Raw genomic sequence first — 56,236 nt, forward strand, 5'->3', positions numbered from 1 at the left:
CCTGGATGGTCGACGGCCTGCGGGACACACTGCGGAGCATCATCTCCCCCGGCCGAACACCATGACCCGACCGGACACCCACGCGAAGGTAGACAAGAAGATACATTATTGACATTATCAACGTTATGAGTTTTGGTGGTAGGAGCTCCCCGGACGGCACGACATCCCGTTCGTTCGAAAGGACCCGCCGCCATGGCTCTGCCACCCCTGCCCCGCACGGTCTTCGATGACGAACACCGAGACTTCCGCACCATGGTCCCCTCCTTCGCCGAGAAGGAAGTAGCCCCGCACCCTGGCCGCCCGGTCCGACGCGGGCCGGGTCGATCACAGGCTCTTCCGGGAAGCCGGGCGCCTGGGACTGCTCGGCCTGGGTGTCGCCGAACAGTACGGTGGCGGCGGCACCGGCGATTTCCGCTTCGACGCCGTGCTGATCGAAGAGCTGAATCGGGTGGGCGCCCAAGCAGTCACGATGGGGTTGTCGGGTTTCAACGATCGATCCGGTGACCGCCGCCATGGCCAAGTGGTGGACGACCGAATTGCAGTCGCAGGTCGCCGACCGCGCCGTCCAGCTGCACGGCGGCTACGGATTCATGCGTGAATACCCGGTGGCATGCGAGTCCATGGATTCCCGCGCCTGCCGGATCTATGGCGGCACCACCGAAGTCATGAAGGAAATCATCGGACGCGCGCTCGTACAGTAGCGCTCCACGGCGGAACACAAGGCAAGGCAAGGAAGCTGTCGCATGCTCAACCAAGGAATCGGGTCGTGGCCGTACCGGCGGGCCCGGGTGGCGCCGACGAAAACGGCCATGATCTTCCGGGACCGGGAACTGACCTACGCCGAGCTCGATCGCCGGGTCACCGCGCTGGCGAATGCGCTGCGTGCACGGAAAGTCGAAGCCGGTGACCGCGTGGCACTGATCGGCGGTAACCACCCGGCCTATCTCGAAACCCTCTACGCCACCGGCCTCCTCGGCGCCGTTTTCGTTCCGCTGAATGCCCGGCTCACCGCACCCGAAGTGGAGTACGCGCTCATCGATTCCGGCGCGTCGGTGCTCATCCATACCAGCGACCTGGCCGAGGTGGTGGTTCCGGCTGCCGCCGTGGCACAGGTGCCCACCAGGATCGTCGTCGACGGCGGCCCGGACGATCCGGAACTCTCCTACGAGGCGCTGCTCGTCGAGGGCGCGGCGCACGAACGCCCCGATGTCCCGGTCACCTTGGATGATCCCTGTTTCCTGATGTACACCTCGGGCACCACCGGGCGCCCGAAAGGTGTCGTGACGACCCACGGAAACGTCATCTTCACCGCGATGAACGCAGTGATCGACCTGGACCTGCGCACCGCGGATGTCTCCGTGGTGTGCAGCCCTATGTTCCATACCGCCGCGTTGAACATGGTGGCCAACCCCACGATGTTGAAGGGCGGCACAGTTGTCATCGAACCGAAATTCGAGGCCGGCCGCCTACTCGAGGTGATCGAGCGGCATCGAGTCACGTTCATGTTCGCCGTCCCCACTATGTGCGATCTGATGAGCACGCACCCGGATTGGCCGCACCGCGATCTATCCTCGCTACGCTTCGTCAACGTCGCGGCGGCACCTGTTCCGCCTCGGACGCTGCGCACCTTCTCCGAACGCGGGATTCCGATGTGCCAGGGATACGGGCTGACCGAAACGGGCCCCGGCGCGCTGGTCCTGCACGCCCATGAGGTCGAGCGGAAGCTCGGTTCGGCGGGGGTCCCGCATTTCTTCACCGATGTCCGGCTGGTCACCGCGGACGGCCACCCGGCCGGACCGGGGCAAGCGGGGGAAATCCAGATCTCCGGACCCAATGTGACGAGCGAATACTGGCAGCGCCCCGAGGCGACGGCGGACGCGTTCGCCGACGGGCGCTGGTTTCGCTCCGGCGATATCGGGGTGGCCGATGACGAGGGTTTCGTCCGGATCGTCGACCGCCTCAAGGACATGATCATCTCCGGCGGCGAGAACATCTACCCCGCCGAAGTGGAGGCCGCGCTGCTGGAGATGCCGGGGGTGCGCGAATGCGCGGTATTCGGTGCACCGGACGACAAATGGGGCGAGATCGGTGTCGCGGCGATCGTGCAGGACGACGGATTCGAGGGCACCGACGCGGATATCGCCGCCTTCCTGGGTGAGCGGCTGGCCCGCTACAAAATTCCCAAGCGGTATATCTGCCTGCCGGAAATACCGCGCAACGCCACGGGAAAAATTCTCAAACATGAGCTCCGGCGCCAGTTCGTCGATTGAGCGCGCTCGCCCGGTCTCGACGTGACCGTCGGACGGCCTCACCCGGCGGTCGCATCGAGCCGATAGACCTGGGCAGCGATGTCATCAGTTCCCCCGGCGAGGCGCCGCGCACGGCGTATTCGAGTGCGTTCCAAACCGTGACGTAACCCCCTGCCGTCCGAGATATCGTGGAATCCCTCGTATCTCAGGGTGGGCGCGCGGCCGCCATCGAATGCGATGTTGCCGACGAGAACTCCGTGACCACCGCAATGACGACCGCCGCCGCCCGGCCGGGGCAGATCACCGGCTTGTTCGCGAACGCCGCGATCGCCGCCACCGGCCGCCTTCACCTGCTCGACCTCGATGAGTGGGAAAGGGTCCTGCGCATCGACTTGACGGGTGTATTTCTCAGCCTCGAGCACTGCCTGCCCCATATGATCGAGGCCGGCACCGGGTCCATCGTCACGGTGGGGTCGTTGTCATCCGTCGTCGCTGTCACCGGAGGTGGCGCCGCCAGTTACAAGGCGGCCAAAGGCGGTGTGAACATGCTGACCAAATCCGTCGCCGTGGAGTACGCAGGCGCGGTATCCGCGCAAACTGCCTGTGCCCGGGCGCTGTCGAAACCGGTTTCGCCCGATCCGCCGAGCCGACGGCCGGGCCCGGCCACTGCCGGATCAGCCGATCGGCAGCGAGCTGAGGATCGGGAGGAAACCCCAGTCCATGATGCGCCGGGCATCCGCCGTTGCGGCGTCCAGGTCGTGGGGTGAACTGTTCAGGACCACCCCGATCAGCCGCTGGCCGCCCCGAGTCGCCTCGAACAGCAGACAGGTCCCCGCGGCATTCGTGGAGCCGGTCTTGATACCGGCGGTGCCCGGATACTCCTGGAGCAGCCCGTTGGTGTTCTCCCAGACGTGCTGCCGGTTCGCAGGCCCGGCCGGCTGGTGCTGGACCGGTGTCCGGACGATTTCCCGGAACACCGGGTTCCCCATCGCGTGCCTGCCCAGCCGCACCAGTTCTGCGGGCGTGGAGTAGGTGGCGAAATCGTCGGGGACAGGCAATCCGCTGGGGTCGCTGAAATGCGTGTTCGGCATACCCAGCCGGTGCGCGGTGGCGTTCATCCTGGCGACGAAAGCATCCCGGCCGGGTCCGAACGCTTCGGCCAGAGCGTAGGAGGCGTCGCAACCGGACGGCAGCATCATTGCGTACAACAGCTGCCGCGCGGTGAGCACTTCCCCCGGTACCAGGCCCGCGGTACTGCCACCGTGGGCGGCGGCGGAGTCGACGGCCGCGTGCGACACCGTGACCGGACGTTCGAGATCACCCGATTCGAGCACGACCACCGCCGTCATCACCTTGGTGAGACTGGCGATCGGCAGACGGGTATCCGGCTGCCGTGACCACACGATCACACCGGTATTGGCCTCCGCCAGTACCGCGGCCGGCGCCTGTACGCCCTCCGGCTGGAGCGTCAGCGGGAACGGAAGCTGAGCCGAGCCACCCGGTGCAGGGGCGGCCGCGACGGTAGGCGCGAAGACAACGAGCACTCCGGCGACGACCGCCGGCAGCACACGGGCATAGGTTCGCATCGCCATATTCTGGCGTCCGACCTGGTCGAACAGTGGGATATCCGGCCGGAGGCGTCGCGCCCGGTACGGCGCGACCGGGATCATGGTGGATATGGTCACTCGATGTGGCGAGGAAATCGCTGGTGCGGGCACAATGGGCGCAATGAAGCCCTGGCACCCGGACACCACAGCCGTCGACGGTTTCTCCGGTGCGGCGGGGCGGATCGATGTCGAGCATGTCCATGTGCTGCGTGAACAGTTCGTCGACTTCATGCTCGGCTACAAGTTCGCGATCGACGAGATCACGACCAAGATCAATATCCTGCGCGAGGACTTCAACAGCACCCACGAGTACAACCCCATCGAACACGTGCGATCGCGGCTGAAATCGCCCGAAAGCGTGCTGGAAAAAGTGCAGCGCAAAAACTACCCGATGAACCTGGCGGCGATCCGGGAAAATGTTCTCGATATCGCCGGGGTCCGGGTGGTCTGCAGTTTCATCTCCGATATCGCCGCGATCCGGGACAGGCTGGTCGGCCAGGAAGACATCACCGTCCTGGAAGAGCGCGACTACATTGCCCACCGCAAACCGAACGGCTACCAGAGCTTGCACCTGATCGTGTCGATCCCGGTGTTCCGTTCCGCACGGACGGAACGGATACCGGTCGAGATCCAGATCCGCACGATCGCCATGGACTTCTGGGCCAGCCTCGAACACAAGATCTACTACAAGTACCGGGGCGAGGTACCCCCGAACCTCCGCAGCGATCTCGCCCAGGCCGCCGAAGTCGCCACCCAGCTCGACGAGAAGATGGAAGCGCTGCACCACCAGGTGGACCGCACCGCACAGGTCCGCACCAACCCGGCCGATTCCCTGGATCTCAGTGGCCTGTATCGGAGTCTCGCGGCAGATCGTTCCACGCACCTGGGCCCACCCGGGCTGTAGGCCGTTCCCACTGCCCGGTTCGGCCCACGGCCGTATGCCGCCGCACAACAGCGCGGCGTTGCCTATCCGACCCTGGATACCCCCGCGACCGGTTCGGTCAGGAACTGGCGACGAGCTGGATGGCGCCGGCGGGGCATGCCTGTTCGGCCTCGCGAACTCTGTCGTACCGCTCGGGTGACGGATCATCGTCGAGCACCACCGACCTGCCGTCGTCGGCTTGGTCGAACACCTCGGGTTCGGTCAGTACGCACATCCCCGCACCGATACACAACCGGCGGTTCACCACGACCCGCATCGGGCTCACCAGGTGACCGGCAGGCTGTGCACGCCGTAGACATCCGCGCCGTGCCGCAGCGGTACGTCGCCGGGTGCGACTGCGAGGCGGAGCTCCGGAAAACGAGATATCAGTGCGGGCAGGGCTACTCGCATCTCGACGCGGGCGAGCTGCTGCCCCAGGCATTGGTGCTGACCGTGGCCGAAGCCCAGATGGCCGGTGGCGTTGCGGTGGATGTCCAGCGCGGCGGGATCATCGAACCGGCGGGCGTCCCGGTTCGCTGCCTGCAGCGAAAGCGCAACGGTCTCGCCGGCGGCGATCGTCCGGCCGGCCAGCTCGATATCGGCGAGTGCCACACGCGAGTTGGTGTGCACGATGGTCAGGTAGCGCATCAGTTCTTCGACTGCGCGGTCCGCGAGGTCGGGATCGTCGTGCAGTGCGGCGAACTGGTCCGGGTGGGTGAGCAGGGCGAAGGTGCCCAAACCGAGCATGTTCGCGGTGGTGTCCAGGCCGGCGCCGAGGAGAAAGGTGCCGAGTCCGGCGAGTTCGTCGTCGTCGAGGTCTGTCGTGGTCAGGTCGCTGAGCAGATCGTCGGTCGGAGTCGCTCGTTTGGTCGCGACGAGCCCGCGCACATACTCCTCGATCACCGCGAAGGCCGCCAGCCGGTCCATTTGGCTGCTGTCGGCGCTGTTGACGGCGAGCGCATGGTGTTCGAAGGTCTTCCGCTCGGCGAACGGCACCCCGAGCAGCTCACAGATGATCTGCGCCGGGATGGGGTGCGCGAAGTTTTCGACCAGGTCCAGCGGCCCGCCCGAGTCTCCCATCGTGTCCAGGCAGGAATGGGTGATCTCCTCGACGCGGGCGGTGAGCTGCCGCATCCGGCGCACGGTGAACCGGCCGATGAGCAGGCTGCGGTACCGGGTGTGCTGGGGTGCGTCCACACCGAGGAGGTCGCCGATCGGTGCAGGCGACAACGGCCCCAGATCGGCAACCGGGTTGTGCATCAGTTCGTAGCGGGAACTGAACCGGGGATCGGCGAGCACGGCCCGGACTTCGGCATGGCCGGTGGCCAGCCAGCCGTGGTGGCCGTCGGGGAAGGTCCACCGGGCGAGAGGACACTTTTCGCGCTGCTCGGATAGTTCGATCGGGGGGTCGAAGGGGCGTCCCGGTGGTCTGCGAGTGTGCGAAGCCGCTGCGGTGTTCTCGGCTGCTTCCCGAGGCTGTGTCATCGTCGCTCCTTGCCATTTCGTTCAGGTACAAGAAAACGCTATGTTGCATTAAGGACACACTCAACAACAACGGCCCGACAATTGGGTATATACACAGCTCAGACAGGACAAATGTATTGCAATCGCCCTGCCGATTAACGCTCTCACCGGCGAACATTCGTTGCAACTAGCTGCCGATCAACGCTGCATATCGACCGAATACCATCCAGAGAGGACCCACCCAGATGCCAGGATCCAGACTGTCGGAACAAGACCGCATCGAGATCGCCGCCGGCCTGCGCGCCGGAATCGGTTATGCCGCCATCGCGCGGCAGCTGGATCGCCCGACATCGACGATCAGCCGGGAGGTGAACCGCAACGGTGGCCCCGGGCGTTACCGCCCCGAACAGGCGCACCGCGCCAGTCGGCAACGGTCCCGCAGGCAGGCGAACCCCGACCGAACACAGCTGCCCGGCGACAACCGCGACGATTGCCCCGCCCTACCCGCTATCGGCCGTCTCACTTCGCTGTTCGTCGATACGGGGATGCCGCACACCGCCTCCGGCGTATTGGCCTTTCTGATGACTGCCGAGGACGGCAGTTCGGTGGCCGCCGAACTCGCCACAACACTGCGCGTGAGTCCAGCAGCCATCTCCGCCGCGGTCGGGTATCTGCAAGCACAGGAACTGATCTCCAAGAAGCGAGATGAACCCCGGCGCCGCGACCGCTACATCATCGACGAAACCGCGTGGGTGCGCGCCACCATTGCGGGTGCCCGGCAGAATGCGGCAATCGCGCGCGCAGCCCGCACCGGCGCAGCCGAGGTCGGCGCCACCACAGCCGCCGGCGAGCGGCTGGCCGGTATGGCCGATTTCCTCGACCACGTCGCCCGCGACATCACCGCCTCGGCCCAGCGATGGGCCACATTGCTGAGATGACCGATCACGCAACCTCGGCTCCAGCGCTGCCAGGGGACGCTTGACGCTCGCATGGCACCCTGCCGGGGCCCCGAACGGAGCAGAAATAGGTATGTCGTGGGCCGTTCGGCCGACGCGTCCCGACGCCGGAACGTACAGGCTGGAGCCATCCCGTCGATATCGACCGCGAAGGCAGCCATGCATCCATTCCGCTTCGAGAGTCCCCGCACCACCTCCGCCGAGTGCGTGGCGGGCGTGTTGATGATCCGGCGCTGCGCGCGCTGCGACCGCCTGTTCGCGCCGCTCACCGTCGACTGCGCGTCGTGCGCGTCGAGCGATCTGGAATGGGTGCCGTCGACCGGTACCGGCTCGATCCTGTCCTGGCGGGTGGTGGAGCGCGGCGTGACCGGCATCGCGACACCGTTGACCATTGCCATTGTCGAACTCGACGAAGGACCGTGGGTCTACACCTCGGTCGAAGGGCGGATCCCGGTGGCCCCGTGCCGCCCGGTGCGGGTACGGTTCCAGCCCTGCCCCCGAGAGGACAGATTCCCCGTGTTCGCGGTGGTCCCGGAAACCGGCGGCCCGATAGTTCCCCGGCGGGCACGCCGCAGCGGCGAGGGAGCGCAGGTCGCACATGCCGTCGACTGACCGGCCGGAACCAGGCCTATCCTGCGGCACCTCCTGGGTGCGTACCGCGTTGCAGCAGTGCCGCGCGCTGGAGATGGGCAGAGCATTGAACGCCGAGGTATTGCCACTGGTGGGCTTCGCCATCCGATGGGCGCCGTTCGGCGGGGCGGGGGCCGAGGAACTGTTCCTGAAATTCGGGATGACCCGGCGGCGGTTCCTAGTCCTGGTGGCCGAGGCGCTGCGGCCACGCAACTCCGACGATCCGCGCACCCGTCAGTTGAAAAATCACCTGCGGGAATCGCTGACTCTGGCCTGGCGAGCCGATCCGGGCGCGCCGACACCCGGCACCCGATCCGGCACAGCGGCAACTCACCGGCCGGTTACGTCGACGCCGTCAGCCCATAGGCGCCCCACCACATCGGCCCGGTTGGGGAGCTGAAGCCACGAAGCCGGATCTCTATCAGAAAGCCGATGAGAAACCGAGTGCACCGGAGAACCAGGCAAGGATTCTGTGACGTTCGGCGATCACTCTGCCATGACGGCGGGATCGGTGGAAATCCTCCTGGCGGAGACCTTTCCGACCCCCCGAGGAGCGCACATCAGTAACGCCTCCCTCTGAACGGCCAGGCCCCGAACACCTTTCGATGTACCCGATACTATTTCGTTCTGGTGTATGAACGAGTGGCGGGCGCACCACCGGCCCGCCCGCTACTCAGTACTTCGAAACACTTCAGGTCAGTCGACCAGCTCGAAAATCGTCGCATTCGCCTGGCCGCCACCCTCACACATCGTCTGAAGGCCGTACCGGATCCCGCGCTCGTTCATATGGTGGATCAGAGTCGTGGCGATGCGCGCCCCGGACCCACCGAGCGGATGCCCCAGGGCGATAGCACCGCCGAGCGGGTTCAGCCTCTCCTCGGGAGCCCGGTACTCGGCCTGCCACGCCATCGGCACCGAAGCGAACGCTTCGTTCACCTCGAATGCACCGATATCAGCGATACTCAGACCAGCCCGCGCGAGCGCTTTCGCTGTGGCCGGAATCGGACCGGTGAGCATGATGTTCGGATCGCTGCCGACCACCACGGCGGTGTGGATCCGCACCAGCGGCGTCCAGCCGTTGCGCTTCGCCACCTCCGATGTGGTGATGAGCAGGGCCGCGGAGCCGTCACTGATCTGGGAGCTGTTCCCGGCGCTGATCACACCACCCTCGAGAAAAGGAGTGCGCAGCCTGGCCAAGCCCTCCGCCGAGCAGTCCGGTCGCACGCCCTCGTCGGAGCGTACAGGCCCATCCGGCGTCTCGATCTCGACGATCTGCGCGTCGAATGATCCCTCGGCCACCGCGGCCGCGGCCCGGTGGTGCGACCGCACCGAATATGCATCGAGCTGGGCACGCGAGAACGACCACTCGCCGGCGATTCGCTCGGCGCCAAGCCCCTGGTTCGGCAGGGCTTCGCCGTATCGCTTCGCGTACAGGGCTCCGATCGGCGATTGGGCACCCATTGCCGACCCCATCGGGACGCGTGACATCGATTCGACGCCACCGGCAACCACAACGTCGTAGTGGCCCGCGATGACACCGGCGGCCGCGAAGTGAATGGCCTGCTGAGACGAGCCGCACTGCCGGTCGACAGTCGTACCCGGGACCGTTTCCGGCCAGCCGGCAGAAAGCACAGCACCGCGCGCGATATCGAAGGTCTGCTCACCGACCTGGCTGACACAACCCCAGATCACGTCGTCGACCACCGCCGGGTCCAGGGACGCGCGCTCCGCGAGGGCGGAGAGTATATTCGCGGACAGGTCCGCAGGGTGAACTGTGGACAATGCCCCTGCTCGTTTCCCGATCGGGGAACGAGCAGCGGCTACGATGACAGCGTCGCGCATGGCATCTCCTTATACAGATGGATGGATTTCTGGTTCGGTTCGGCTTCCGGTCGCCGATTCGTGCAGTCGGCCGGCTCACTGTTTCCGGTACGGGAAGACCCACGGACGCAATGGCGATCCGGTCGCGCCGCGCAGCCGCAAACAGGCCGCGAAGAATCCGAATTCGTAGACTTTCGCCGCCGCAAGGTCTTCCAGATACAGCACCTCGATCAACGGGGCACCCGCTTCGGCGAGCAGATAGGTGTGCACCGGCGTGTAGTTGTCAGGGTCGGTGGTCGGGCCCTGTTCGACGCACATGGTGTCGGAACCGACGATCATCGCGCCCTTCTCCACGAGGTGAACGGCGGCCGGGCGGGTCAGCCCGGGCGGGTTCTCGCCCCATTTCACCGCGTCGGGCCAGTCCCGCATCCGGCCGGTCCGGATCAGTACGACATCACCGAGCTGAATGTCCACCCCCTGGTGGGCAAGGCATTCGTCGACGTCCTCCGCGGTGATCCCGTATCGGTCCGGCAGCATGTCGACCCCGCGCAGGGCCGCGAAGTCGAGCAGTACGCCACGCGCCACAATCGGTGGCATTTTATCGGCACCCGAGACCTGCCAACCCCGGCTCGCCAGATGATCGTGCTCGGTGAAGTTGTTGTAGATCCGGCCGTTGTAGCCGTAGTGGTTGAGTGTGTCGATATGTGTACCGGTGTGGGTGTACATCATCATCGCGTCACCGGAGTAGCTGATGTACTCCGTCATTTCCCGTGACACGGTCGGAAGCCCTTCGACAACGTTGCCGTGCGGCGTGTGTGTCATCCAGATCTGGTAGGACGGATCACCGATCGCCTGCCACGACGGCATTCCTATGAAGTAGTCCACGGATAGATCGAAGAACTGCGCACCATCGATATTGCTGATGACCGCAGCGCGGGATTCGGGACTCATCAAGTTGAGCCGACCGATCTGATCATCGATCCCGTATGGGCTCGTTGCTACCTCGCGACCGGCGCCGGAAGCATTGTTATCAGCCATGTCTCATACTCCTTTGTTGGACACTGCTGGGTCGGGTGTCGCCGTCGTCCGATCGGGTCAGGCGCTGTTGGGGCGTGTCGAGGCCCGGTCACCCGGAGCATCCGGGACAGCCAGGTGGAAATCTGTCAGTCGCTGGTACGCGTCGGCGACTCGCAGCACAGTGATCTCGTCGAAGGGCCGCCCGACGATTTGCATCGAAAGGGGCATGCCGAGGGGGTCGAAGCCGATCGGCACCGCGCAGGACGGCAATCCCGTGAGATTCCACTGCGCCATGAACGAGGCGCTCGACCAGCGGTCCATCATCGTCGGGTCGGTCTCGTGGAGCAGTCGCGCACCGGTAGGCATTGTCGGCAGGACGAGTACGTCGCAGTCGCGCATCGCGTCGGACACTTCTTGCCGGAACATCGCGCCGATCTTCTCGGCCTGGACGAAGTCGGCGGCAGAGAAAAGCGCGCCGCGAGCGAGCAGTCCGCGGGTGTAGACGCCGTAGTCCGCGCAGTGCGATGCCAGAGTATCGCGATGATAGGCCAACGCCTCCCCCAGTAGAACGACTATGCCGGCCGTTCTGGCGGTGTCTGCGTGGGAAACGCTGACCTCCGACACCGATGCGCCGGCCGCGCGTAGCTGCTCTATCGCGGCGAGCGCACCGAGACGTACCGGATCGCCGACATTGCCCTCACTGAAGAAATAGTGTTTCGGCCAGCCGATTCGAAGCCCGCGCACCGAACCATCCATCGCCTCGAGGTACTCGGGGACCGGAGACCGGCTCGATTCCGGGGCGGTCGCGTCGTAACCGGCTATGACCTGTAGTAGCGACGCGCAGTCGCGAGCCGACCGTGCGATCGGACCGACCGTGTCGAGAGACGGGGACAACGGCATCACACCAGTGACCGGAACGCGCCCACGCGTAACTTTCAGACCGGTCACGCCGTTGAGCGCGGCGGGGTGCCTGATCGACCCCGATGTATCGGTTCCGACGGCCCCCAGCGACATTCCCGAGGCGACCGCGATGGCCGCACCCGAACTCGACCCACCTGCGTAACGATCCACCGACCACGCGTTGCGCGGCATCGGGAAGCCTCTGGCGGGATCGTTGGGCCCCAAGGCGAACTCGTTTGTTGTCGTCTTACCGACGATGACCGCTCCCGCGGCTCGCAACCGCGCCACCACCACCGCGTCGCGATCTGTATGCCACTGCGGAAGCCTGATCAGGCTGTTCGCCCGAGTCGGCCCTTCTACCGTAGCGATCATGTCTTTGATGTTGAGTGGGATCCCGTGCAACGGGCCACGGTCGCGGCCGGCGGCAAGCTCGCGATCAGCACGCGCCGCCGCATCGAACGCTGTGCGCCGGAAGATACTCACGTAGGCACCGAGAGTGGAGTCATGGCGATCGATGCGCGCGAAAATATTCTGCACCACCTCTGCGGCCGAACTCGTCCCGTCCCGCAGCGAGGCAGCGACTGCCTCGATTGTCAGCGCTGTCCCCTGCGGAACCGACGTATTCGCCGCGACTGCGGGAAACTGCTTCGGCACCGATGTATCGCGAGGAATACCATCGGACGCGGTCCGATGCAGTTCGTCGACCTGGGCCCGCATGAGGCGATAGTCGTTCGCGATGGACGACAGATCGTCGGGGTCCAGCCTCAGCCCGTGAAGTTCCAACAGCGTCTCTACGCGCTGTTCATCCGATGTCATCGCACACCCGGCATCATCGCTCGAGCAGACCCTTGTAACGGCTGCGCAGCATGTCACGACTGATGATCATCTTCTGGGTCTCGGTCGTGCCCTCACCGATCCGCCGGATCCGCAGCTCTCGATACCAGCGCTCGAATGGAAGGTCTTTCGTTACCCCGTAACCACCGTGGATCTGGAGAGCGCGGTCCACCACTCGCCCGGCGGCCTCGGTAGCGACGATCTTGGCGATCGCCACCTCGGTCCGGAAGGGCAGGCCGCTGTCGGCACGTTGGGCGGCGTCCAGGACGATGAGCGCAGCCGAACGCAGGTCGATCTCGTTATCGACCAGCATCCATTGAATGCCTTCGTGGTCTGCGAGTTTCGCACCGAACACCGAGCGGGTACCGGCGTACTCGACCGCCATGCGATGCGCGGCCTGCGCCACGCCCACACAGCCCGCGGCGTAGGGGATGCGATTCTTGGTGAGCCGCTCGCTGGCCAGTGAAAACCCCTGCCCGACTTCACCGAGCACGTTCTCGGCAGGTACCCGTGCGTCGTCGAACGACAGCTCGGTGGGATAGTGGCCCGAGCGCAGTGTATGGATAACTCGCCGAACCGAGAACCCCGGCGTATCCGCATCGACGATGAAACAGGTGATGCCCTCGCGGCCGGACCCGGGATCTCCGGTACGGGCGAAGACCAGCCCGAAGTCGGCCGTATCGGCGCCGCTGATGAAGACCTTGCTGCCGTTGATGATCCAGTCCGAGCCGGAACGCTTGGCCCGAGTCTGGATCGCCCGCGCGGGATCGCTCCCGCCGGACGGCTCGGTGAGCGCGAAGAACGAACTCTTTTCACCACGCAGGATCGGGTACAGATACTTCTCCCGCTGTGCATCGGTCCCCTCGTACAGCTGGCCCATGTCCGGCTGTCCGAATGCCGCATAGCACGGTGCGTACAAGCCGGCCCGATGCTGTGCCATCTCCATGGCCAGTAGCGTGCGAGTCACTGTATCGGCGCCTACACCGCCGTACTCCTCCGGCACGTCGAGGTTGTACAGACCCATCTGCTTCGTCCTGGCGGTCAGCCGGGCGAGGGTCGTCGCGTCCACTGCAGACTCATCAGGATCGAGCTCCAACTCCAGTGGGAGAATCTCATTGCGGACGAACCGCCGCACATTCTCGATGAGTTCCTGCTGGACATCGGTGATGGCAAACGCCATGGTGGCTCCTTTGATTCTAATTCCGTCGGATATGCCCGGCCGGAGCATCTGTGCCCTGCAAATTCTGCGGAGGCGCACCGAATTCGTTGGTGTGGACCTGCACGAGTTCGCGATAGCGAGAGAGGTACGAATTGGTCCGCTCGTACCGGAACGACAGGCCGGGCTTCTTTCCGATCCATTCTTCGAGCGCACCCCTGAGTCCGAACAGACTGTTGCCGCCCGCGTAGTCGATGGCGACGGTTTCATTCCCGTCGGATACTTCGAATACGCCGACCGATCCCGGAGTTCGTGCCACGTTCTCGGCGGTGAGGGGCGTCCATACCTTGTCCATGAAAATACTCATCGGGCCGGTTCCTCCTTGGGCGCAGCATCGAGGGCGTATCCTTCCGGCAGAAGTGCTCGGGGGATTTCCACGAAACGCGAACGCAGATACTCGCCCAGTCCCTTGGCTTGTGGGTCCGGTCGCGTCGTCGCAGCCACACCGTCGCCGAGGAGGCCGCGCACGACAAAGTTGATCGCACGTAGGCGGGGTAGCTCGTAACGATCGATGTCCAGTCCGGCCGCCTCGGGTAGCAGGTCGTGCAGGCGCTCGCTGTCGAGATAGCTCCGCATCCACGCGTACGCCTCATCCGAGCGCGCCCAGAAACCGATATTGGCGTCGCCACCCTTGTCTCCGGATCGTGCGCCGACGATAAGACCCAGCGGAGCGGTGATCGTCTCATCGGTATCAGTAATCGGCTGCCCGGCAGCAGGACCGGTCTCGCTGGGCTGGTACGACCGTACGGGAGGAAGCGCGACATCGAGCTTCCGGCCGTCCTGGAATACGACCCTCTGATCGAGAACATCGACCGGCACCGATGCCGGCCAGTAGACACCATAGGAACTGGCGACCCGGTCACACTGCTCGAGATACATCCCCGGATAGCTGCCGAGACCGAATTCCGCGACCGCCTTGAAGAAGCGGCGGCCCACCTTGTGTTCGTCCTGGTCTTTGACGGTAATCCGGAGACGCGCCTGCGCTTCGAAGTTGCTGGACGCGTTCTCCTTATCGGTGCGTATCAGGCGGATATCGGTCTCGGCGAACGTCTCCGCCCCACCGACAGCATCGGTGAGACAGCGAACCGCGAAATCGGCTTTGGCCTCGATATCGAGCCCGGTGACCACGAAGGTCGCACTGTTCCGGTACCCACCTTCATAGTTCAGGCAGACCTTCGCCGTATCCGGCGCGGGGCGCCCACGCACCCCGCTCACCCTCACCCGGTCCGGGCCGTCGTCCGACAGCGTGATGCTGTCGAACCGGGCGACGACATCGGGGTTGAGATAATCCGGCGTCTGGATCTCGTAGACGATCTGCGCGGTGACCGTATCCACCGTCACCGCGCCTCCGGTGCCGGGGTGCTTGGTGACTACACACGACCCGTCCGCCGCTACCTCCACCAGTGGATAGCCCAGGTGCGCCGTTGTCGGCAATTCGGTGAAAAAGGCGTAGTTGCCGCCGGTCGCTTGTGGCCCGCATTCGATGATGTGGCCCGCTACCACCGCGCCGGCGAGCCGGTCCCAATCGTCGCGCTGCCAGTCGAAGGCCCAGGCTGCCGGGCCGACGACCAGTGAGGCATCGGTCACTCGGGGACACACCACGATATCGGCATCCGCGCGAAGGGCTTCGGTGATCCCCCAGGCCCCCAGATACGCGTTCGCGGTCACGGGTTCTACACCTGCGTCGGCAAGGCTCTCACCCGTGCCGAGATGGTCGAAGGGGTGGCCGCGCTTTTGCAGATCCGGGATTCGGTCGAGAAGGTCATCGCCTTCGATATGGGCGATACTCGGGTTCAGGCCGAGTTTCTCTGCCACCCGTCCGAGTTCGGCGGCCAGCCCACCAGGGTTGAGCCCGCCGGCGTTGGTGACGACTTTGATATTTCGGTCGAGGCAGGTACCGAGTATCTGTTCCATCTGCGCGAGGAATGTCGTCGCATAACCGCCGGAAGCATTGCGCTGCCGAGTCTTCCACAGAATCAGCATCGTCAGTTCGGCGAGGTAGTCACCGGTCAGGACATCGAGGGGGCCGTCCTCGACCATCTCGCGAGCGGCAGAGAACCGGTCGCCATAGTATCCCGAACAGTTTCCGATGCGCAGGATATCGCGGGTGGCCGCCATTTTCACCTTCTCAGTAGAATCGCCCATGATCACAGGGGCAGCGAAACGGTGGCTGCCCCGATGGCGCACACCACATGATCTGATTCCCGGGTCTCGTTCAGGTCGATATGAACGACCCCGTGGTCGCCGTCGGCACGCTCGATATCGGTAACCACTCCAGTGCACACGAGAACGTCGTCCGGCACCGCGAAGCGCCGGACGGTAACACCCAGCTTCGTCAGGCGACCCCGAGAACCTATCCAGTCCGTACACAGCTGCGCCAGAAATGCGCCGTGCAGATGTGACTGCACGAGTACATCCGGATAACCTTCGACTTCCGCGTAGTCACTGTCGAAGTGGATTCGGTGGGTATTCCATGTCACCGCGCTGTACCGGAACAGCTGAAGACGAGTGGGGACATGCCGCTTTTCCGGCAGCCGGTCGCCGACACGCACCGTGCCGAACCGAAGCTCACTGTTGGCCGCGATCGGGCTGTTCATCGGAGAATAACCTTCCGTGTCGAGGTCAACAGCGTTTTTCCGCTGTCGTCGACGAACTCGTGCCGGTAGCTGACGACGATGAAGTGCCCGTTGCGGCCCGGCCGCAATTCGGCGTCGATCATCGTGGATCGCTCCACCAGCGTCGTGCCTGCCGTGATGGGTGAATGGAACTCCATGTCCTCTCCACCACCCATCACCCGGACTCCGGTGGTCGGCAGGCCGACCAGTTGCACGGCCTTGGGAACACCATCCGCTCGCAGGTCCTCCTCGGCGGCGCCTTCGTCCCAGCAGCTCACCGCCGTCACCAGATTGGGCGGCGCCACCACGTCCGCGTAGCCTCGGTCCCTGGCATAGCCGGCGTCGTAATACAGTGGATTCGTCTCGCCCACTGCCCGCGCATACCGCCGGATCATCAGGCCGGTGATCAGCCCGAGCGAGTGAGTGATTCGGGAACCGATACCGCTGCGGATCGTTTCCAGTAGCGCCTCGTCGACAGCCATACCTCTCCTAAACAACATTGTCGTGACGGAGCCGCTCCAGCTCGGCGGCAGCGATACCGAGTTGTTCCCGCAGGACCTCGTCGGTGTGGGCACCGAGAGCCGGTGCCGCGGTAGCCGGCACTGGCGGTGATGCGGGCAGGCGCAGGGGATTACCGAGCGCGTACGTCGTACGGCCGGTCGGATCGAGAACCGGCCGGATCATGCCGTCGGCGCCGACCAGCGGTCCCGTCATGACATCGGACAAACTGAGAACAGGCGAACAGGGCACACCGACGTCCTGCAAACGCCGGACGAGCTCCTGCCTGGTGACCTCGGCGGTCCAGGCCGCGACGATCTCGTCGAGCTTGTCCATCTGGGCAACTCGCGCCGGCGGTGATCCGAACGCCGGGTCCTCGGCGAGCTCTCCGCGGCCCATGAGCCGGCACAGCGACTGCCAGTGCCCATCGTTCATGCACAAGATCGCCACCCAGCCGTCGGCCGCCGGGTACACGTTGTACGGGCATACCGCCAATCCGCTGTGTTTGTTACCGGTACGTTCCGGCAGAGCTCCCCCGCTGTCGAGGTAGCCGGCGATACTCGAGGTCAACGACGGGACCACAGCGTCCTGCATCGCAACTTCCACGTGCTGCCCATTACCTGTCACCGTGCGCTGGTAAAGCGCCGTGGTGATCGCGGCCAGCAGATGGGTTCCACCGAAGAAGTCCGCGACCGCGGGCCCCGCTTTGGTCGGCGGCTGATCCGGCTGACCGGTGGTTGCCATGACCCCGGTGACCGCCTGGATTGTCAGATCCATCGCACGTTGCTCGGACTGTGGTGTACCGGCACCGTACCCACGCCCCGTCGCGAGGATGATGCCCGCGTTGGCTCGGGCCAGCACGTCATAGCCGAGGGACAGTCGCTGCAGTGTCCCGGGACTGAAGTTCTCGACGACGACATCGGCACGCTCGACCAGACTCAGGAACAATTCTCGCCCACGCGGGTGCTTGAGATTGAGTCGCACGCTCTTCTTCCCGCCGTTGAGCAGGTCGAAGGCTGCCGTCTGCTGCTCGCCGACAACGCGCCAGCGCACAGGTTCGCCACCGAACGGTTCGATCTTGATGATCTCGGCACCGAGCTGGCCCAGCAGCATGGTGCAGTAGGGACCGTTGTAGACCTGGCTGAGATCCAGGACAACAATGCCGTCGAGAGCCCGCTGTGTTGTCACCGAAGATCCTCCCTTGGGGACAGCGCAATGAAAGAAAACTCATCGCGGTTATGCATTCTTCGACCGAAGAAGGGCTGTGTCGACCGACGACGCGAAGGCGGCGAGGCTCGGGTACAGCTACCCGGAATGTGCTACCGGAAGACTTCTTCAAAAACATACTACTCCGTAGGAGGTTTCGTCAATACCGTCCGGTCGCTTTCAACGACCGAGCGATCAGCTCCTTCTGGATCTCGTTCGTACCACCGTAAATACGCTGCGCTCGGGCATCGGCGTAGAGGCGGGCGATCGTGTACTCGGTCATATAGCCGTATCCACCGTGCAGTTGAAGACAACGATCCACGACCTGACACTGAATATCGGTCAGCCACCACTTGCACATAGACGACGTCGCGAGATCCAGGCCCGCCGAGAGGTGGACTCGTATGCACTCGTTGAGGAACACACGAGCGACCTTCGCCAGGGTCGCGCACTCGGCCAGCTCGAAGCGAACGTGCTGCTTGTCCAGGAGCGGACCGCCGAAGGCATTCCGCTCGGCAACGTAATCGGTGGTCACGGCAACTGCCAGCTCGATCGCGTTCACCGCGGTGATCCCGATCATCAGGCGCTCCTGCGGGAGCTTGCCCATCATGATCGCGAACCCCTGCCCTTCCTGACCGAGCAGGTTGCTCGCGGGAACAAGGACATCGTCGAAGTGGAGTTCGGTGGTATCCGCGCCATGCTGCCCGAGCTTGCTCAGCGGCCTGCCACGAGTGAAGCCGGCCGCATCCTTCGCCTCGACGACAACGAGGGAAATACCCCTGGAACCCTTCGACGGATCCGTGGAACATGCGACAAGGACCAGATCGGCGCTGCCGCCGTTGGTGATGAACGTCTTGCTCCCGCTGATACGCCAACCTTCGTCCGTTCGAACAGCCCTGGTGCGCAGCGCCTTGAGATCCGAGCCCCCCGAAGGCTCGGTCATCGCCAGCGCACCGAGCATCTCACCGGTGGCCATTTTCGGAAGCCAGCGGCGACACTGCTCGCCGGTGCCATAGTCCGAAATATAATCGGCCACTACGCCGCTGTGAATCGTATTCCCCCACGAACGGTCACCCAGGCGAGCATATGCTTCCTGAATCGTCGCCTGGTGCAGGAATGATCCGCCGCCGCCCCCGTACTCGACGGGCGCATTCACACACAGAAGCCCGAGTTCGCCGCACTTGCGCCAGAAGGATCGGTCGACATGCTGCTGGGCTTCCCATTTCTCTCGGCCGGCAGGAACCTCACGGCCGAAGAACTCGGTGGCCATCGCGAACAGATCCGCCGCTTCGCCTGTCATCCACGGCTGCGCTGATATATCGGTCATAGTTCTCAGTTCCATTCAAGAAATCGAAGCATAAACAGATCGAGCGACGATTCGTCGATATCCGGCGAATTCATGTACCGTTCGTGCTTCCGAACTCACAGAGTAATCCGAATAATTACGACAAGCGTTCGATAATCGTTCCAGTTCCCAGTCCGCCGCCGCAGCACATCGTGGTCAATCCGAAGCGACCACCCACTCGCTCCAGTTCATAGAGCGCCTTGGTGATCAAAATCGTGCCGGTGGCCCCGACCGGGTGCCCGAGGGCTATTGCACCACCATTGACGTTCACCCGGTCCATATCGGCTCCATACTCGTATGCCCATGCGCACACAACCGAAGCGAATGCTTCGTTGATCTCGACCACGTCGATATCGGACAGCCCGAGACCGGCGCGGGCCAGAATCTTCTCGGTTGCCGGGATCGGCCCCGTGAGCATCAGAACCGGATCCGTCCCGACCAGGACCGACCCGACGACTCGCGCGCGCGGCCGCAATCCCAAACGGTCCGCCTTTTCGCTGCTCATCAACAGGACTGCACTCGCACCGTCGGAGACCTGCGAGGAGTTGCCGGCCGTATGGCGGCCCGCAGGCACCCGACCGGGCTGCACCGTTCGGAGCTGCGCGAGGCCTTCAGTGGTTGTCGGCCGCATTCCCTCGTCTCGGGTGATCTTCTTCGTGCCGACGGCCCGGCCGTGATCATCGACGACCGGAGCCTCGATGGCAATGATCTGTGAGCCGAACCGGTTCTGCTCCCATGCGAGCGCCGCCCGATTCTGCGAAGTCTCGGCGTACCGGTCGAGTAAGGAGCGGTCCAGATTCCAGTGCTCGGCGATGCGATCCGCGCCCTCGAACTGAATCGTGGGCTCGTGCACCGTGGCGTACCGGCCGTCACGCGGATTGCCGTATCGCCCTTCCCGGGGAACGTTGCTACCCAACGGAATCCGGCTCATCACCTCCACGCCACAGGCAATCACGATATCGGCTTCCCCGCTCGCGATCTGAGCCTGCGCCATCCGCAATGCTTCCTGCGATGAACCACACTGTGCATTGATCGTCGCCGCCGGAACCTCCAATGGAAGCCCGGCGCTCAGCCACGCGTTTCGGGTGACGTTCGCGGCCTGCATTCCGAGCTGCAGGACGCACCCACCCACTACGTGGTCGACTTCGGCACCGGTGAGATCGTTTCGCTCGAGCAGTCCGGCGAGTACATCGCCGAGCAGTTCGTTCGAATGCATGTGAGCCAGACCGCCTTTCCGCTTTCCGATAGGCGATCGAACAGCATCGACGATGACAACCTGTGACATGCGCGTCCATTTCTCTATTGCCGTGCTCCAGCTTGCCCAGTGTGACATACTACCGAGTAGGTTGTCTACGATCCTGTGGGCCGTTACCCGGTACCACCAGCGACCAGCATTCGAAATCCGAGGAGACACAAGCAATGGACTACACAAGTTTGGCGCCGGTCCTACAGATAGAAGCCGAGGGGCCGCTCCGCATCCTGACGATGAACCGCCCAGCGGAGCTGAACTCCTTCGACGACGCCATGCACACCGCGATGCGGCGAGTCTGGGACCTGTTGATCGACGACGAAGAGGCACGTGCCGTGGTCCTCACCGGCGCGGGCCGCACCTTCAGCGCCGGCGGTCACGTACCCAACTTCATCCGCAACTACAACGACCCCACCGCGCGACGGCGAGATATCCGCGAAGGCGAACGGCTGGCTCGGGCGATGCTGTCCTGCGAACTACCCGTCGTCGCCGCGGTCAACGGCCCCGCTGTCGGGCTCGGCTGCAGCCTCGCGTCCATGTCGGACTTCGTCGTCATGTCCGAGGACTCCTTCCTGAGCGACCCGCACGTTGCCATCGGCCTCGTCGCCGGCGACGGCGGCGCCGTTACCTGGCCATGGCTCACCAGCATGCTCACCGCCAAGGAATACATCCTTCTCGGCGACCGGATCCCTGCCGCCGACGCCCACCGACTGGGCCTGTGCAACAGGGTCGTCCCCACCACCGACGTTCTCGACACCGCCAAAGCCATAGCGCACCGCTTCGCCGAACTCCCTGCCCAAGCTGTCCGCGATACGAAACGCGCCCTCAACATGCACCTACTCGACTCCGCCAACTCGGTCCTCAACTTCGCCCTGGCCGCCGAGCACGAATCCTTCGGTACCGACGACATCAAAACCCGTGTCGCCGAATTCCTTGCGAAAGCCGAGAAGACCGCCGAAAAACCCGCATAGCCGCGATACTTCACACGGAGGTCCGATGGATACCGCGATCACCGATCACCTACTGTCCACAACCCGCGCGGTACGGCGTCGGCTCGATCTCGACCGGCCGGTCGCGCGCGAGATCATCCTCGAGTGCCTGCGCCTGGCGCTACAGGCACCCACCGGCAGTAACAAACAGAGCTGGCGCTGGCTGGTGCTCGATGACCCTGCCGTCCGCGCACAGGTTGCCGACCTGTACGCCCGCAACACCGGTCCGGTTCTCGACCAGCGATATGCACTGTCGCCCGACGCACAAACCACACGCGTATACGACAGCGCCCGATATCTCGTCGAGGTGCTGGCACGAGTGCCCGTACTTGTCGTACCTTGCGTACAGGGGCGGCTCGATGAACCCGGCTCGACATATCCCGCAGCGTTCTACGGCTCGATCTTCCCGGCGATCTGGAGCTTCCAGCTCGCGCTCCGGTCGCGCGGCCTGGGCTCTGTGCTCACCACACCGTTCCACGGCGAATACGAACAGCAGTACACCGAAATCCTGCATCTCCCGCACGATATGACACCGATCGCGATGGTGCCGGTCGCATATACCGTCGGGGACGAATTCAAACCCGCCGAACGCACCCCGATCGAATCCATCGCGCGATGGAATCGCTGGTCGGAACCGAGCTGAGTCCTGTAGCGACGCTACAGCCCGCGAAAGCCCTCGTCACCCCGGGCATCAACATCTGATAAGGAAACGAAGAATGGCGGATCTCGAATACTCCATCGCCGATGGAATCGGCACGATTCTCCTCAACCGGCCCGACGTCAAGAACGCCTTCACATTCGAGATGGTCGATAGGTGGGCCGAGGCGCTGCAATCGGCACGCGCCGACCCGAACGTCCGCGTCGTTGTCGTCACAGGAGCGGGCGACGCTTTCTGCTCCGGGATCGATCTGGACGAATACAACGCCAGGATCAAAGAGCCCTACGACCTCAAATCGCTGCTCAACGATCGTATCCACCGGGTGGCCTACGCACTCGAGGATATGGACAAGCCGGTGATCGCGGCAGTGAACGGCACCGCCGTCGGCGCCGGCATGGATATGGCATTGATGTGCGATATGCGGTTCGTCGCCGGGTCGGCCCGAATGTCACAGGGGTACATTCGGGTCGGATTGGTCCCGGGCGACGGGGGCTGCTACTTCCTTCCCCGCCTTGTCGGAATGGCCCGTGCCCTCGAACTGATGTGGACCGGCGATTTCATCGACGCCGACACCGCTGCCCGCATCGGCATCGCCGATCACGTCTACCCGGACGAGCACTTCGAGAACGCTTGGCGGAGCTTCGCGCAGCGGCTTGCCGCGCAACCTCCGATCAACATTCGGATGATCAAACGTGCCGCCTACCAGTCGGCACGCAGCGATCTACGCACCGCCCTGGACCTGATCTCTTCACATATGGGTGTCGTTCGCAGCACTCAGGACTCGGCCGAGGCAATGTCGGCGTTCCGTGATCGGCGTCCGCCGGTCTTCCAAGGGCGCTGAAAGGAACAGAAATGACAGCAGACCCGACTGCGGTCGCCGACCCGAGCAGCGCCGTACTCGTAACTCACGACGGCCCGACCGCGACATTGACTCTCAACCGTCCCGACCGCAGAAACGCTTTGGACCAACAAGGCTGGACCACACTGCACGATATGCTCGAATCCCTCGCCGGCGACGACAGCATTCGAGTGGTGACCATCACCGGCGCCGGTGGAAACTTCTGCGCCGGCGCAGACCTCGGAAAGCGTTCCCGCGAAGAGCATCCCAACGTACGAATGCGCCGGATCAACAAGGTTGCCATTGCCCTGCACGAATTTCCGAAGCCGGTTATCGCCAAGGTCGAAGGTGTTGCCGTCGGTGCGGGCATGAACCTCGCACTGGCCTGCGATTTCGTCGTCGCCGCACAGTCGGCTCGGTTCTCGCAGATATTCGTCCGCCGCGGTCTCTCCCCCGATTTCGGCGGATCGTGGATCCTGCCGCGACTCATCGGAATGCAACAAGCCAAACGCTTGGCGATGCTCGCCGAGATGATCAGCGCCGAACAGGCGCTGGAACTCGGCCTGGTGACATGGGTCGAACCCGGTGATGAACTCGCAGAGTTCACCACCGGCCTCGCCGGCCGCCTGGCCGAACTGCCGCCGATCGCGCTGGCCCAGACGAAAGCCCTGTTACACCGAGGCGTCGACCTGACCCTGCACGAAGCTCTGGAGAACGAAGCGCGTGCACAAGCAATAAATCTGGCCACTGAGGATGTTCCCGCCGCCTATCGCGCTTTCCTCGACAAAACCGCCGCTCCGGTCTTCACCGGCCGGTGGGCGGTGCGCTGACCAGGAAGGAGTAGCTGATGAATTTTTGGAATCTCCCCCCGGTCGTGCTTCCGGACAGATACGAGACGTTGCGGCGCGACGTTCGAGCGTTTCTGGACGAGGAACTCTCGACCGGTGGGTTCGTACCCCATTGCGATCAATGGCTCGGTGGATGGGACGCAGAGTTCAGCGCCAGGCTGGGCGAACGCGGGTGGATCGGCATGGCACTTCCGGCCAGGTACGGAGGGACAGGGGCCGGTGCGCTGGCACGGTTCGTCGTCACCGAAGAGCTACTGGCGGCCGGTGCACCTGTGGCTGCCCACTGGATCGCCGACCGACAGTCCGGGCCCGGAATCCTGCGATACGGCACGCCCGAGCAGAAGCACACCTTCCTTCCTCGGATAGCCGGCGGGCAGTGCTATTTCGCTGTCGGTCTCAGCGAGCCCGACACCGGCTCCGATCTGGCGTCTGTGCGCACCCGTGCACAGCGGGTCGACGGCGGCTGGCGTCTCAACGGCACCAAGGTCTGGACCAGCGGTGCGCATCTGGCCCATGTACTGATAGTGCTGGCCCGTACCGAGGAACGGACCGACGACCGGCACGCCGGTCTGAGCCAGTTCATCATCGAACTGCCGCATCCCGATGTGCGTATTCGGCCGATCCGGTTGCTCACCGGTGAACACCACTTCAACGAGGTGGTCCTGGACGATGTCTTCGTCGCCGACGCACGAGTGCTCGGCGAACCGGGCTCGGGCTGGGACCAGGTGACAAGCGAGCTCGCGATGGAGCGCAGCGGTCCCGAGCGGATCCTGTCGACATTCCCTCTACTCGCCGCGGCCACCGACCATCTGGCGAAGAACAACCCCCGAACCGATGCGCCCGGATTCGGCGCTGTGGTCGCCCGCCTCTGGGCGTTGCGCCAGATGTCACTGGCGGTGGCCGGGCAATTGGAGACCGGCGCAGCACCGGCGGTGGCAGCCGCAACGGTCAAAGATCTCGGAACGCGTTTCGAGAACCTTGTCGTCGAGACGGTCCGGCTTCTCACAAGGCTGGAACCCGACCACGGTTCGAACCAGGAGGTCCCCCGGATGCTGGCCGAGTCGATACTGCACAGCCCCGGTTTCACGCTACGTGGCGGTACAAACGAGATCCTGCGAGGCATCGTCGCCAAACAATTGGGAGTGCGATGAGCGACATCATCGAAGAACTGGTCGCCGCAGTCGGTGACGCGTGCACGAAATACAGCGATGCCGACGCTGTCTCCGCAGCTCCTGCGGGCTCATGGAACAGCCGGCTGTGGACGGCACTCGACCAGATCGGGGTGACCATGGTCGCCGTCGCCGAAGAAAATGGCGGAGCGGGTGGTGATGTGTCCACCGCCGTGGCGGTACTCGAGGTACTCGGGCAGTTCTCGGCGAGGGTCCCACTGGCCGAGACCGCGCTACTCGCCGGTTGGTTACTCGCAGGCACCGATGCGGTCCTCCCCACAGGGCCGATGACCGCCTGCCTCGCCGGCCCGGATCTCCGGATCGGAGCCGGGAGCGAGAGCGTGGCGGTCAGTGGAACGATCGCCCGTGTGCCCTGGGCTCGGTGTGCCGGTCACGTCGTGGTGCTCGACGGACGCCGTGTACTCGTGCTGCGGCGTGGGGATTTCGCGGTCAGCGAAGGAATCAATCTGGCCGGCGAGCCGCGCGACGACGTGCTCATCACCGCGACCGTGCCGGCCGCGCAGATTCACGACCTACCGCCGGAATCCGAGATCTCCGCGCAGAACTTCCGGAATCGGTCGGCCCTCGCCCGCGCGGCACTGACCTCCGGTGCGGCCCGCCGAGCGCTGGAGCTCTCGATCACCTATGCGGGTCAGCGTGAGCAGTTCGGCAGGCCGATCGCGAAATTCCAAGCGATACAGCAGCATCTTGCCTCGATGGCCGCCGAAACACTGCTGTCGAAGGTGGCCGTGGAAGCTGCGGCTCTCATAATCGACGCTGGGGGCGACGCAGCTGCCGTTGCGGCTGCCAAAATAGTCACCGGCCAGGCCGCCGGTCTGGTAAGCGCCTTGGCACATCAAATTCATGGTGCACTCGGCTACACCGAGGAACACTCCCTGCGGCTCAGTACGACACGGTTGTGGGCTTGGCGGGATGAAATCGGTAACGAGGAGCAATGGTCTGGCGAGCTGGGACAACGTGCGTTGTCCGCCGGGACCGCGGGCCTGTGGCAACTCGTCACCGGAATTCGATAGCTTCTCGGATTGCCACCGCCCGGAGCCAGGACTCGGCTCCGGGCGCCGCACTTGCGGCGACTACCGCTCCTCCCGCGGTACACAACGCTGCCCCGGGCGACGCAGCGACCGGGGCGCGGACGCTCTGGGCAGTTGCCTCAGCGCCGGCATCTGCGACTACGAGAGCCCGGCCGACAGCGGTACGAACCTACTGTTGAAGCGGCGCGATTACTCCGTCCATCGATTCCACTGCGTAATAGTCTCGACAGGAGGACGTTTCGCCGGCTTGAACTCGTCCCCGATCGTGTAGGCAACAGGGAGCAGTGCGACGGGTGTGACGGTAGCCGGGATACGGAGGGCCTGCATGTACAGCGCTTCTTGGTCGCCGAGGAATGGTGTCGTCATCACCGACCCGAGTCCGCGGGAGCGCAGAGCCAGTTGCAGGCTCCAGATCGCCGGGAAGATAGATCCATAGAAGACGGCGGGATCCAGCGCCCGCGGGCCGTCGAGCCGTCCCTCGGCACACGGCACTATCAATGCGGGAACTCGATCGAGGATCGTAGTCAGATACAGCGCACTGTCGTAGACACGACGGCTCTGCGGATCAGTTGCGTGGTCGCGCCGTCGTTCGATTCGCGAAGCTGTTCCCCGTACGTAGATTTCCGCGACCTCGGCACGAACACCAGGATCGTCGATGACGAGCCAGCGCCATGACTGCATATTGCTTGCGGTGGGAGCCTGGATCGCGAGTCTCAGGCATTCGAGGATGACCTCACGTTCAACGGGGCGCTTCAGGTCGAGCCGACGGCGGACTGCTCGGGTGGTGGACAGCAGGTGATCGGTGCCGGCGAAGTTCATGACCGAGCCCTCGGCATCCGAGCGTGTGCCGAGGGACACACATTCCCGGCAGTACTGGACTTCCGGCGTACACGTCGACGCCGGAGAGCGTCGCCGATGCCGATGACGTCGAGAGCGAATACTCCGGCCATGTGCATCCTCTTTCCTATCGATTTCTCGCGCTGGCGGCATCCCGGAGACATCAGCACACGCCGACGTCATTCCTTCCGATATAGGTCCTGGTAACCCGTGGCGGCCGTATCCGACCGGCCTACCCCGGATCGGAGGGCTCAACGGCTTGGGAATCGCTTCCCGGTACGACACCGAGCCGATCGAGCCTAGTCTCGTCCGACGTTGCCCGCCCGCCTTTCCCGCACCACGACAGATGACCGCGGCGATGCATCGAGGGCGGTACCCAGATCCGCTGGTGACCGGTCAGTGGGGCTCACGAGGCCGCCACCTTCGGAGAAACATACTACTTCGTAGGTTGTTTTGGAAGCCGCGACTGGTTAGGCTCAGAGGATGACCCGCAGCGCGACAGTTCCCAGCTATCGCGAACTCGGCCGGTTACCACTCGAACGAGGTCCCTTTGTGGTTCCCGCATCGTTCGAGGACGAGAACGGTCATATGAACGTCACGCACTACTTCACCCTGTGCGGCGACGGAGTCAAGGAGGTCTTCGAACGAATCGGCATCGATGACACATACCGCGCGACTCGCCGACAAGGCTTCTTCGTCGCCGAGCACCATCTCCGCTACTACGCGGAAACGTCGGTCGGCGATCGAGTGTCAGTGCATTCCCGGGTTGTCGAGCGCAGCGACAAGGTCGTGTACTGCCTGATACTCCTGGTCAACAATACGACCGAGCAGATCGCGTGCACCCTCGAGGTCGTAGCGGTCAACGTCGACTTCGACACTCGGCGCGCCACCGCGTTCGCCGCCGACATCGCTGCGGCCATCGACGCCGAATTGGCGATAGCCGCGACCGTCGACTGCCCGGTTCCGCTGTGCCCCGGAATGGGCATCCGCCCGTAGACATACGCGCTGCGACCGAGAACGCCGCCCGGGAACGAGCAGTCGAATGCCTGTCGCGTTCTCGCGATATCCCGCTGTCGAGCGCCACAACCCTCACCCCGGCCCGCACACCGGGGTGATATCAGAGTCACAGCACGATACGCGCGACGGTTTCCGCGATACAGGCCGGCTTTTCCTGGCCCTGTATTTCGATGATTACCTGCGTAACGACCTGTAGATACTGCTCGTGTACATCAACGCTCAGAATCGCCGAGCGAGCGCGGACACGGGAGCCGACCGAGACCGGCCACGGAAAGCGGACCTTGTTCAAGCCGTAGTTGATCCGCATCTCGACGTTGTCGATACGGGATATCTGAGCCGTCAGGTACGGGAGCAAGCTCAACGTCAGGTAGCCGTGCGCGATGGTAGTACCGAACGGACCCCGCGCCGCCCGCTCAGGGTCCACGTGGAGCCATTGGTGGTCGAACGTGGCGTCGGCGAAGTTATCGATGTGCTGCTGGGTGACGGTGAACCAATCGCTGGTCCCGATGGTCTCCCCTTGTGCTGCAACAAGGTCGGCGGCGTTGCCGAAAACACGAGTCATCCGCGGGGTCCACCGGCCACGTAGAGCACCTGTCCCGAGACGAACGCCGAATCCTCACCGGCGAAGAACGAGACCACGTTGGCTACGTCTTCGGGTCGGCCCGGTCGCCCGATCGGAATTTTCACCAGGGCCTTCTCCACCTGCTCATCGAAGGACAGCCCGACCTTCTCCGCGGAAGCACGGGTCATATCGGTCACGACAAACCCGGGAGCAATGGCATTGGCGGTGATGCCGAACCTACCCAGCTCCGCGGACAGTGACTTGGTGAAGCCTTGTAGACCTGCTTTCGCTGCCGAGTAATTCACCTGGCCTCGCGAACCCAGCGCGGAAGTACTGGAGATATTGATGATCCTGCCCCACCCGGCCTCGACCATGTAGCGCTGCGCGGCACGGGCCATCAAAAACGACCCGCGCAGGTGGACCCCCAAAACGCTGTCCCATTCGTCCTCCGACATCTTGAACAACAGATTGTCGCGCGTGATGCCCGCATTGTTGACCAGGACTGTCGGGCCGCCCAGCTGATCGGCGATCTGCTCGACGGCGGCGGCGACCTCCTCCGACCGGCTGACATCCGCGCCGGCCACCGCGACCTTTCCCCCCACCGCCTCGATAGATGCCACCGTCGCTGCACACTGGTCGGCGTCGAGATCGACGACACCGACGGCAAAGCCGTCCCGAGCCAGTCGCAGCGCGATTGCCGCGCCGATGCCGCGGGCCGCACCGGTGACGACGGCCGAGCGTGGAATAGATTTCATGAGGTTTCCTTCGATCATGCTCTGGACGCCTGCGGCAATCCCAGCAAGCGTTGGGCGAGAATGTTGCGCTGGATCTGGGCAGAACCTCCGTAGATGCTGCTCGCGCGCCCGTAGAGGTAGCGGTCGAACCACTGGGGGCGACTGCCGGCATCGATATCGGTATCGGCCAGCAGACTCGAGGCCGCGTTCATCAGGCGCTGCTCGACCTCGGTCATCAGTAACTTGTCGATCGAACATTCGGGTCCGGGCCGAGCCGTCGAGATACGGTCGCTCAAGCGGCGCAGGCAGTGCATCCTGAGCACCTCGACTCCAGCGGCCGCTGCCCCGAGTTCACGCAGTACAGCGCGGTCCGGTGATGATGACTGCGCCTTCACGATGCCGGCCAGTTCGGAGATATACCGCGCGAACTTCGACAGGTATCCGGTGTCGACCGCACCGCGTTCATAGTTGACGACATCCATTGCGATGCGCCATCCCTCGTTCGGCCGGCCGAGTAGGTTCGCGGCAGGAATCCGTACGTCGTCGAAATGGATCTCGGCGAACTCTTCATCGCCGTTCGCCAAGACGATCGGCCGCACTGTCACACCGGACGACGTCAATGGCACGATGAACGCCGAAATTCCTTGGTGACGAACCGCATCGGGGTCGGTGCGCGCGAGGAGGAGACAGTAGTCGGCATACCCGCCATAGCTGGTCCATATCTTCTGACCGGAGATCACCCACTCGTCCCCCCGGCGAGTCGCGGTGGTCCGCAGTGCCGCGAGATCGGAACCTGCCGACGGCTCCGAGAACCCCTGGCACCATATTTCTTCGACGGCCAGCAGCGGTCGGAGGTACCGTTCTTGCTGTTCCGGGGTTCCATAGGCGTACAGCGGTCGGCCAAGGTGTCCCAAAGGGAGCAGAGTCGGCGCGTTGGCCCTGCCGAGCTCATCACTCAGGATCGCTTCTTCCATGAGTCCGAGCCCCTGCCCTCCCACGTTCTTCGGGTACGACAAGGCCACCCATCCGTCTCGATAGAGACGCTGCTGGAACTCCCGCATGAACGGCCACCGTTCGGCAAGCACCGCGGGCTCGGGTTCGGCCGCAACGTTGTCCGCGAGCCAGGCGCGTAGCCGGCTACGGAACTCAGCTTCTGCTGGAGTGTCGTACAGATCCATAAGGTAGGTGTCCTCAAACGGTTTCGAGAGCGCGATCGGCGAGCAGCAGCAGCGGCGCATCACTGCCACCGAAAGCCGAGTGGAAAAGGTGGGCACTGCGCAGCCTGAAGTGGGCGCTGTGCTCCTGGGTCACTCCGATGCCACCGAGAATCTGGATGGCTGTTTCGCAGACTTCTACGGCCGCCGATCCGGCATAGAACTTCGCAGCGGATGCCAACCGCTCCACTTCGTCGATCGGGGCGTGGTCGACCGCCCACGACGCCCCATAGGTGATGGAGCGAGACGACTCCACCCGGAAGAGCATTTCCGCGCACAGATGCTGGATCGACTGGAACGAGCCGATCGGATGGCCGTACTGCTCGCGCTGCCGGGCATAGTCCACAGCCTGCTTCAATGCGCCGTCGGCAAGCCCCAGAAGGAATGCCGCGGCACCGACCCACGCCGCAGCCCACGCCCTGCGGTCCCCGTCATCGGTGGCAACCACTGCGGGAATCGGCTGGACGCGACTCAGCGGATGCAATGGATCGATGCCCTCGAACGGAACCGCTCCGGAAAGCTCGTGCGCGGCGGCCACGCCGTCCGACGAGAGCGCGACACCACGAGCACCGGCGCTCCAGTCGAACGCGATCGTTGCCGTGCCTTCCGGCACTTCGAGTGTGGAACCCAACAACACAGAGTGGGCCTCCCCCGCCGCCAGCCGGGCCAGATCGGCCGCCGGGCCCCCGGCGAACCGAAGCAGGCTCGCTGCCGCGATAGCCGTTCCGACATAGGGCACGGGGGCGATGTGGCGGCCGAGCACCTCGGCTACCAGGCAGGCATCAAGAACCGAACCGCCCCCACCACCGTATTCCTCCGGAATGAGCAAACCCACCAAATCGAGCTCCACCAGTGTCTTCCACACCGCAGCACGTAACGCTGTGCCGCCTGTGAGCAGATCTGGAACCGAGGGGTTGGAGAACAGCTGCGCACTGATCTCTTCGGTTGTCCGCTGAAGGAGGACTTGGTCCTCAGAGAGTGCAAAGTGCATGGAATGACCTCCTCCCAGAAACATACTACTGCGTAGGTTGCACCGTCAAGGACGAGCGGCCGACGAGCGACACCCTCACGCAGACCTCGAATCGAGACCAGAAGCCCTGCCGGCCATCCACATCACAGACGGCGGGCAGCGGCGCCACGTGGCCTTGACCCACTAAAACCTACGCAGTAGTTTGCTGATGTTCCCGAATTGCCCCCGAGGGGAGGCACCGGATCTTCACATATTCGCGGCACCCACACGTCGAACGAACATAGCCCCCGGCATCAGATCACTGCGCGAAGCCCGAACGGGCACCACCTATTCGCCGCAACCACGCAGGCTTTCGACCGAGCCGATCGAGTCCACCGATTCATGCCCGATCCGTCGCGTCGATCGACGGCTCCGCCCCACGAGCAGCCACTTGCTCGCTCCCGTGTCGACAGATTCGGCCGACCCTGCCGTTTCGGCGCCCAACACGCCCGGCCTGCGCACCACGCACTACCCCGAGAAGTATCCGATACACAGAACGGAACAGCCGATGTCCACAGTATCGATCGAATATGCAGACAAAATCGCCGTCATCACCATCAATCGACCACGTGAACGCAATGCGGTCGATCTGGAAGTGGCTCACGGCATCGCCGCCGCCATGGACGAATTCGAATCCCGTAAAGACGCGAGCGTCGCCATTCTCACAGGAGCCGGCGGAACATTCTGCGCGGGACTGGACCTCAAGGCGTTCACCCGCGGCGAGGTCCCGATCCTGCCCGGAAGGGGCTTCGGCGGGCTCACCGAGAGTCCGCCGGCAAAGCCGTTGATCGCAGCGGTTGAGGGCTGGGCCCTGGCCGGAGGGTTCGAACTCGCCCTGACCGCCGATTTGATCGTCGCAGCGCGAGACGCGAAGTTCGGCCTTCCCGAGGTAAAACGCGGTCTGGTCGCGGGAGCAGGCGGCTTGTTGCGACTCCCGAAAGTGGTGCCGTACCACCTTGCCATGCAATTGGCCCTCACCGGCGAACCCCTGTCGGCGGCCACCGCTCACGCCCACGGCATGGTCACCACCCTGACCGAACCAGGACGAGCCCTGGCGGCAGCCGAAGAGCTGGCCGCAAGAATAGCGGCCAACGGACCGCTCGCCATTCGCACCAGCAAGCAGATCGTCTCGATGTCGGTCGAATACAGCAGCGCGGACGCATTCGCCGCACAGAAAAAATTTGTCGACCCTGTACTCACCTCCGCCGACGCCATGGAGGGTGCCAGGGCATTTGCCGAGAAACGCAGTCCCACCTGGACCGGCGAATAGCCGGACCGGATCGATACCGCACACTCCAGGACGGGGACGGCAAGACCGGCCTATCGCCCCGAAGAGCGACAGATGAAAAGCCACGTTGATGCCTCGTCCGCCCAGAATCGGCGTGGGCAGTGCACGCTATGCGACGCGGCCCGCCGTCCCGGTACGCTTATCCCGCCCTCAGCCGCACCGGCAACCGGCGACCCCCTCCATGGATGGAGCCCGGTCAGGAACCGGTAACACGGAGCGGAACGACCAGCGTACAACCGATGACATTCGTCTGAGTAGGATGTAGGTGTGACGGAGGGATTTGGCAACGGCCGGATCAGCAAATTGGATCCGAAGAAGCGGGCGAGTGCTCACGAGATCCTCGACGCTGCGGCACTGGCATTCTCGGAGAGAGGGTACGCGGCCACCTCGATCGACGATGTGGCCGATGTACTGGGTTGCACGAAAGGTCGGATCTACCACTATTTCCGAACCAAAGGTGACCTGTTCATCGGCATCCACCACCAAGCGCTCGAATGGGCCCTGGAGGCGGTGGGCCCTGCGGCCGAACGCGATGACATCGGCCCGGAGGAGAAGCTGCGGGAGATGGTGCACCAGCACGCAATGCACCTCATGAACCGAGCGAGCTATATGGGGCCGGCGCAGATGCACATCGAAGTCGGGTTGGCTGCCGAAGGACGACACAAGGACAATGCGGTAGCTCGAATCTTCGAGATGCGGCAGACGTTCGAGTCCTACTACGTGAAGGTGATGGAGGACGGCGTCGAGGGTCAGGTGTTCCGTGATGCCGACATCAATCTGCTCGTAAAAGCGACACTCGGCATAGTGAACTGGATGCACGTGTGGTTCCAGCCGGACGGTCCGGCCGATTCCGCAGACGAGCGTCATCGAATCGCCGGAGAAATCGCCCAATACGCTGTGCGCGCGGTGCTGGCGTAATCGCGGGGCGTCGAAGCGCAACAACCATGCCCGGATGCAGCTCCGGGTCGAGGGCCGAGCCGTGGGCGCACGGCAGAATATTCCGGATCACCAGCGATTGCTCGCGCTCGCCGACCGCGCCTGCTCCGCCCTCACCCTGCCGCTCTATCGCGCCGGGGTCGAGACCGAGGCCTATGCCGCGCTCTACCGGATCCTGGTGCCGCTGGAACCCGAGCATCGTTGCGATGCTCGACCTTGTCACCGCCGAACAAGGCGGCGCGCTGCTCCGCTAGCGAGAACCCGCGTCGTCTATCCCTGGTCGCCCGCATTGGTGTTCCCCGCGCCCTCCACCGTCGAGAGCGCCTACGGTGTCGCTGCGTACGGCTTGCCACTCGTGGCCGTGGAGCCTCGACGCGAGAAGGTCAGGCCTATCAGGGCAGGCGGGGAGCCGACCCACCTGTGCGCAGACCACCGCCCACCAATGCCTCACCGGAGACGATCCCCGCGCGATAGACACCGGAAAACGGGGGTACGAAGCGGTCGATCACGGCCTTACCTCCCGAACAGTCGGACGACAAAGAAATACGCCCTGAAATGGATATATCAGGGCGTATTCGAGTGGTCCCAGCTGGTTTCGAACCAGCGACCTTCCGCGTGTGAGGCGGACGCTCTCCCGCTGAGCTATGGGACCGAGGCTATTCGCTCGGCGGCGTCTTCCTCACCATCCGAACGAGATGGAACCTTAACATGCACCACCCACCCGCCGCCAAATCACCCCCATGTCATTCACTTCGGTGACACACGCTCCTCGGCCGGATCTGTAGGACACTGGGCCTCCCATCGGCTGTATCCACAATCCACTCCCCGCCGGCCTCCGAACACGTGAATGACAACCGTGTCATTCACACTCCCCTACCAGGCGATTTGTAGGTTTCGGCGTACGTCGGCTAATGTTCTGTCTCGCACCACGGAGGACAGCGAGCCACCGAGGATGCAAATGCGGATGTAGCGCAGCTGGTAGCGCATCACCTTGCCAAGGTGAGGGTCGCGGGTTCGAATCCCGTCATCCGCTCGAGAGGTAGGGCCAGGCGCATAGAAAATGCCTTCCTCCCTTTGCGCGGTGGAGTGGCCGAGTGGTGAGGCAACGGCCTGCAAAGCCGTGCACACGGGTTCGATTCCCGTCTCCACCTCGCGCGATTAGCTCAGCGGGAGAGCGCTTCCCTGACACGGAAGAGGTCACTGGTTCAATCCCAGTATCGCGCACCATCGCATCACCAGGTCAAAGGCACTTTCGAGACTATCGAAAGTGCCTTTTCTGCTATCCGGGCCGGCCTACGGAGCATAGCGGAGGATACCGGCGAGCTGCGCGCCCTCAGGGAGGTCGGCCGCGCGTACGGCGAGCACATCACCACCGGTCAGCAGCACACGACGGCTGATCTCGTCCAGGACCCCGGGGGATTCCGCGGCCGCGGAATCGCCGAATGTGACCGCGCCGTCGGCGGTTACCGTTCCGGGGACCGAGGCATCGATATCTACCAGCAGGGTGTCGACGGCTCCGGCGGAGGCCGCCCGCGCCAGATCGGACACATCGGTGGCGGCCCGGCCCTCGCCACGCCGGATTTCGACCAAATCCACGAGGTCGGCCAGTTGAGCGGCGTAGTAGCGGTCCAGGACTTCCCGCGAGCGGGCGGCCAGCTCGTGGTCGGACGTATGTTCCGGGTTTCCGGGGATGCTCTCGTCGAGCAGACGGTCGTAGCTGTTCACGGAGCGGAACAGGGCATTGATGGGTTCGGTGGCGGCCAGGATCAACGGGGTGTCGCGACCGGTGAGCAGATCGCGCAGTTCGGTGTCCACGGCGCGGGCGAATTGCCGCGCTCGCATCTTGCGGCCTTCGTCTCCTTGGACGCGGCGCTTCGGGGCGCGATCGCCGAGGCTCGCCTTGCCGGCATGGTCGGCGGCGCTGGTCGGCATGCCGGGGACCGGCACCGTACGGGCGGGACGGTCGGCACTCACCTCGACCAGCCGGACACCGCCCTCGGCCAAGGCGAGGACGAAGGCGGCCTGCGGAAAAGTCACCGCCCGCAGCAGCGGCTTCAGTTCGAAGCGGCTGCCGACGGTCTCCGAGGCATTCAACTGATTCGGAACCCGATAGCTGCGGATACGGGTGGGCGTCGCGAGCACCACCAGCGTGCGCGACTGGAAACGCCAGAACGCAGCGTCGTCGATATGGGCGTCGAATTCTTCTTCCAGCGCCATGCGAGCCTCGGGATCGGTGACCCGATCGAGCGCTCGCCGCACCTGGTTCCAGAAGGCGATCCGGTTGCGGTCCGGGTCGGCGGTATCGGACTCGGTGGGTGTGTAGATGGAAACGCAGACGGTGTCGGTGACACCGGCGAGGGCCTTGATCTCACTGCGGGTCGGGATATCGGTATGCAGCACGAGCGCCTCCACATCGGACGGTCGGAACGGCACGCCGCCGCCCGTGGAGTGAATCCGAAGTCCGGTGGCGGACGGCGTCCGGTGCGGACGGCCGCTGCGGGAGCGTCGCCCGGATCGGTCCTCTATCAGCATCTTCTCGGCAAACCCCATTAGATCACACGGCAACGGCGGTGACCTGATCTGCGACGGTAAGCCGATACATGCGCTGCCGGCATTGCGTGGCTGCGCCGGGTCCTGTCGGTACCCGCCGTTAAGCTTGCCCACACGAACTCGAGCCGGCCGGTGAACCGGAGTCCCGAAGGGGTGTTGTGCAAGCGGAGCCAGTGCGTGCCGATGTATCCGGGAAGGCGGGCAACGACGTGGCGGACTTTCCCGATGATCTGCGGGATCACCTTTCCTTCGAACTGGAGGAGTGCGCACATGCCCTCGGAGAGCTGGTCGACGATTACGGGGTCGATCGGGAACGCGCCGCCGCCATCCTGCGGTACCGGCTCGGGATCGCCGGGGAACGGCCCGAAACACTGACGCGGATCGGGGCCCGGTTCGATTTCTCCCGGGATCGGGCCCGCCAGTTGCACACCAAGGCAGCAGGCGAACTACTGCGGCATACCGCGCGCTCGGGACGGCTGCCCGTTCCGGAGTACGCCCGGCGCTACCCCGTAGGGACCCGGGATTCGGTGCTGACACGGGCGCTGCTGGCCGAAACCTACGCCACCGATGGTGATATCGCCGTGAACGATCTCGCGTACCTCAAATTGCGGCTGGCGGGCCACGACGCGACCGACGCGAAACGGGTGGCGGGGTATGTCACCCAGCGCATCGTGGGCTGGCGTAAGAAAACCAACCATCTGCTGTCACGACTGCGCGAGACCGGTCCGCCCGCCGGGCCGCCCGCGCCGTGGCCGCACCGGATCGATTGGCCCGCCCGGTCGGGGTCGCCGGCCGCCCTGCCGACCTCCGCGGCGCGCGCCTTCGATCTCGACGACGACGGGCGCGGACGGTTCTACCTGCACAAACCAGGTCGCGATATCGGCTTCGACTCCGGACTGGAAGCGCGCCTGATGCGGCTACTCGACACCGACGACCGAATCCGCACATTCCAGGAATATCCCGAAGCCGTCGGATACCGGGTCGACGGCGAAGAGCACGTGCATTTCCCGACCCTGGTGACCGAACTCGCCGACGGCCGCAGGGTGCTCATCGACGTGCAGCCCTTGGGACATATCGGCTTCCACGTGAACCGGATGAAGGCACGCACCGCCCGGGAATGGGCGCACGAGAACGGCTGGGGCTGGCTGCTGTGGACCGGCAGCACGGTGGGGGAACCGGAACTCGCCACACATCCGGTATCCGCAGCGGTCCGCGACCGATTGACCGAGCTACTCGCCGACGGGCCGGTGCGCCGGGACGCACTGCGGCAACTGCGGGCCGACGGGCTCGAACCACTCGACCTCGTGGCGCTCACCGTCCGTCACGAATGGCGGTGGGAGCGCGCACCGTTTCAGCTGTCGGCCGCGAATCAGCCGCACCCGGAAGCTCCCGCACCGGTCAAGGTTTGATGAATATGGTCGCCGCGATGAAGGTGGCCAGCAGCAGCATCACGAAAACCGTCACCACCTGCCAGTTGTCGATGGTTTTGTGTAGCCGGCGGATGGTGTCCTCCAGCGCGCGGTGCACCCGCTCCTGATCGGCGATCCGCCGCCCCACCGCAGCCACCGACTCGGCCTGCTCACGGGCCTTCGCCGCGGTGCGCTCGACCCTGGCCTGCGCGCGATCGACCTGCTGTTTCTTCTCCCGCACCACCTGCCGGGAAACGGCCAGCGCGGTGCGCTGGTGGATCAGCTCCTGCCGCTGCTGTTCGAGCAGCAGCGACTGTGTGCGAGTGTGCTTTTCCCAGTCGGTCACTGCCGCCCATCCCTTCCTCAAATGATCGCGGTAACCCCACGCGACCTCACCCGCCACCCACTCACGCAGGAACTCACGCAGTTCGTACGGGCGCTCCCCCGGCACCACCGAACCCTCGGATCCCAGCTCGAGCATCCCGCTCGCCGCGCGATACTCACACGACTCCGGCGCTAGATCGGCGATACCGAGCGCAGGCAGCTGCGCCACCCAGAAACCCGGTGCGCACAGCCACAGCACCCCGGCGTACCCGAGGGCTTTCAACTGGTCCGTGTGCTGCTGTGCGAGCTCCTGAGTCAGTGGCCCGGAACGCACCTCGATCGCGAACAGCTCGGTGCCGCGCCGCCACCACACATCGACGGTCAGCGGTCCGCACGGCCGGTCGACCACCGCCTCATCCGCTCCGAAAGCGAGCAGCCGGGCGGCCAGCCAATACTTCAGGCGCTGGGTATTCCACTGGGCTTCGACGCAACGTCCGCAGCGGCAGCCGTAACCGGGTGCGGTGTTGTCCTCGGCCGCCTCTCCCTGCCCCGGGCCGTCCGGAATCCCCAGGTCGGACAGCATTGTCCGGCGCCCACACCGTATATCCGTTCGCCGCTTCGTCTGCATGCGACCACCCATCTAACCCGTCCCACCGCACCGGCCCGACCACCACACCGGCACTTCCCAGAGTGCGCCACAACTGCCGGTCAGCGCCAGGTTTCTGCCCAGCAGTTACCCAAGTGGGACCCGCCGAACCTTGTCGGCACGCGCTGTCCCGGTCACCGGATCACCGGACCTCAGAACGGTGCGGATCAACGTGCGCAGCCAGGCGTGCGCCGGATCCGGTGTATTGCGCGGATGCCAAGCCAGCGAGATCGTCATTTCCGGCAGCGGCAGCGGGATCTCGAAGGCACACAGCCCCAATGCGGGCAGTGTCGTGTTCGCGACAAGGGCCGGCGCCGGGCAGACCACCGCACCGGACCGCACGGCCAGCAGCGCGGTGGTGAGATCCGGCACGGTCGCCACCACTCTGCGGGTGCGGCCGTGCAAGGCAAGGCGATCGTCGATCACGCCACGGGCGATTCCGCGCGGCGAGATACTGATATGGGCGGCCGCGGCATAGGCGGCGACAGTGACCCGGTCCGCGACCAATGGATGGCCCGGAGTGGCGACACCGATCAGCCGGTCGCCGCGGACACGTTCCACCCGGGTCTGCGGGTCGGCCGGGTCGATCACGCCGACTTCGACATCGAAACGGCCGTCCCGCAGCGCACTCGCAGCCCCGGCCGCATCGGCCGGAACGAAACGGAGCGTGACGCCCGGTGCCTGCGCTCTGACCGCTGTCAGCAGCTGTCCGGCAAGTTCGGGTAGCACCGCATCGTCCACATGCAGCGCGAACCCGCGGACCAGGGCCGTGGGATCGACGGTATCCGGTTTCGCCAGCAGCGCCCGGCCCTGTTCGACCAGCGCGCTCACCTCGAACCTCAGCTCGAGGGCGCGAGATGTCGGCACGAGTTCGCGGCCGGCCCGCACCAGCAACGGGTCGCCGTAGACCCTTCGCAACCGGGCCAGCGTGCGGCTCATGGCGGGCGGTGAGGTGTTGAGCCGTTCGGCGGCGCGGGTGACGCTGTTCGTTTCGAGCAGCGCGTGTAACGCCACCAGCAGGTTCAGGTCGAGATCGGCCACGCCGCGGGTCAGCTTCGCGGGCCGGTACCCGGGGACGGCGCGGCGGTATCCGCTGCGTCCCCGGATTTCGGCTCCACGGATTGTGTGCCGGGCCCAACTGATCCGGCCGGCGCAGCCGATTCGGTGGCGGCCGTCGGTCCGGCGGCCACAGTCGGCTCGTCGGCAACTGGAGCGGCGGGTGCCGACTCGGCCGGGGCCGTATCCCCCTCCGCCTCGCCGGCGTCCGGCTCCATTGCCTGCGTGCCGGACGTGATCGTTCTCTCGGCGGCAGCGTCCGCTGCGGCCGAGGTGGTCACTCGGTCCGCCGGGCCGGGATCCACGGCAGTCTCCGGTGCGGCCAGTGCTCCCCCCTCAGACAGCTGTGTTTCCGCCTCGGCTGGTCCGGTTGTCGCCGCCCCGTCCTGTCCGGTCGGACGCGAAGTGTTGTTCGCACGCCCATCCCTTGCTGGTCCGGCTACCACCGGTCCGCGGGTTTCCTGGCTCGTTCCGGCCGGTGGCCGGGTGTCGCCCGGCAATGTCGGTTCGGCGGTTTCCGAGGCGAGCCCTGTGGACTGCCCTGTCGGGCCGGGTACCGGGCTCCGGTACGCGGTGTCCTGTTCCGGAGGGGATTGTTCAGCGCCGGAAGTGGTCTCCTGTGGCTCGGGCATACGCCCCGCGGAGTCGGCAGGCCGGGACGACGAATCGCCGGTGGCCTCCGCAGGTTGTGGCGTCGGCGAAATACCTCCGGCGGACGCGTTGCCGACAGCATCGAGAGCCTGCGCCGGGCGCGATTCCGCCGCGGCGAGAGACTGCGCGGTACGCATATCGATCCGCACCGTCGGACTGTTGGAGCGGGCGGCGATTCCAGCGGCGCGCTGTTCGGCGGCTGTCCGGCGGTCGGTTTCCGCAGCGACAGGCTGAGCGGGCGCGGACGGCACCACACGCGAGGACCGAGGCGCTACGGCCGGCGGATGAGCAGCCACTCCGGCAGGCCGGGGTGCTATCGCGGGCACGGGTGTCGCCGGGACGAACTGAGAGGGTGTGGGTATCGGTTCCCGGGATGCCCCGGGCGCGGTGGCCGGGTGGACCCCGGGAACCGGCCGGGTGCGGGCGGTGGGGTCGACGGCGGGCAAGGTGGTCGTCCGGACCGCGCTCGCGGCAACCGCCTCCGGGATCCGGACAGTCGGCGATTCGGCGGAAGCCGCAGGGGCCTGGGGTCGCGGGGGTTGCACTCCGGCCGGCGGTTGAGCGGCCGCGTCGGGCCGGGGCGCCCCGGTGGGTGCGCCAGGAGCTTCGGCAGCACCGTGCGGAGCAGCCTGCGCAGCGCCCATGAGCGGGGCGGTGGCCGGATGAGCCGCGACCGGTTCCGCGACGGCGGGGGCGATCGCCTCCATACCGTGGCCGCGTTTGCGGCGCGACACCACCCGATAGTCACCCGGCCGCACCGGCCGCAACCACTGCGCGGTGCGCGCGGCGAACGGCAACCGGACCCCGATATCACCCAGCAGTTCGTCGATATCGCGGATTGCGTCCGGGGTGATCGTGCCGTGCGCATGCCTGCCACCGGTGTGCTGGTCCAGCCAGCGTAACCGGGTATCGATACGTTCGCTCATGGTCTCGACCGGTGGTAGTGCCAGATTCCCGCTGAGCAGGGCCGCAGTCCAGTGCGCGCCCATTTCCGCGCTCGCCGCGCTGAGCAGCGAGGTGTTGTAACCGGCGAAGGTCAGATGTGGGACATCCAGTGGCAGGATCTGCCGGTACAACCGGAAATTGCCGTCGTCGTCGGTGAGCTGCCGCTGCACATAGGGCGTCAGGAAAGGGACCCGCTGCTGAAATCCGGTGGCGCAGACGACGATATCGGCCCGGACCCGCTGCCCGCCGGACAGTTCGGCGAACGGCCCGGCCGGCCCCCCGCCGAGCGCGGTCACCTCGGTCTGCCCGCGCACAGTGAGGCGGCCTTGGGTCACCTGTTCGGCGAAACCCTCCGTGGCGAAGCCGAACGCGGCGTCATAGGCCTGTTCGAACCGCCTGTCCGGGACGAGCCCGAGCTCGGCGGCGCCGGAGCGCTGCGCTACCAGCGCTTCGATCAAATCGAGATTGCTCTCCCGGAAGGATCGCGCCGGTCCGTGCAGCAGGCGTTCGATCCGGCCGGGTTCGGGGTGGCCGAAATGCGCGGCACCGGTGCGGGTGAGCAGGATCCGTTCGGCATCGATACCGGTGGCGAGACGCCGCGGCATTTTCCACAGCAGCCGGCGCGCCACCATCGTCGTATCCGCGGCGACCTTGCTGATCTCGGTCGCGAGATCGGCGGCGGCGGCGCCGTAGCCGACCACCACCACGGCCCTGTCGCGTACCGCCTCCACATCGAGGAACTGAGTGGAGTGCCCGAGCTGCCCCCCGGCGCGGGCGAAGGCGGTCGCGCCCGCGAAGTCCGGGACCTCGGGTTCGCAGAACACACCGTTCGCGATGATCAGGTGATCGCAGGAAGTGCGGTGCACTCCGTCGGCGTCGCGTATCTCGAGCAGCCAGCCGCCGTCGACCGGATCCGCGGCCACGACCTCGGTACGCAGGCGTAACCGGTCGGTCAGGCCGAAGGCACGCACATAGCTCGACAGGTACTCCTGCATCCGTGCGCCGTCGAGCACCCGTGGGTAGTCGGCGGGCATCGGATGGTCGGAGAAGTGGTAGGTGTACTTGGTGCTCTGCGCCCGTAAGCCCGGGTAACGGCGAGTCTCGCTCCACACGCCACCGATATCGGGGGAACGGTCGAACACTTCGACCGCAAACCCATCCTCGGTCAGGACCTTTGCGCAGACCAGACCCGCGATACCCGCACCGACGATTGCGATGCGGTTCCCGCTCCTCATGGGCGAGAGATTACGTCGGATGCGTCCGGCAGCAAAGCCGGAGATCGCATTTCGGCCATCGCCGCAGGTCGCGAGGAGGCGGCGCGACCGATGCCGGAGGCAGTCAGCGGGGCCGGTAGCCGCCGGGCGACCTGCACACATGCCGTTCACCGGGGTTGCTGTGGTCTCATTGAGCTATGACCACTGTCACCGTGGACCGGGCCGGACTGTGGGACGCCGAAGCACTCAGCGATGTCGCTGCTGCGACCTTCCCGCTCGCCTGCCCGCCGGGCACCGATCCCGACGATATCGGCGTGTTCGTCGCGGGTGTGCTATCCGGGGAACGGTTCGGCGAATACCTGTCCGACCCGGCCCGGACAGTGCTCAAAGCAGTCGCCGACGACGAGATCGTGGGGTACGCCATCCTGAACGGGGGCACGCCGGACGATCCCGTGGTGGCGGCGGCGATAGCTCTCGACCCGGTGCTGGAGATCAGCAAGATGTATGTCCTGCCGGGCCACCACGGCGCGGGGGTGTCCGCCGCGCTCATGCGGGCGGCGCTGGGACGTGCCCGCGGTGCGGACTACGCCGGTGTCTGGTTGGGCGTGAACCAGCAGAACCTGCGCGCGCAACGTTTCTACGCCAAGTACGGGTTCGAGCAGGTGGGTACCAGAACGTTCACTGTCGGCCGTCAGGTGCATCACGATTACGTGCTGCGCCTGGTGTTCTGACCGCGGCGGTCTCAGGCGAGCATGCGCGCCTTCAGAGCGTCGAGCTCGGCGGCGCGCAAACCCAGGCCCTCGCTGACGTAGCGGTCGAAACTGCCGTAGCTGCGCTGAACCTGGTCGAAGGCCGAATCGAGCCATTCCTGCTCGACTCCGGCCAGCCCGTCACCGGGCGCGGCATGGCGGTAATGATTCGACAGCAGGAAATCCGCGGTGACGGTATCGCGGTCCACGCCGAGAACGGTGAGCAGTACTGCCGCAACCCAGCCGGTCCGGTCCTTGCCCGCGGTGCAGTGGAACAGAACGGCCCCACCCCGGGGATCACTGCCGGTCTCGACAATATCCCGGAGCACCGCTGCCACTGCCTGGTTCGCGCCCGGCGCGGTGATGAAAGCCCGGTACAGATCGGTCCCGCCGACCAGGGTCGACATGAGTTCCGGCAGCGGGGCGGCGCCGATCACGTCGTACCAGTTGACCTGGGCACCCGCCGGAATCCGGTCGGGGCCGAGGGCGCGCTCGTACACCGTGCGCAGATCGTCGACCTCCCGGACGCCCAGCCTGGTCAGTTCGGCCAGATCCGCCGGAGTGAGATCAGTCAGCTGATCGGAGCGGAAGGCGATTCCGGTGCGGACGGTCCGGCCCGCGGCGGTGCGGTATCCGCCCACGTCGCGGGCGTTCGGAGCGCCGGTCAGATGCAGCGACCGATCCGCGTCGAGCGATTCGGCGGCGGCCGGTGGATCGGCGAGGCCCACCGCCGTCGCGGGGCCGAACGCGACCAGCAGGCCCGCGAGTACCGCGGCCGGTACACGCGCGCAACGATGAACGACGGCCATGGCCGGACTCCCCTCGATTCGACGGCATCCCCGAGGGGCGCCCGGTTCAGCAAACCAACCGGGGGCCATGAGGTCAACCACGAAACGGCGTGGCGCCGCGCGTCCCGGATGACGGCGGGGCACGAGCCGGGCCGGGCCGTCATCCGGTGACGGTCAGGCCGCGACCTCGAACCGGGACAGCGCCAGCAGCCGGGAGATCGCGCGCAGGTATTTCTTGCGGTACCCGCCGTCCAGCATCTCCTGGGAAAAGATCTCGTCGAGTTTCGCCCCGGATACGGTGACGGGCGTACCGGCGTCGTAGAGCCGGTCGGCCAGTACCACCAGGCGCAGCGCGACTGCTTGGTCGGTCACCGGATGCACGCCGGAGATCAACACCGCGGCCACCCCGTCGATGAGTGCACCGTACTTGGACGGATGCAGGGTGCTGAGATGTTGCAGCAGGGCGTCGAAATCGTCGAGGGAAGCACCGGGCGTCGACGCTGCGCGATCCACCAGTTGTTCCGGACTACTCGGTTCTGGAGCGGGCGGCAGATCGCGATGGCGGTAATCGGGGCCGTTCACCCGGGCCGTATCGAAGATCGAGCCCAGCTTTTTGATCTCGCGCAGGAAATCCTGGGCGGCGAAGCGACCTTCCCCGAGCTGTCCGGGCAGAGTGTTGGAGGTGGCCGCGATAGAGACGCCGACCGCGGAGAGCTCGGTGAGCAGCCGGGAAACCAGCATCGTATCGCCGGGATCGTCCAGTTCGAACTCATCGATGCACAGGACACTGTTGGCCGACAGCCGCTCCACCGCATTGGTGAAACCGAGCGCCCCCACGAGGTTGGTGAGCTCGCCGAAGGTACCGAACGATCTCGGCGCCGGTGCGCTGTGGAAGATCGAGGCCAGCAGGTGGGTTTTACCGACACCGAACCCCCCGTCCAGATACAGGCCCGCACCCTGGGCCGGCTTCTTCTTGCCGAACAGCGTTTTCTTGTGCGTGGCCTTGTGGATGGCGGCGACCTTGCCGGCGAATGCGCGTCCCGCGGCCACCGCCGCGGCCTGGCTCGGCTCGTTCGGGTCGGGAATGTAGGTGTCGAAACCGACCTCGTCGAACATGGGCGGGGGCACCATCTGAGCGACCAACTGGTCGGCGGGGACCTCCGGGCGGCGGTCGACGAGGCGTTCTTGCATGAATGCAGCCTAATGACGTGATAAGAGCTGTTGTTATGCAGCGTAGCCCCGATGCGATCCAGCTCACAGACCTCGACAACGAGGCCCTGACCGATCTGTACGCCTATCCGGCCGAACCGGAACGGAGTTGGCTACGCGTCAATTTCGTAGCCAGTATCGACGGTGCCGTGACCGGGACAGGCGGGGTCTCGGAATTCCTCGGCACACCGGCCGACAAACGGGTGTTCCATCTGCTGCGCGAACTCGCCGAGGTGGTACTCGTCGGTGCGGGTACCGTCCGCGCCGAGAACTACGGCGGCGCCCAGACCGACCCGCGCTTCCGCCGCGACCTGTATCTCCGGGGCGTGGGCGGCCATCCGGACGGCACCCCGCCGCCGATCGCGATCGTCACCGCATCCGCCGCGCTGGATCCGGCACACCGGGTGATCACCACTGCCCGCACCCCGACGCTGATCCTGACCACCGCCGCCGCACCGTCCGCCTGGAAGCGGGCGCTCGCGGATGCGGGCGCGGAGGTACTCGAGGTCGGGGACCGGCTCATCGAGCCGCACGCTCTGCCGGCCGCACTCGCCGCCCGCGGGCTACGGCGCGTCCTGTGCGAGGGCGGGCCGCAGTTGTTCGGCGCGCTGGCGGGAGCAGGAACCGTCGATGAACTCTGCCTGACGACCGCACCGCTGCTCATCGGCGGCGGGGCACGGCGGATTGCGGTGTCGCACGAGGAATTCGCTCGCCGGATGACCCCGGCGCATGTGCTGTTCGACACCGACGGAACCGTCCTCACCCGCTGGGTCCGGGCGTGATCCCGGGGCCGCGGCCGATCCGCCCCACACTCGGGGATTTCGCCGGCGGGAGGCGAGCGACAGGACTGCCCGCCCGCGGGTGGTGTGTCCCGCGCAGGCGACCCCGGAGCAGACCTGGCAGGCTGTAACGCATGCGCTGGACTCGGGCAGTGGTGCCGGCCTCGGCACTCTTGATCATGATCGCCGGATGCGGCGCCGGACCTTCGGACCGTCCGCATGTCGCCGTCGAACGTCCGCCGGTGCCAGGCGATTCCGTCCCCTCGGCCGAGGTTCCGCCGCCACCCGCGGCAGAGGTTCCGAAAAACGAGCTGGCCTGGCGCGACTGCACCCGGGAGACATTCGACGAGCTCGGCCTGGGCCCAGGGCCCACCGGTCTGGTGCTGGAATGCGCGGATTTCTCCACGCCGATCGACACCGCGGGCACGGTACGCGGCAACTTCCGTGCCGGTGCGCTGCGCGCACGCCTCCCGCAGACCCCCGCCGACGCGCCCCCACTGGTCCTGACCTCCGGCGTGGACCGCTCATCCACCGCAACCCTCGCGGGTATGGTCACCGGGCCCGCCGGGGCGCTGCTGGCCGCCCGGCCTGTGGTCGCGGTGGACCGCCGCGGAATCGGCAGCTCCCAGGCAATCGACTGCTTGCCCGACGAGATCCGCTCGGGTCTACAGGACAACGCGCAATTCGCGCCGGGCGGCGACCCGGTGGCCGCTATGGTCGACCTGTCCCGGAACGGGACCATCGCGTGCCGGGATTTCCTGCAGCCCTACGACAGCACCTTCGATGCCGCGCACGCCGCCGACGATATCGAACAGCTGCGCCGGGAATGGAATGTCGAGCACATCGCGCTCCTGGGCACGGGCAGCGGCGCCCAAGTCGGCCTCGAGTACGGGCGCAAATACGGTGAGCGGCTGGCCCGGCTGGTCCTCGACTCCCCCGCCCCTGTCGGCGTGGACGCCGTCACCCGCACCGAAACCGCGGTGCAGGGCGCGGAAGCGGCATTGAGCGCATTTGCGCAACAGTGCGCCGGGATCGTCTGTTCGCTCGGTCCCGACCCGCGAGCGAAGGTGACCGAACTGGTCGGCAAGGCCGCCGCCGGACAGCTCGGCGACATTTCGGCAAACGCGGTCCGTACAGCGGTGACCGGATTCCTGGGCAGCCCGCGCGCCGACCAGTCGAGCCGGGTCGCCGAACTGGCCGATGCGCTCTCCGCCGCGGACCGCGGTGACCGGGGCCCACTGCAGGCGATCGTCGACCGCCAGGAGACCGCCACCGCAGGCGACGGCCAATTCGTCAACAGCTGTACCGATATGCCGCAGCCGCCGCCCGCGCCCCAGGTGACCGATCTGTCCGGGATCTGGGCCGAGAAGTATCCCGCGTTCGGCCGGTCGGCCGCAGTATCGATGCTGGTCTGCTCGGCGTGGCCGGTAACCGAGGCGCCGCCCGCCCTGAAGGAACTGGAGCTGCCGGTTCTGGTTCTGTCCGGGGTCGGCGACCCGGTCACCGGCGCCGCCCAGGCCTCGGTGACCGGCGCGCTCGGCGCCGCTGGCGCCCGGCACTCGACCATGATCTGGCAGGGCTGGGGTCATCCGGTCAGCGCCCATTCCGGTTGCGCGCAGACAGCTGTCGTCGAGTATCTGAAGAGCGGCGAACTCCCGGGCGACGGAACCGCCTGCCCTGCCTGATACCGGTCCCGGACCGGGGTCCGATGTGCGTCTGACCGGCGCGTCGAGGGTGGGTCCCGGCAACACCACGGCACCGTCCGGTGTACCGTGCCGTGGTGTTCCTTCGACAGCTCGAGCCCCGCACCGCTCGAACCACCGCCGACGTGATCCGGTTCGCGCTCTGGCCGCTGGCGGTCATGACCGTGCTGAACCGGGTGTTCATCAAGGCTGTCAACGGTTTCGTCACCGACGACTACAAGCCCGTTTACCAAGCCTCGCTGGATTTCCTGAACGGGCGTGAGGTCTACACGGCGAATTTCGATTCGGTCGACCCGCACTACCTGTATCCGCCCAGCGGCACCCTGCTGATCGCACCGATCGCGGTGATCGACTACGAGAAGTCCCGCTGGCTGTTCATCCTGCTCAATGCGGTCGCGATCCTCATCGCCTGGTATCTGCTGCTCAAGCTGTTCAACTACACGCTGCGGTCGATTGCCGCACCGGCGCTGCTGCTGGCTATGTTCATGTCCGAGACGGTGATCAACACACTGGTGTTCACCAACGTCAACGGCTGCCTGCTGCTCGCGGAAATCCTCTTCCTGATCCTGTTGCTGCAGAGACGCGATGTCTGGGCCGGTGTGATACTCGGCTTGAGTATGGCGGTCAAACCGACCCTGGCGCCCCTGCTGTTGATAGCTCTGGTGCGCAAACAGTGGACGTTGGTCGCCACAGCGGTGGCAGTCCCCATAGCGCTCACCGGGGTTGCCTGGCCGCTGTCCAAGGATCCTGAGGCGTTCTTCTCTCGAACCACCCCGTATCTGATGGAGACCCGCGACTACTTCAACAGCTCGATCCCCGGCAACGCCGAGTACTACGGGTTGCCGCCGTGGTTGATGTGGGGCATCCGGGGAGCTATGGCGGTACTGGTACTGATCGCGCTGTGGATTCTGTACCGGTACTACCGCAAGGACGAGCTGTTCTTCGTCACGACCGCCTCGGGTCTGCTGCTCACGGCCGAGTTCCTGCTCCTCTCGCTCGGTCAGATGTACTACTCGATGCTGCTGTTCCCGTTCCTCATGTCGGTGGTGCTGCGCAATTCGGTACTGCGCAACTGGCCGGCCTGGCTGGCGATATTCGGGTTCATGTCCTACGACAAATGGCTGTCGGACCGCTGGCCCGATATCGGCCGCAACCTCGAGTACCTGCGGATCACCTTCGGGTGGGGTCTGCTGCTGATCGTCGTGTTCTGCGTACTCGGCGACCGCTACCTGGCCGCGCGCCGGGCGGGACGGCTGCCGCATCTGGACCCGGAGTGGATGGCCACCGCACCCGATTCCCGGGAGACCACCGACGCACCAGCGGTCCCCAGCGGCGACGGCCAGGGCGAACGGCCCGCCGATCCGGCGCCGGTCGCATCCAGGTTCGCCGAACCCCAGAGCGTGCACAGCTGAGTCCGGTACGAGACGTGGTGGCGGGACCGTATTAGCGTGGAGGCATGAGTTCCGACGCGGACGCCACCGATACCACCATGCCCGCCCCGAAAATCCAGCTGACCCCGCAGCAGTGGCGGGCGAAACTGGATCCGACGGAGTACGCGGTGCTCCGGGAAGCCGGCACCGAGCGGCCGTTCACCGGTGAATACACCGACACCACTGCCGAAGGGGTGTACAGCTGCCGAGCCTGCGGTGCCGAACTTTTCCGTAGTTCCGAGAAGTTCGAATCGCACTGCGGCTGGCCGTCGTTCTTCGATCCGGCGGATTCGGACGCAGTGCTGTTGCGTGCCGACGATTCGCTCGGGATGCGCCGTGTCGAAGTGCTGTGCGCCAACTGCCACAGCCACCTCGGACACGTCTTCGAGGGTGAGGGATATCCGACACCCACCGACAAGCGGTACTGCATCAACTCGATCTCGCTTCGGCTGCACCCCTCGACCAGCTGAGCGGAGTGAGCTCCCCCGTTTGCCGATCGGTACGTTACGTAATGACCGCCCGGTTCACATGCCCCTATTTTCCGGGGCCGTACCGGGCGGTCGGTACCGGCCGGTCAGGGCAGCGCGGTGACGAGCTGCTCGATCTCGACCCGCGGTCCGGTGAAGAACGGGGTCTCCTCCCGGACGTGCATTCGTGCTTCGGTCGCCCGTAGATCGCGCATCAGATCGACGATCCGGTGCAGCTCCGGTGCCTCGAACGCGAGAATCCACTCGTAGTCGCCGAGGGCGAAGGAGGCGACGGTATTGGCCCGCACATCGGCGTATCCGCGTGCTTCCTTACCATGATCGGCCAGCATCTTGCGGCGTTCCTCGTCGGGCAGCAGGTACCACTCGTAGGACCGGACGAACGGGTACACACAGATGTAGTTCCCGGGATCTTCCCCCGCCAGGAACGCCGGAACATGGCTCTTGTTGAACTCCGCCGGGCGGTGCAATGCCACATTGCTCCACACCGGGGTGCTGGCCCGGCCGAGCTCGGTGGTCCGCCGGAAATCCGCGTAGGCGGCCTGTAGATCCTCGATCCGCTCGGCATGGGTCCACACCATGAAATCGGCGTCCGCGCGCATACCGGCCACGTCGTAGACGCCGCGAACCACCACATCCCGATCCGCGAGGCCGTCGAAGAACGCACGGGCCTCCTTGATCGCCGCCGCCCGGTCCTCCCCCAGCGTGCCCGGCCGCACCTGGTACACGGAGAACATGAGATAGCGGATGGTGGAGTTGAGAGCCTGGTAATCGAGTCGCGCCATACCCTCTATCGTGCCACCTGCATGGAACCGAATCGCCCCCGAGTGTGTAATCGGCGCCGCCCCGCTGTGTCGATTCGCGGCAGTTCGACCGCCGCCGGTTCGGGCCCGCGTCTCGACTCCGCACTCCACCGCTGCCCGCCCACTCCGTGGTCGCGGAACCGCCGGGAGCCGGCCACCGCGGCCCCACTCCGGCCGAAACCCGTACCGTTCACAGGCCGACCTGTCGATGGCACCCCGACACCCGATACGCCGCCTTCCGGGGCATATAGACCTCGATTTCGAGCGCGGGTCACCTCCGCAACGAAAAGCCGGCTTCCATCCGCCGAACCGTATCGGTGTCCAGGCCCGGCGTCACTGCCGCATCGAGGCCGCATCGGCGTATGCCGCGGCGATCCGACCGGCCGCGGCGGTGGCCGAGGCGACACAGGCCGGCACCCCCACACCCTTCAGGTACGCACCGGTCACTGCGAGATCGTCGAGACCCGCCAGCCCGGCTTCGATTTCGGCGACTCGTTCGGTGTGGCCGGGCGCGTATTGGGCGAGCCCACCGGGCCAGCGCTGGACGACCGCCGTATTCGGGGTGATGGCGGCACCGGTCACAGTGGCGAGGTCGGCCGTCGCGGCGGCAACGAGTTCGGTATCGGAAAGCGCTGTTGTGGTGTCGTCGCCGAAACGGCCGAACGATACCCGAACCACCGCGGCGTCACGTGCCGCCAGATGCGGCCATTTCCGGCTCGACAGGGTGAACGCCTTGGCCCGAAGCGGTTCACCGGTCGCCACCAGAACCCCCGAGTTCTGTGGCAGCGCGGTGTCCTTCGGCAACTCCAGTACGACGAGCGCCGACGAGGACAATTCGATACCGGCGGCCGCCCGCGCGGCCTCCGGGGCGACGTTCGCCAGAAATCGGGCGGTCACCGGTGCCGGGGTCGCGAGTACCACGGCGTCGAACTCGCCGACCGGGTCCACCCGCCAGCCGCCGGGCAGCCGGTGCAGGGCGGCGACCTCGGTGTCGCGGACTGTGTTCGCCGCGGTCCGCTCCGCCAGTGTGCGGACCAGTACTCCGTAACCGTCCCGCAGCGCACCGAATACCGGGGCGTTCGAGGGCGGCGGCAGTGCGGCCGAGACCGCGGCGGTGAGACTGGTGGCACCCTGGTCGAGGGCGGCGGCCAACGTGGGAAGGGCCGCTCGGAGCCCGATCGAACGGGCCGTACCCGCGTAGACACCGCCGAGCAAGGGGTCGACACTGCGCGCCACGGTTTGGGCCCCGAAACGATCGGCCACCAGGGAATACACATCGATATCGGCACCGCGCCGCCAGCTGAGCGGGCGGGTGGGCTCGTCGGCGATCCGCGCCACTGTTTCCGCGTCGAGCAGCCCCGCAACCGAGCCGGGGCCGGACGGGATACCCATGAGCGTCCGTTCGGGCAGCGGATACGTCCGGCCGCCGGCCCACACCAGTGGCCGCAGCCCGGCCGGATGCACCAGCTGGTCGGCGATCCCGAGCTCCCGTAACAATGCCGGGACCTCCGGCCGCCGCCCCACGAACGCTTCCGCACCCAGATCGACCGGTTCGCCACCGACCGCTCTTGTCCGCAGTACACCGCCCAGCCGGGCACGCTCTTCGATCACGGTGAGGTCCGCAGAGTCGCCCAGCGCCTGTCGCAGCCGGTATGCCGCGACCAGCCCACTGATTCCTCCGCCGACCACCGCGATTCTCATACCCCGAAGGTACCGGTGCGTCGCCGTCGATCCCGTACACCCTCGGTAGGCCGCGCCCGCTACCCACTGATCACGCATTCCCGTGAGGAGCGCGATACGCCCGGTGACGGAACGAGGGACAGTGTGCTGCTCACACGACACCGACGCGACCGCATCCCCGGTCGCTCGGCCACAGCTCTACAGCTCGTGCACCAGCTCCACCAGTGCCGTCAGCACACCGGGGTCTGTTTCCGGGAGCACACCGTGGCCGAGGTTGAAGATATGGCCGGCGGCGCCCATCGCGACCGCGGAATCCGCTTCGTCGGCGATCCGCCTCGCCTCGGCCTCCACAACCGGCCGGCCGGCGAACAGCACGGACGGGTCGAGGTTGCCCTGCAGGGCCTTCCCCGGACCGACGCGGCGGGCCGCCTCGGTGAGCGGTACCCGCCAGTCGACACCGACCACATCGGCGCCGGCCTCCCCCATCGCGCCGAGGAGTTCCCCCGTCCCCACACCGAAGTGGATCCGGGGCACCCCGGCATCGGCGACTTCGGCGAAAACCCGTTCCGAATGCGGCAGAACATAGCGGCGATAATCGGCCAGCGACAGCGCCCCGGCCCAGGAGTCGAACAGTTGGACCGCGTCCACCCCGGCGTCGAGCTGGGCGCGCAGGAACACGATGGTGATATCGGTGAGCACACCGAGCAGCGTGTGCCAGGAGGCCGGATCGCCGTGCATCATCGCCTTGGTGCGTTCATGATGCTTACTGGGCCCGCCCTCGACCAGGTAGGACGCCAGGGTGAAAGGCGCGCCGGCGAATCCGATCAGCGGGGTCTGCCCGAGTTCGCCGACCAGCAATCGGACGCCGTCGGTGACGGCACCGACCTCCTCGGGCCGCAGGCGGGGCAACGCCTGGATATCCGCGGCGGTCCGCACCGGGGAGGTGACGACCGGGCCCACCCCGGGGACGATATCGAGATCGATACCGGCCGCTTTCAGCGGGACGACGATATCGGAGAACAGGATCGCCGCATCCACCCCGTGCCGGCGAACCGGCTGCAGCGTGATCTCGCAGACCAGTTCCGGATCGAAGCAGGACTGCAGCATCCCGATACCTGCCCGCAGTTCCCGGTATTCGGGCAGCGACCGCCCGGCCTGCCGCATGAACCACACCGGCCGCCGGGCCGGTGCCGCCCCGGATGCGGCGGCCAGGAACGGGGCATCGGACAACTGGCGGCGCGTGTAAGTGCTCATCACCGGCCATCGTATGCGGCCCCGTCCGCCACGGCGTGTGAGCCCGGGCTACGGGTCACCGCGCGCCGCACCGGACCCGGACCTCGACCGGACGGCCGGCGGGACAGTTGCGCGGTATTTACCATGACGGGACACGAACACCCAGCAACAACGGTCGCCCGGCGCGCCTCCACACGCCCCGGCTATTACAGGTCTACCGTCACTTCTGTGACACCGCTCGATATCCGCGACGGCGCACCGAACGACGGGCCCGGCGACGAACCCGCATCGTTTCGTGCTGCCGTTACGGCGATGGGCGCCGCGTCCGTACATCCGCGGATCGAACTGTCTCCGATCCGGCCGCCGCAGCGTCTCGCCCCGTATTCCTACGCACTCGGTGCCGAGGTGATCCATGAGGACTCGCCGGTGGTGCCCATCGATTCGGAGGGTGATGCGTTCGGCCGACTGATTCTGCTACACGACCCCAACGGCGACGAGGCCTGGCACGGAGTGTTCCGCCTGGTCGCCTACATCCAGGCCGATATCGACGGCGCTCTGGCGGCCGATCCACTGCTTCCGGAGGTCGCGTGGAGCTGGCTGGTGGACGCCCTGGAGTCCCGCGACGAACCATTCACCGCGCTCGGCGGAACGGTGACCTCGACCAGTTCGGTGCGCTACGGCGATATCGCCGGGCCGCCCCGGGCACATCAGCTGGAACTGCGGGCGTCCTGGACGGCCCGGACCACCGAGATGGCACCGCACGTAGAGGCTTTCGGTGAAGTACTGGCCTACGCGGCGGGTCTACCACCCGCAGGTATCACCGATCTACGCCCGTCGGAGTCCACCAACACCGACCGTGGTTGAATATCGGCCGTAGCCTCGGCCACGTAGAGTGGCCCTTTATGCCGGTAGTAGAGGAGCCCGAACACCTGTCCGGTGGTCGCCCGGACGGTGGCGCCGTGCCGTCATCGGTGTCCGGGCCGGGGGTGGACAGCACTCAGGCAGGTTCGACATCGGAGGGCGGGCTGCCCGAACCACCCGCCGCGGTCCCACTGCTGGCCCCGGCGGACGGGATCCCCCCGGTATGCGCAACGCCCGACGAAGTGGCCGCCGCGGCGCGGCGCCTCGCCGCCGGATCCGGTCCACTGGCCGTCGACGCCGAACGCGCCTCTGGTTTCCGCTATTCGTCCCGTGCCTACCTGATCCAGTTGCGCCGCGCCGGGGCCGGCACGTTCCTCATCGATCCGATTCCGGTGACCGAGGCACTGGGCCCGCTGGCGGAGGCGATCAACGGCCTGGAGTGGATTCTGCATTCCGCCGATCAGGACCTGCCCGGCCTGGCCGAGCTCGGGCTGCGACCGGCCAAACTGTTCGATACCGAACTGGGTGGCCGGCTGGCGGGTTTTCCGCGCGTCGGTCTGGCCGCCATGGTGGAGCAGCTGCTCGGCCGGGCACTACGCAAGGGACACGGGGCCGCGGACTGGTCGACACGGCCGCTGCCCGAGGCCTGGCTGAACTACGCCGCCCTGGATGTCGAACTGTTGCCCGAACTTCACGAAGCAGTGGCCGCGAGCCTCGCCGACCAAGGAAAAACCGACTGGGCGGCACAAGAATTCGAACATATCCGGCTCGCCGAACCCGCGGCGCCCAAACCGGACCGCTGGCGGCGCACCTCCGGAATCCACACCCTGCGCCGGGCTCGCCAGCTGGCGATCGTCCGGGAACTCTGGATCACGCGGGACACCCTGGCGCGCGGACGCGATATCGCGCCGTCGCGGATCCTCCCGGATTCGGCCATCATCGCCGCCGCGAACGCAGATCCCAAGAGCATCGGGCAGCTACGCGAGTTACCTGTTTTCGGTGGGCCGCGGCAGCGCCGCCACTCACGGGAGTGGCTGGGTGCGGTGGAACGGGCCCGCGCCCTGCCCGACGAGGATCTGCCGCGGATGAGTCAGCCCTATGAGGGCCCGCCGCCGGTCAACCGATGGGAGCGCCGCGATCCGGCCGCAGCCGCCCGGCTCACCCGCGCCCGGGCCGCGATGACGGGAATCTCGGAACGAGTCGCGGTACCGGTCGAGAATCTGCTCGCACCCGATCTGGTGCGACGCCTGTGCTGGGACGGACTACCCGACTACCGGCTCGGACCGGAATCCGCAGTCGAAGCCGCCGAGACGATCGAGGGTTTCCTGAAATCGCACGGCGCCCGGCCGTGGCAGCGAGAGCTCACGGTGGATGCGCTGGCCGGGGCGCTCACCGAGGCCCCGGCGCAGTGAAACGCTCTCAGCCGGCGTTCAGCCAGCCGGCGACGCGGCGCGCGATATCGGGGGCCGTCAACCCCAGGTCCTGACGCACCTGGGCGATACTGCCGTGGTCCAGGAATTGCTGGGGAATACCGATATCCCGGGCCGGTACATCGAGCCCGGCCGCACGCAAGCGAGCCGAAACGGTCGAACCGATCCCACCGTGCAGACCGCCGTCCTCCAGGGTCACCACCAGCCGATAGTTCTCCGCGAGTTTCACGATGGTGTCCGATACCGGCAGCACCCAGCGCGGGTCGATCACCGTCGCACTGATCTGCTCGGCCTCCAGAAGTTCCGCGGCCTGCAACGCGGCCGGCACGAGCGAACCGACCGCCACGAACAGCACATCACCGCGCTGAGCCCGCGCCGAAGGACCCTCGCGATCCGGCAGCCACAGCACGTCGACCCCGTCGAGACGCTCCACGGCCCGGATATCGGCCCCGACGCTGTCCTTGGGGAACCGCAGGGCGGTGGGGCCATCGTCGACGGCGAGGGCCTCGGTCAGTTCCTCGGCCAGGGTGGCGGCATCTCGCGGCGCGGCCACCCGCATCCCCGGCACGATCCCCAGTAACGACAGATCCCACATGCCGTTGTGGCTGGCA

54 protein-coding genes, 4 tRNA genes and 1 pseudogene (2 of these 59 only partly in view) are annotated in these 56,236 nt (G+C 65.8%); 29 read left to right on the top strand and 30 right to left on the bottom strand.

Annotated elements, in window-relative coordinates; translation table 11 throughout:
- The 5 genes and pseudogenes from NS6_RS06230 to NS6_RS06245 form a co-directional block, all read left to right on the top strand.
- Positions 1-65, top strand: the 3' portion of a protein-coding gene (locus tag NS6_RS06230) for a MarR family winged helix-turn-helix transcriptional regulator (RefSeq protein ID WP_245669142.1). Its footprint begins 382 nt before the window's first position; only the last 65 of its 447 coding nucleotides appear in the window; its start codon lies off the left edge, out of view; the stop codon is at positions 63-65.
- A 293-nt stretch (positions 66-358) separates the two neighbouring features.
- A complete protein-coding gene (locus NS6_RS36160) occupies positions 359-598 on the top strand; it encodes a hypothetical protein (RefSeq protein WP_281211397.1) in 240 nt (79 codons plus the stop codon).
- Positions 507-701, top strand: a pseudogene (locus NS6_RS36165) (acyl-CoA dehydrogenase family protein); the annotation flags it as partial. The gene NS6_RS36160 and the pseudogene NS6_RS36165, both read left to right, overlap by 92 nt.
- Positions 702-743: 42 nt before the next feature.
- Entirely contained in the window at positions 744-2,270 is a 1,527-nt protein-coding gene (locus NS6_RS06240; protein WP_068037484.1) for an acyl-CoA synthetase, read from the top strand.
- 167 nt (positions 2,271-2,437) lie between these two features.
- The gene (locus NS6_RS06245) at positions 2,438-3,016 is read left to right on the top strand and encodes an SDR family NAD(P)-dependent oxidoreductase (protein WP_068037490.1); all 579 of its coding nucleotides are present in this window, start codon (positions 2,438-2,440) and stop codon (positions 3,014-3,016) included.
- Here NS6_RS06245 and NS6_RS06250 read toward each other — a convergent pair.
- Positions 2,924-3,919 carry a D-alanyl-D-alanine carboxypeptidase family protein gene (locus NS6_RS06250; protein ID WP_245669143.1) on the bottom strand — a complete coding sequence of 332 codons (996 nt, stop codon included), beginning with the start codon at positions 3,917-3,919 and terminating at the stop codon, positions 2,924-2,926. The genes NS6_RS06245 and NS6_RS06250 overlap by 93 nt on opposite strands.
- Before the next feature lie 58 nt (positions 3,920-3,977).
- Here NS6_RS06250 and NS6_RS06255 point away from each other — a divergent pair, with 58 nt between their 5' ends.
- Positions 3,978-4,760, top strand: a complete 783-nt coding sequence (locus NS6_RS06255; protein WP_068038151.1) for a GTP pyrophosphokinase — start codon at positions 3,978-3,980, stop codon at positions 4,758-4,760.
- Positions 4,761-4,857: 97 nt separating this feature from the next.
- Here the strand turns inward: NS6_RS06255 and NS6_RS06260 are convergent, their stop codons facing one another.
- Positions 4,858-5,055, bottom strand: a complete 198-nt coding sequence (locus NS6_RS06260) for a ferredoxin (RefSeq protein WP_068037492.1) — start codon at positions 5,053-5,055, stop codon at positions 4,858-4,860.
- A gap of 5 nt (positions 5,056-5,060) precedes the next feature.
- Positions 5,061-6,263: a cytochrome P450 gene (locus NS6_RS06265; protein WP_068037495.1), complete on the bottom strand. Its 1,203-nt coding sequence runs from the start codon at positions 6,261-6,263 to the stop codon at positions 5,061-5,063.
- A gap of 224 nt (positions 6,264-6,487) precedes the next feature.
- Between NS6_RS06265 and NS6_RS06270 the strand changes: the two genes are divergently transcribed.
- The 3 genes from NS6_RS06270 to NS6_RS06280 all read left to right on the top strand — a co-directional run bounded on the left by NS6_RS06270 (position 6,488) and on the right by NS6_RS06280 (position 8,228).
- On the top strand, positions 6,488-7,180 hold the full coding sequence (locus NS6_RS06270) for a GbsR/MarR family transcriptional regulator (protein WP_068037507.1): 693 nt from the start codon (positions 6,488-6,490) through the stop codon (positions 7,178-7,180).
- A gap of 177 nt (positions 7,181-7,357) precedes the next feature.
- Positions 7,358-7,810, top strand: coding sequence for a Zn-ribbon domain-containing OB-fold protein (locus NS6_RS06275; protein WP_068037510.1), 453 nt, complete (start codon positions 7,358-7,360; stop codon positions 7,808-7,810).
- A gap of 37 nt (positions 7,811-7,847) precedes the next feature.
- On the top strand, positions 7,848-8,228 hold the full coding sequence (locus NS6_RS06280) for a hypothetical protein (RefSeq protein ID WP_068037512.1): 381 nt from the start codon (positions 7,848-7,850) through the stop codon (positions 8,226-8,228).
- A gap of 296 nt (positions 8,229-8,524) precedes the next feature.
- On the opposite strand, the gene NS6_RS06285 is transcribed toward NS6_RS06280, so the two are convergent.
- The 11 genes from NS6_RS06285 to NS6_RS06335 form a co-directional block, all read right to left on the bottom strand.
- Positions 8,525-9,670 (bottom strand): thiolase family protein, encoded by a 1,146-nt coding sequence (locus tag NS6_RS06285; RefSeq protein WP_068037517.1) that lies wholly within the window; start codon positions 9,668-9,670, stop codon positions 8,525-8,527.
- Positions 9,671-9,745: 75 nt separating this feature from the next.
- Positions 9,746-10,687, bottom strand: coding sequence for a cyclase family protein (locus NS6_RS06290; RefSeq protein ID WP_084470651.1), 942 nt, complete (start codon positions 10,685-10,687; stop codon positions 9,746-9,748).
- A 57-nt stretch (positions 10,688-10,744) separates the two neighbouring features.
- Positions 10,745-12,382 carry an amidase gene (locus NS6_RS06295; protein ID WP_084470652.1) on the bottom strand — a complete coding sequence of 546 codons (1,638 nt, stop codon included), beginning with the start codon at positions 12,380-12,382 and terminating at the stop codon, positions 10,745-10,747.
- Between the two features lie 13 nt (positions 12,383-12,395).
- Positions 12,396-13,580 (bottom strand): acyl-CoA dehydrogenase family protein, encoded by a 1,185-nt coding sequence (locus NS6_RS06300; protein WP_068037524.1) that lies wholly within the window; start codon positions 13,578-13,580, stop codon positions 12,396-12,398.
- A 16-nt stretch (positions 13,581-13,596) separates the two neighbouring features.
- Complete coding sequence (locus NS6_RS06305) at positions 13,597-13,923, bottom strand: DUF7508 domain-containing protein (RefSeq protein ID WP_068037527.1); 327 nt, start codon at positions 13,921-13,923, stop codon at positions 13,597-13,599.
- Positions 13,920-15,761, bottom strand: coding sequence for an acyclic terpene utilization AtuA family protein (locus NS6_RS06310; protein WP_245669144.1), 1,842 nt, complete (start codon positions 15,759-15,761; stop codon positions 13,920-13,922). The genes NS6_RS06305 and NS6_RS06310 overlap by 4 nt, the downstream gene beginning before the upstream one ends.
- A gap of 2 nt (positions 15,762-15,763) precedes the next feature.
- Complete coding sequence (locus tag NS6_RS06315) at positions 15,764-16,213, bottom strand: hotdog family protein (protein ID WP_068037531.1); 450 nt, start codon at positions 16,211-16,213, stop codon at positions 15,764-15,766.
- Entirely contained in the window at positions 16,210-16,713 is a 504-nt protein-coding gene (locus NS6_RS06320; protein ID WP_168443398.1) for a MaoC family dehydratase, read from the bottom strand. Before NS6_RS06320 ends, NS6_RS06315 begins: the two co-directional genes overlap by 4 nt.
- Before the next feature lie 7 nt (positions 16,714-16,720).
- Positions 16,721-17,917, bottom strand: a complete 1,197-nt coding sequence (locus tag NS6_RS06325) for a CaiB/BaiF CoA transferase family protein (protein WP_068037535.1) — start codon at positions 17,915-17,917, stop codon at positions 16,721-16,723.
- 178 nt (positions 17,918-18,095) lie between these two features.
- Positions 18,096-19,262 (bottom strand): acyl-CoA dehydrogenase family protein, encoded by a 1,167-nt coding sequence (locus NS6_RS06330; protein ID WP_068037538.1) that lies wholly within the window; start codon positions 19,260-19,262, stop codon positions 18,096-18,098.
- 115 nt (positions 19,263-19,377) lie between these two features.
- Positions 19,378-20,565 (bottom strand): acetyl-CoA C-acyltransferase, encoded by a 1,188-nt coding sequence (locus tag NS6_RS06335; RefSeq protein WP_068037541.1) that lies wholly within the window; start codon positions 20,563-20,565, stop codon positions 19,378-19,380.
- A gap of 134 nt (positions 20,566-20,699) precedes the next feature.
- On the opposite strand from NS6_RS06335, the gene NS6_RS06340 reads away from it, so the two are divergent.
- The 6 genes from NS6_RS06340 (at position 20,700) to NS6_RS06365 (ending at position 26,065) form a co-directional block, all read left to right on the top strand.
- The gene (locus tag NS6_RS06340; protein WP_068037544.1) at positions 20,700-21,500 is read left to right on the top strand and encodes an enoyl-CoA hydratase/isomerase family protein; all 801 of its coding nucleotides are present in this window, start codon (positions 20,700-20,702) and stop codon (positions 21,498-21,500) included.
- A gap of 25 nt (positions 21,501-21,525) precedes the next feature.
- Positions 21,526-22,161 carry a nitroreductase family protein gene (locus tag NS6_RS06345; RefSeq protein ID WP_068037548.1) on the top strand — a complete coding sequence of 212 codons (636 nt, stop codon included), beginning with the start codon at positions 21,526-21,528 and terminating at the stop codon, positions 22,159-22,161.
- A 73-nt stretch (positions 22,162-22,234) separates the two neighbouring features.
- Complete coding sequence (locus NS6_RS06350; RefSeq protein ID WP_068037552.1) at positions 22,235-23,017, top strand: enoyl-CoA hydratase/isomerase family protein; 783 nt, start codon at positions 22,235-22,237, stop codon at positions 23,015-23,017.
- A gap of 11 nt (positions 23,018-23,028) precedes the next feature.
- The gene (locus NS6_RS06355; RefSeq protein WP_068037554.1) at positions 23,029-23,844 is read left to right on the top strand and encodes an enoyl-CoA hydratase/isomerase family protein; all 816 of its coding nucleotides are present in this window, start codon (positions 23,029-23,031) and stop codon (positions 23,842-23,844) included.
- A gap of 17 nt (positions 23,845-23,861) precedes the next feature.
- A complete protein-coding gene (locus NS6_RS06360) occupies positions 23,862-25,013 on the top strand; it encodes an acyl-CoA dehydrogenase family protein (RefSeq protein WP_068037557.1) in 1,152 nt (383 codons plus the stop codon).
- Positions 25,010-26,065 (top strand): acyl-CoA dehydrogenase family protein, encoded by a 1,056-nt coding sequence (locus NS6_RS06365; RefSeq protein ID WP_084470654.1) that lies wholly within the window; start codon positions 25,010-25,012, stop codon positions 26,063-26,065. Before NS6_RS06360 ends, NS6_RS06365 begins: the two co-directional genes overlap by 4 nt.
- A 207-nt stretch (positions 26,066-26,272) precedes the next feature.
- Here the strand turns inward: NS6_RS06365 and NS6_RS06370 are convergent, their stop codons facing one another.
- Positions 26,273-26,902: a nitroreductase family protein gene (locus NS6_RS06370; protein WP_068038163.1), complete on the bottom strand. Its 630-nt coding sequence runs from the start codon at positions 26,900-26,902 to the stop codon at positions 26,273-26,275.
- 501 nt (positions 26,903-27,403) lie between these two features.
- On the opposite strand from NS6_RS06370, the gene NS6_RS06375 reads away from it, so the two are divergent.
- A complete protein-coding gene (locus tag NS6_RS06375; protein ID WP_068037560.1) occupies positions 27,404-27,916 on the top strand; it encodes an acyl-CoA thioesterase in 513 nt (170 codons plus the stop codon).
- Between the two features lie 127 nt (positions 27,917-28,043).
- Here NS6_RS06375 and NS6_RS06380 read toward each other — a convergent pair whose 3' ends face one another.
- The 4 genes from NS6_RS06380 to NS6_RS06395 are packed head-to-tail and all read right to left on the bottom strand — an operon-like array spanning position 28,044 to position 31,438.
- On the bottom strand, positions 28,044-28,499 hold the full coding sequence (locus tag NS6_RS06380) for a MaoC family dehydratase (protein WP_068037563.1): 456 nt from the start codon (positions 28,497-28,499) through the stop codon (positions 28,044-28,046).
- Complete coding sequence (gene fabG / locus NS6_RS06385) at positions 28,496-29,254, bottom strand: 3-oxoacyl-ACP reductase FabG (RefSeq protein WP_210746615.1); 759 nt, start codon at positions 29,252-29,254, stop codon at positions 28,496-28,498. Before fabG ends, NS6_RS06380 begins: the two co-directional genes overlap by 4 nt.
- A gap of 14 nt (positions 29,255-29,268) precedes the next feature.
- On the bottom strand, positions 29,269-30,411 hold the full coding sequence (locus NS6_RS06390) for an acyl-CoA dehydrogenase family protein (RefSeq protein WP_068037569.1): 1,143 nt from the start codon (positions 30,409-30,411) through the stop codon (positions 29,269-29,271).
- Between the two features lie 13 nt (positions 30,412-30,424).
- Positions 30,425-31,438: an acyl-CoA dehydrogenase family protein gene (locus NS6_RS06395; RefSeq protein WP_068037571.1), complete on the bottom strand. Its 1,014-nt coding sequence runs from the start codon at positions 31,436-31,438 to the stop codon at positions 30,425-30,427.
- Positions 31,439-31,964: 526 nt separating this feature from the next.
- Between NS6_RS06395 and NS6_RS06400 the strand changes: the two genes are divergently transcribed.
- Positions 31,965-32,726, top strand: coding sequence for a crotonase/enoyl-CoA hydratase family protein (locus NS6_RS06400; protein WP_068038166.1), 762 nt, complete (start codon positions 31,965-31,967; stop codon positions 32,724-32,726).
- A gap of 285 nt (positions 32,727-33,011) precedes the next feature.
- Positions 33,012-33,662: a TetR/AcrR family transcriptional regulator gene (locus NS6_RS06405; protein ID WP_068037574.1), complete on the top strand. Its 651-nt coding sequence runs from the start codon at positions 33,012-33,014 to the stop codon at positions 33,660-33,662.
- A gap of 598 nt (positions 33,663-34,260) precedes the next feature.
- Here NS6_RS06405 and NS6_RS06410 read toward each other — a convergent pair.
- Positions 34,261-34,332, bottom strand: a tRNA-Val gene (locus NS6_RS06410).
- A 308-nt stretch (positions 34,333-34,640) separates the two neighbouring features.
- On the opposite strand from NS6_RS06410, the gene NS6_RS06415 reads away from it, so the two are divergent.
- The 3 genes from NS6_RS06415 (at position 34,641) to NS6_RS06425 (ending at position 34,907) form a co-directional block, all read left to right on the top strand.
- A tRNA-Gly gene (locus NS6_RS06415) sits at positions 34,641-34,713 on the top strand.
- Between the two features lie 47 nt (positions 34,714-34,760).
- A tRNA-Cys gene (locus NS6_RS06420) sits at positions 34,761-34,831 on the top strand.
- Between the two features lies 1 nt (position 34,832).
- Positions 34,833-34,907, top strand: a tRNA-Val gene (locus NS6_RS06425).
- A 66-nt stretch (positions 34,908-34,973) separates the two neighbouring features.
- Here NS6_RS06425 and NS6_RS06430 read toward each other — a convergent pair.
- Positions 34,974-36,113 carry a baeRF11 domain-containing protein gene (locus NS6_RS06430; RefSeq protein WP_245669145.1) on the bottom strand — a complete coding sequence of 380 codons (1,140 nt, stop codon included), beginning with the start codon at positions 36,111-36,113 and terminating at the stop codon, positions 34,974-34,976.
- 275 nt (positions 36,114-36,388) lie between these two features.
- On the opposite strand from NS6_RS06430, the gene NS6_RS06435 reads away from it, so the two are divergent.
- Entirely contained in the window at positions 36,389-37,639 is a 1,251-nt protein-coding gene (locus tag NS6_RS06435) for a sigma factor-like helix-turn-helix DNA-binding protein (protein ID WP_245669146.1), read from the top strand.
- On the opposite strand, the gene NS6_RS06440 is transcribed toward NS6_RS06435, so the two are convergent.
- From NS6_RS06440 to NS6_RS35680, 3 genes are all read right to left on the bottom strand, one after another.
- Positions 37,629-38,546, bottom strand: coding sequence for a hypothetical protein (locus NS6_RS06440; RefSeq protein WP_245669147.1), 918 nt, complete (start codon positions 38,544-38,546; stop codon positions 37,629-37,631). The two genes, NS6_RS06435 and NS6_RS06440, sit on opposite strands and share 11 nt — an antisense overlap.
- Positions 38,547-38,696: 150 nt before the next feature.
- Entirely contained in the window at positions 38,697-39,650 is a 954-nt protein-coding gene (locus tag NS6_RS06445; RefSeq protein ID WP_068037583.1) for a LysR family transcriptional regulator, read from the bottom strand.
- Positions 39,651-39,658: 8 nt separating this feature from the next.
- Positions 39,659-42,496 (bottom strand): FAD-dependent oxidoreductase, encoded by a 2,838-nt coding sequence (locus NS6_RS35680; RefSeq protein WP_068037587.1) that lies wholly within the window; start codon positions 42,494-42,496, stop codon positions 39,659-39,661.
- Between the two features lie 176 nt (positions 42,497-42,672).
- Here NS6_RS35680 and NS6_RS06455 point away from each other — a divergent pair, with 176 nt between their 5' ends.
- Entirely contained in the window at positions 42,673-43,206 is a 534-nt protein-coding gene (locus NS6_RS06455) for a GNAT family N-acetyltransferase (RefSeq protein WP_068037590.1), read from the top strand.
- Between the two features lie 11 nt (positions 43,207-43,217).
- Here the strand turns inward: NS6_RS06455 and NS6_RS06460 are convergent, their stop codons facing one another.
- Entirely contained in the window at positions 43,218-44,033 is an 816-nt protein-coding gene (locus NS6_RS06460; RefSeq protein WP_068037593.1) for a tyrosine-protein phosphatase, read from the bottom strand.
- A gap of 153 nt (positions 44,034-44,186) precedes the next feature.
- Positions 44,187-45,203: a cell division protein ZapE gene (gene zapE / locus NS6_RS06465; RefSeq protein WP_068037602.1), complete on the bottom strand. Its 1,017-nt coding sequence runs from the start codon at positions 45,201-45,203 to the stop codon at positions 44,187-44,189.
- 35 nt (positions 45,204-45,238) lie between these two features.
- Here zapE and NS6_RS06470 point away from each other — a divergent pair, with 35 nt between their 5' ends.
- From NS6_RS06470 to msrB, 4 genes are all read left to right on the top strand, one after another.
- Positions 45,239-46,003: a pyrimidine reductase family protein gene (locus NS6_RS06470; protein WP_068037613.1), complete on the top strand. Its 765-nt coding sequence runs from the start codon at positions 45,239-45,241 to the stop codon at positions 46,001-46,003.
- Between the two features lie 131 nt (positions 46,004-46,134).
- Positions 46,135-47,685: an alpha/beta hydrolase gene (locus NS6_RS06475; RefSeq protein ID WP_068037617.1), complete on the top strand. Its 1,551-nt coding sequence runs from the start codon at positions 46,135-46,137 to the stop codon at positions 47,683-47,685.
- 95 nt (positions 47,686-47,780) lie between these two features.
- The gene (locus tag NS6_RS06480) at positions 47,781-49,115 is read left to right on the top strand and encodes a glycosyltransferase family 87 protein (protein ID WP_245669148.1); all 1,335 of its coding nucleotides are present in this window, start codon (positions 47,781-47,783) and stop codon (positions 49,113-49,115) included.
- A gap of 77 nt (positions 49,116-49,192) precedes the next feature.
- The gene (msrB, locus tag NS6_RS06485; RefSeq protein ID WP_068038176.1) at positions 49,193-49,603 is read left to right on the top strand and encodes a peptide-methionine (R)-S-oxide reductase MsrB; all 411 of its coding nucleotides are present in this window, start codon (positions 49,193-49,195) and stop codon (positions 49,601-49,603) included.
- A gap of 104 nt (positions 49,604-49,707) precedes the next feature.
- On the opposite strand, the gene hemQ is transcribed toward msrB, so the two are convergent.
- From hemQ to hemE, 3 genes are all read right to left on the bottom strand, one after another.
- Entirely contained in the window at positions 49,708-50,403 is a 696-nt protein-coding gene (gene hemQ, locus NS6_RS06490) for a hydrogen peroxide-dependent heme synthase (RefSeq protein ID WP_068037621.1), read from the bottom strand.
- A 351-nt stretch (positions 50,404-50,754) separates the two neighbouring features.
- Positions 50,755-52,122, bottom strand: a complete 1,368-nt coding sequence (locus NS6_RS06500; RefSeq protein ID WP_068037624.1) for a protoporphyrinogen oxidase — start codon at positions 52,120-52,122, stop codon at positions 50,755-50,757.
- A gap of 177 nt (positions 52,123-52,299) precedes the next feature.
- Positions 52,300-53,355: a uroporphyrinogen decarboxylase gene (hemE, locus tag NS6_RS06505; protein WP_068037626.1), complete on the bottom strand. Its 1,056-nt coding sequence runs from the start codon at positions 53,353-53,355 to the stop codon at positions 52,300-52,302.
- A 291-nt stretch (positions 53,356-53,646) separates the two neighbouring features.
- Between hemE and NS6_RS06510 the strand changes: the two genes are divergently transcribed.
- Together NS6_RS06510 and NS6_RS06515 are read left to right on the top strand one after the other, a co-directional pair.
- A complete protein-coding gene (locus tag NS6_RS06510) occupies positions 53,647-54,198 on the top strand; it encodes a DUF3000 domain-containing protein (protein ID WP_068038180.1) in 552 nt (183 codons plus the stop codon).
- A 38-nt stretch (positions 54,199-54,236) separates the two neighbouring features.
- A complete protein-coding gene (locus NS6_RS06515) occupies positions 54,237-55,607 on the top strand; it encodes a ribonuclease D (RefSeq protein WP_084470657.1) in 1,371 nt (456 codons plus the stop codon).
- A 7-nt stretch (positions 55,608-55,614) separates the two neighbouring features.
- Here NS6_RS06515 and dxs read toward each other — a convergent pair whose 3' ends face one another.
- A protein-coding gene (gene dxs / locus NS6_RS06520; RefSeq protein ID WP_068037632.1) for a 1-deoxy-D-xylulose-5-phosphate synthase crosses the window boundary here: on the bottom strand, positions 55,615-56,236 show its 3' end. 1,277 nt of this gene lie beyond the right edge of the window; 622 of the gene's 1,899 nt are visible here — the last part of the coding sequence; its start codon lies beyond the right edge, outside the window; it ends in the stop codon at positions 55,615-55,617.

It is taken from the genome of Nocardia speluncae NBRC 108251 (assembly GCF_001613245.1).
GTDB lineage: Bacteria > Actinomycetota > Actinomycetes > Mycobacteriales > Mycobacteriaceae > Nocardia > Nocardia speluncae.

What these genes read in the sequence shown, in the direction of transcription:
- NS6_RS06240 (WP_068037484.1), top strand. Translation starts at nt 744, where the DNA reads ATGCTCAACCAAGGAATCGGGTCGTGGCCGTACCGGCGGGCCCGGGTG.
- NS6_RS06250 (WP_245669143.1), bottom strand. Translation starts at nt 3,919, where the DNA reads ATGATCCCGGTCGCGCCGTACCGGGCGCGACGCCTCCGGCCGGATATC.
- NS6_RS06255 (WP_068038151.1), top strand. Translation starts at nt 3,978, where the DNA reads ATGAAGCCCTGGCACCCGGACACCACAGCCGTCGACGGTTTCTCCGGT.
- NS6_RS06260 (WP_068037492.1), bottom strand. Translation starts at nt 5,055, where the DNA reads ATGCGGGTCGTGGTGAACCGCCGGTTGTGTATCGGTGCGGGGATGTGC.
- NS6_RS06265 (WP_068037495.1), bottom strand. Translation starts at nt 6,263, where the DNA reads ATGACACAGCCTCGGGAAGCAGCCGAGAACACCGCAGCGGCTTCGCAC.
- NS6_RS06270 (WP_068037507.1), top strand. Translation starts at nt 6,488, where the DNA reads ATGCCAGGATCCAGACTGTCGGAACAAGACCGCATCGAGATCGCCGCC.
- NS6_RS06275 (WP_068037510.1), top strand. Translation starts at nt 7,358, where the DNA reads ATGCATCCATTCCGCTTCGAGAGTCCCCGCACCACCTCCGCCGAGTGC.
- NS6_RS06285 (WP_068037517.1), bottom strand. Translation starts at nt 9,670, where the DNA reads ATGCGCGACGCTGTCATCGTAGCCGCTGCTCGTTCCCCGATCGGGAAA.
- NS6_RS06290 (WP_084470651.1), bottom strand. Translation starts at nt 10,687, where the DNA reads ATGGCTGATAACAATGCTTCCGGCGCCGGTCGCGAGGTAGCAACGAGC.
- NS6_RS06295 (WP_084470652.1), bottom strand. Translation starts at nt 12,382, where the DNA reads ATGACATCGGATGAACAGCGCGTAGAGACGCTGTTGGAACTTCACGGG.
- NS6_RS06300 (WP_068037524.1), bottom strand. Translation starts at nt 13,580, where the DNA reads ATGGCGTTTGCCATCACCGATGTCCAGCAGGAACTCATCGAGAATGTG.
- NS6_RS06305 (WP_068037527.1), bottom strand. Translation starts at nt 13,923, where the DNA reads ATGAGTATTTTCATGGACAAGGTATGGACGCCCCTCACCGCCGAGAAC.
- NS6_RS06310 (WP_245669144.1), bottom strand. Translation starts at nt 15,761, where the DNA reads ATGGGCGATTCTACTGAGAAGGTGAAAATGGCGGCCACCCGCGATATC.
- NS6_RS06315 (WP_068037531.1), bottom strand. Translation starts at nt 16,213, where the DNA reads ATGAACAGCCCGATCGCGGCCAACAGTGAGCTTCGGTTCGGCACGGTG.
- NS6_RS06320 (WP_168443398.1), bottom strand. Translation starts at nt 16,713, where the DNA reads ATGGCTGTCGACGAGGCGCTACTGGAAACGATCCGCAGCGGTATCGGT.
- NS6_RS06330 (WP_068037538.1), bottom strand. Translation starts at nt 19,262, where the DNA reads ATGACCGATATATCAGCGCAGCCGTGGATGACAGGCGAAGCGGCGGAT.
- NS6_RS06335 (WP_068037541.1), bottom strand. Translation starts at nt 20,565, where the DNA reads ATGTCACAGGTTGTCATCGTCGATGCTGTTCGATCGCCTATCGGAAAG.
- NS6_RS06340 (WP_068037544.1), top strand. Translation starts at nt 20,700, where the DNA reads ATGGACTACACAAGTTTGGCGCCGGTCCTACAGATAGAAGCCGAGGGG.
- NS6_RS06345 (WP_068037548.1), top strand. Translation starts at nt 21,526, where the DNA reads ATGGATACCGCGATCACCGATCACCTACTGTCCACAACCCGCGCGGTA.
- NS6_RS06350 (WP_068037552.1), top strand. Translation starts at nt 22,235, where the DNA reads ATGGCGGATCTCGAATACTCCATCGCCGATGGAATCGGCACGATTCTC.
- NS6_RS06355 (WP_068037554.1), top strand. Translation starts at nt 23,029, where the DNA reads ATGACAGCAGACCCGACTGCGGTCGCCGACCCGAGCAGCGCCGTACTC.
- NS6_RS06360 (WP_068037557.1), top strand. Translation starts at nt 23,862, where the DNA reads ATGAATTTTTGGAATCTCCCCCCGGTCGTGCTTCCGGACAGATACGAG.
- NS6_RS06365 (WP_084470654.1), top strand. Translation starts at nt 25,010, where the DNA reads ATGAGCGACATCATCGAAGAACTGGTCGCCGCAGTCGGTGACGCGTGC.
- NS6_RS06370 (WP_068038163.1), bottom strand. Translation starts at nt 26,902, where the DNA reads ATGAACTTCGCCGGCACCGATCACCTGCTGTCCACCACCCGAGCAGTC.
- NS6_RS06375 (WP_068037560.1), top strand. Translation starts at nt 27,404, where the DNA reads ATGACCCGCAGCGCGACAGTTCCCAGCTATCGCGAACTCGGCCGGTTA.
- NS6_RS06380 (WP_068037563.1), bottom strand. Translation starts at nt 28,499, where the DNA reads ATGACTCGTGTTTTCGGCAACGCCGCCGACCTTGTTGCAGCACAAGGG.
- fabG (WP_210746615.1), bottom strand. Translation starts at nt 29,254, where the DNA reads ATGAAATCTATTCCACGCTCGGCCGTCGTCACCGGTGCGGCCCGCGGC.
- NS6_RS06390 (WP_068037569.1), bottom strand. Translation starts at nt 30,411, where the DNA reads ATGGATCTGTACGACACTCCAGCAGAAGCTGAGTTCCGTAGCCGGCTA.
- NS6_RS06395 (WP_068037571.1), bottom strand. Translation starts at nt 31,438, where the DNA reads ATGCACTTTGCACTCTCTGAGGACCAAGTCCTCCTTCAGCGGACAACC.
- NS6_RS06400 (WP_068038166.1), top strand. Translation starts at nt 31,965, where the DNA reads ATGTCCACAGTATCGATCGAATATGCAGACAAAATCGCCGTCATCACC.
- NS6_RS06440 (WP_245669147.1), bottom strand. Translation starts at nt 38,546, where the DNA reads ATGCTGTCCGACCTGGGGATTCCGGACGGCCCGGGGCAGGGAGAGGCG.
- NS6_RS35680 (WP_068037587.1), bottom strand. Translation starts at nt 42,496, where the DNA reads ATGAGGAGCGGGAACCGCATCGCAATCGTCGGTGCGGGTATCGCGGGT.
- NS6_RS06455 (WP_068037590.1), top strand. Translation starts at nt 42,673, where the DNA reads ATGACCACTGTCACCGTGGACCGGGCCGGACTGTGGGACGCCGAAGCA.
- NS6_RS06460 (WP_068037593.1), bottom strand. Translation starts at nt 44,033, where the DNA reads ATGGCCGTCGTTCATCGTTGCGCGCGTGTACCGGCCGCGGTACTCGCG.
- zapE (WP_068037602.1), bottom strand. Translation starts at nt 45,203, where the DNA reads ATGCAAGAACGCCTCGTCGACCGCCGCCCGGAGGTCCCCGCCGACCAG.
- NS6_RS06470 (WP_068037613.1), top strand. Translation starts at nt 45,239, where the DNA reads ATGCAGCGTAGCCCCGATGCGATCCAGCTCACAGACCTCGACAACGAG.
- NS6_RS06475 (WP_068037617.1), top strand. Translation starts at nt 46,135, where the DNA reads ATGCGCTGGACTCGGGCAGTGGTGCCGGCCTCGGCACTCTTGATCATG.
- msrB (WP_068038176.1), top strand. Translation starts at nt 49,193, where the DNA reads ATGCCCGCCCCGAAAATCCAGCTGACCCCGCAGCAGTGGCGGGCGAAA.
- hemQ (WP_068037621.1), bottom strand. Translation starts at nt 50,403, where the DNA reads ATGGCGCGACTCGATTACCAGGCTCTCAACTCCACCATCCGCTATCTC.
- NS6_RS06500 (WP_068037624.1), bottom strand. Translation starts at nt 52,122, where the DNA reads ATGAGAATCGCGGTGGTCGGCGGAGGAATCAGTGGGCTGGTCGCGGCA.
- hemE (WP_068037626.1), bottom strand. Translation starts at nt 53,355, where the DNA reads ATGAGCACTTACACGCGCCGCCAGTTGTCCGATGCCCCGTTCCTGGCC.
- NS6_RS06510 (WP_068038180.1), top strand. Translation starts at nt 53,647, where the DNA reads ATGGGCGCCGCGTCCGTACATCCGCGGATCGAACTGTCTCCGATCCGG.
- NS6_RS06515 (WP_084470657.1), top strand. Translation starts at nt 54,237, where the DNA reads ATGCCGGTAGTAGAGGAGCCCGAACACCTGTCCGGTGGTCGCCCGGAC.